The sequence below is a fragment of the Pseudomonas rubra genome, from assembly GCF_028656935.1.
GTDB lineage: Bacteria > Pseudomonadota > Gammaproteobacteria > Pseudomonadales > Pseudomonadaceae > Aquipseudomonas > Aquipseudomonas rubra.
In genome coordinates this window covers 1-45,803 of the sequence record NZ_JAMDGZ010000008.1, presented here as the reverse complement: position 1 = coordinate 45,803, position 45,803 = coordinate 1, and the positions used below count along the sequence as shown (strand labels likewise).

Genomic DNA, 45,803 nt, shown 5'->3' with positions numbered 1-45,803 from the left:
GCACCACCGATGTTCAGGCCGCCGTGCTGGCCACCGAGATGTCGTTGCTGTGCGTCGGCACCCCAAGCAAGAAGAACGGCGACCTGGACCTGGTCTACATGGAAGCGGTATGCCGTGAAATCGGCTCCGCCCTGCGGGACAAGGCCAGCCGCCATACCGTGGTAGTACGCAGTACCGTGCTGCCCGGCACGGTCAAGAACGTGGTGGTGCCGATCCTCGAAAAATACTCCGGCAAACGCGCCGGCATTGATTTCGGTGTCGCGGTCAACCCCGAGTTTCTGCGTGAAAGCACCGCGATCCAGGACTACGACTTCCCGGCCATGACCGTGATCGGCGAGCTGGACAGCCATTCCGGCGACCTGCTGCAGTCGCTGTACAAGGGCCTGGACGCGCCAGTGATCCGCAAGTCGATCGAAGTCGCCGAGATGATCAAGTACACCTGCAACGTCTGGCACGCGACCAAGGTCAGTTTCGCCAACGAGATCGGCAACATTGCCAAGGCCAGTGGTGTCGATGGCCGTGAGGTGATGGACGTGGTCTGCCAGGACTACAAGCTCAACCTGTCGCGCTACTACCTGCGCCCGGGCTTCGCCTTCGGTGGCTCGTGCCTGCCCAAGGACGTGCGCGCCCTTACCTATCGCGCCGGCCAGCTGGATGTCGAGCACCCGCTGCTGGGCTCGATCATGGCCAGTAACCGTAACCAGGTGAAAAACGCCTTCGACCTTATCGCCCGCCAGGACAAGCGCCGCATCGGCCTGCTGGGCCTGAGCTTCAAGGCCGGCAGCGACGACCTGCGCGAGAGCCCGCTGGTAGAGCTGGCAGAAATGCTCATCGGCAAAGGCTTTGACCTGACCATCTACGACGCCAATGTCGAGTATGCCCGGGTATTCGGCGCCAACCGCGAGTACATCGAGTCGAAGATCCCTCACGTGTCTTCGCTGCTGTGCAACGACCTGCAGCAGGTGATCCGCGAAGCCGAAGTGGTGGTGCTGGGCAACAACGACGACCGTTTCGCCCAGGCCCTGGAGGCCAGCGCCGACAAGCAGATCATCGACCTGGTCGGCTTCATGGCCCATGCCAGCGATGCCCGGCAAGAAGGTATCTGCTGGTAAGGCCCCGCTACACCAGCCAGAAAGCAGTCCACCCAGAGAGTACCCGGCGATTCACCCAGGCTGCGCGCCTGACTGACTGCCTACCCGCTTGCCGCCCGGCCGACCCTGCCTTGGCCAGGCGCGAAAAGTGCGCATGTCATTCAGGCGGGCGCAGCCCGTACACAGGAGCAACGACTACATGGAACGACAGCAACAGCCGCCTCACCTGCAGACAGCCGCGCGCTTTTGCGCCTGGGCCTGCCTGTTCGGTTTGATCGCGCTGGCGTCGCAGATGGTCGCGCCGCAGTACCTGGACCCTGCGCACCACACCTTCATCTTCATCATCGGCACCCTGGGCATGTGGCGCTATGGCAACGCCATCGTCCACTACCTGCGCGGCATGTACTTTTTGCACTGGCGGTTCCCGCGCATCCGCAAGGCGGTCGAGCGCATGGGCGATGCGGCGCTGCCGGCGCACATGTTCATGGTGGTGACCAGCTTTCGCATCCCCACCCACACCACTTTCAAGGTTTACCAATCGGTGTTCCAGGAGGTGCAGCGGCTGCAGGTGCCTTGCACGGTGATCGCCTCGATCGTTGAAAAGGGCGACGAGCAGTTCATCAAACAGATCATGCGCAACGAGGTCAAGGACCGCGACGACATCAAGCTGGTGATCGTCCGCGCCCGTGGCACCGGCAAGCGTGACGGCCTGGCCCATGCCTTCCGCGCCCTGTCGCGGCAGATGCCGCTGGAGGATTCGGTGGTCGGCGTGGTCGACGGCGACACCATGATGCTGCCCGGCTGTGTCGAGCGCGCGGTCAAACTGTTCGCCTACCTGCCCAACGTCGGCGGCCTGACCACCAACGAGTTCTGCGAGGTTGAAGGCAGCAACCTGATGCGCCAGTGGCACTCGATGCGTTTCGTCCAACGGCACATCAACATGTGCTCTATGGCACTGTCGCACCGGGTGCTGACCCTGACCGGGCGGCTGTCGTTCTTTCGCGCCAGCGTCATGACCGACCCGGATTTTATCCGCGACGTCGAGGCGGACTTTCTCCAGCACTGGCGCCTGGGGCGTTTTCAGTTTCTGACCGGTGACGACAAGTCGTCGTGGCTGAGCCTGATGCGCGCCGGCTGGGACACCTTCTACGTGCCCGACAGCAACACCCTGACCGTCGAGCACCCGCCAGACAACAGCTTCTGGCGCGCCACCCGCCAGCTGATGTTCCGCTGGTACGGCAATTCGCTACGGCAGAACTTTCGCGCCACCGCCCTGCTCGGCCGCGCCCGCCTGGGCCTGTTCACTCTGTACGTGCTGCTCGACCAGCGGGTATCGATGTGGACCTGCCTGATGGGCCTGACCGCTTCGGTGGTGGCAGGCATCGTGTTCGGCATCCAGTACCTGCTGGTGTACCTGTTCTGGGTGCTGCTGTCGCGCAGCATCGTCACTGTGCTGTTCCTGTTTGCCGGCCACCCGGTCAGCCCGGTGTACCCCTTCGTTCTGTATTACAACCAGATCATCGGCTCACTGATGAAAGTCTACGCCCTGTTCCACATGGACCAGCAGAGCTGGACCCGGCAGAAAACCACACTAAGCAACGGCAGCGTCAGCTTCGATGCCGCCCTGAACCGCTGGTCCTCGAAGGCGATGCTGTTGTCATCCATCGCGATTTTCTTCGGGGTTATCTCGGTTCTTCTCGAACTCACGCAACGTTAAGGAAAGGCGCCTGCCATGAGTAGCTCAAGTACACCCGCAGTACCGGCCAACGTAGTCCACGAAGCGATCGACGAACGCCAGTACGTGCGCACCAAACTCAACGCCCGGGTCAAGCTCAGCGCGACCGGCCAGGCGCCGTTCGACAGCACCCTGCAAGACATCTCCCTGGGCGGCATCGGCCTGCTCCACGCCGAGCAACTGAAGATCGGCAGCCTGTACCACGCCTCGATCCAGCTGCGCCTGAACCAGGTCGACCTGAACATCGACAGCCAGATCAAGATCGTCTCCCAGCGCGACCAGGAGGTCGGTGCCCAGTTCGTCGAGCTCGACGCGCAGAAGCGCGACATCCTGCGCTACATCATCAGCGCCTACCTGTCCGGCGAGATCGCCGACATCAATGGCCTGTTCAACGTGATGCAGCGGGAAAACTACATCAAGGAGCGCAAGCACAAGTACGCCAGCCCGCGCAGCTCGAGCGAGCGCCTCAAAGCCACCCTCGGCACCTTGTTGTACGCCGCTGCGGGCATCGCCGCGCTGGGTTTTGTCGCCTACAAGTGCTACCTGCTGTTCTTCCGCATCCCGGCCGTGCAGGCCCAGGTTTCGGCCAATGCCCAGGTCATCAGCATGCCCGACAACGGCTATGTAAAGTTCCTCCTGGCACCGGGGCAGACCGAGGTCAAGGCCGGCCAACCGGTTGCGAACATCTCCACCCAGCTGGCCACCAGCTTCACCAGCCCGGCCGACCTCAAGGCGGTCGCCGACCTTGCGCCCGGCGACCTGCAGACCCTGCTCGGACGCGCCACCATCGAGACGGTAATCAACAGCCCGTGCGACTGCGAAGTCTACTTCCCCAGCAAGCCCCTGGACGGCTACGGCTACAAGCAGGCGCCCCTGGTGCATTTGCTGCCCAAGGATGAAGGCCTGTTCGTCACCGCTAACGTGCCGTTCGACAAGCTCGCCGACATCAGCCGGGTGAGTTCGGTGGAGCTCAAGGTGTTCGGCCTCGACCAGGCATACAGCGGCAAGGTCATCGATTCGCGCGTGGATGAGGCCAACAAGAACCTGGCCCTGACCATCGCCCCCGACAGCCCGCTGCCCCGCGCCGCCTACCAGAAACCGGTGGCGGTGGACCTGTACCTGGGCCTGCCGTTCACCGCTTCGCGCTAAGCACCTGCAAGGAAGGAAATAGGCAATGAATGCGAAGACGCCCTCCCGCCTGCTGCTGGCCAGCATCGGCCTGGCCTGCGCCAGCAGCGCCCTGGCCGGGCAAAGCCTGGAGCAGGTCCGCTACGCGCTGTACAAAGACCCCAGCGCCAATGTCAGTGCCGACCTGCGCGCCCTGGCCGAGCGCGGTGACCTGGCGTCCAAGCTGCTGCTCGGTGATGTGCTGGCCAACAGCGATGGCGCCAACCGCGCAGAAATCATCGGCCTGTACAAGGACGCCTTTGCCGACGGCCGTGGCCAGGTCCCGGCGCTGGCCTCGCTGGCGCGCCTGCTGGACCGCACTCCGAGCCTGCAAAAAGGCCAGCAGGCATGGATGGCCCAGGCCCTGATGCGCTACCCCGCGACTCTGGACCCGCGCAATGCCAGCACCACCCTGGAGGTGTTCCTGGTGTACCCGCAGTTGGTCTCCTCCGAGCAGGCCGGGCAACTGTTGGCGCTGTACCAGCAATCATGCCTGCTCAATTGTCGCCCCGAGCTGTACCAGGCGGTGCTGGCCGAGCGTCAGGGTGACCGCGCCGGCGCCGAACACTGGTACCAGCAGGCGGTACGTGTGGATGTGCGGGCGATCGATCGCTATTACCGTTTTCTTGGCGATGATCAGGACCGCGCCTTCCCGGCCTTTGCCCAAAGTCTCGAAGCGCTGCGCCCGACCCTGGCAGTCGAGATCGTACACCGCATCGGCTCGTTGCTCGACAGCATCAACAGCGTGCAGCGCGCCGAACAGGAAGCCGACCACTATCAGCGCCAAGCCAGCGCCATGGGCCCGGCGCGGGTGCAGCCGGACGCCGCGCAACTGGCCCTGGAGAAACAACGCAGCGATGCTCTGGACCTGGCCCGGGCGCAAGCCCATGGCTGGCGCGACAACGCTGTCGAACGCGGCTTTGTCCCGGCCATGGTGTCCAAGGCCAGCTTCATGATCTCCAACCCCACCGAGCACAATGCCGAAGAGACCCAGGCGCTGATCGACCAGGTCAAGCTGCGCGAGGCAAGCCGGGCCAAGGCCCTGCAGGCCTCGTTCTACATGGTCAACAACTGGCTGACCATGGACCCGGACAAGGCCCGCGCCTTGATCGACGAGTTGCTCGCCAGCCGCTACCCCGACGCCGAGCTGCTGCTGGCCGATTACTACAGCAAGGGCGTGGCCGACCAGCCCGACCAGGACAAAGCCCTGGAGATTTTCCAGGCCCAGGCTCAAGCCGGCTCCACCGCCGCCTGGTACCGCATGGCCACCTTGTACGCTTACGGGCGCGCCCTCTGCCATGACCCGGTCAAGGCCTACACCTATGCCCAGGTCGCCCTGGCGCTGGGCGAAAACGGTGCGCGCAGCCTGGTCAAGCGCCTGGAAAAGACCCTGAAAAAGGATGACATCGAGCGTGCCCTGGCGGCACGCGCCGATCTGTTGAAGGAGGCAACCCTGTGAAAGCCCATCACACCCTGTTCGGCGCCCTGCTTACCCTCGCCCCGCTGTACCCGGCGCAGGCCCTGGAAGAAGTCACCGGCCCCGAGGCCGACAGCAGCGAGCCGGTGCGGATCAGCGACGCCAGCACGCCGGTGATCACCTCCGAGTTGTTCAACAAGCTCACCGTGCAGACCGGTTACGGCCCGGAGAACGCTGAAGTCGGCCGTAGCCGCGAGATGTTCTACAGCCTGCGCTACGAGCCTTCGTTCGCCTGGTACTCACCGGAAAAGCGCTGGGCCAAGTGGATGGTCTATGGCCGCCTGTGGCTGAACTACGACTCCAGCGAGTCGGCCAGCGTGCAGAACGAAAATGCCAACAACCTCGACCGCGAACAGCCCGAAGGCTGGTACGCCGAGCTGCGCGAGCTGTATGTCAAACGCAACCTGCTCGGCGACGACCCGCGCTTCTCGCTGGCGGCCGGGCGCCAGCGCTATTTCGACGACTACGGCATCTGGTGGGACGACAGCATCGAGTCGCTGCGTTTGAACTACAACGACACCTTCTCCCGTGGCTTCGTTGCCGTGGCGCAGAAGTTCTACAACTACAACAGCGACGTCAATCGCCTGGCCGACAGCGAGGAGCGCACCACCTACCTGATGGGCGAATACGCCTACCGCTGGAGCGAGCACAACTGGGCCGGCTTGCGCCTGATGCACGAGAACGACCACAGCGGCCACGACGCCGAAGACCGCTATGACTTCAAGGGCATGCGCTACGGGCTGTTCTTCAAGGCCGACGACCTGAACGTGACGCCACTGTTCAGCGACTACCACCTGGAACTGGCGGGCCTGGACGGCAAGGTCGACAACACCGACGTCAACGGCGTTACCAGCACTGGTCACAATGCCAGCGGCTGGGCGGCCCTGGGCGAGATCGGCAAGCGCTTCCATGACCTGCCGTGGACACCCCGGGTGGCCCTGCGCGGCGGCCTGACCGACAAGCCGAGCAACGACAACGACGGCTTTCGCCTCAATGCCATCCAGTCCGACCGCATCACCCGCCAGGGCAGCTACAGCACGCGCCTGGCCAGCTCCTTCGTCAGCCTCGATCTGCGCAACCTGAGCTACTACGGCATCGCCCTGGAAACCAACCCGACACCCCGCAGCGCCCTGGACTTGCGCCTCACCGAGCTCAAGCTGCGCGACGCCAACGGCACCCTGCCCATCCGCCTTGAAGGCGACCAGCGCAGCGAGCGCAACCGCGCCATTGCCCAGGGCAACCACGGCGGCGGTAAGGATGTCGGGCAGATGCTCGACCTCAACTACTACTGGAAGATGTTCCCGGTGGCCATCGACGGCAAGCACCTGGACGTCAACGCCCTGGTCAGCGCCAGCTACCTCAACGCCGGCAACGCCCTGGACAGCGGTGATGACTACCAGCTGACCTTCGGCGTCGTGGTCAGCTACTAAGGACGCAGCCCAAGATGATCTTCGCCTCCAACGTCTTTCTGTTCCTCTACCTGCCGCTGTTCCTGGCCGTGTACTTTCTTGCCCGGGCGCCGTGGCGCTCGACGGTGATCGTCGCTGCCAGCTACATCTTCTACGCCTGGTGGCGGCCGGACTTCTTGCTGTTGTTCGTCGCCATCACCTACTGGAACTACTGGTTCGGCCTGCGCATCAAGGCGCGCCTGGATGCCGGCGACAAGCGCTGGGCGTTTCGCCTGCTGTGGATCGGCATCATCGGCAACCTGTCGACCCTGGGCTACTTCAAGTACGCCAACTTCGGCGCCGAGGTGCTGGCCGCCCTGCTCGCGCCGCTGGGCATCAATACCTTCACTCTGGAGACGATCTTCCTGCCGCTGGGCATCTCCTTCTATGTCTTCCATGCCCTGAGTTACATCGTCGACATCTACCGCAAGGACGCTACGCCGACCAACAACTTCATCGACTTTGCCGCCTTCGTCGCGCTGTTCCCGCACCTGGTGGCCGGCCCCATTCTGCGCTACAGCCAGCTGGCGCCGCAGCTGCGTCAGCGCAGTCATTCGCTTGAGCTGTTTTCCCTGGGCGTGTGCCGCTTCATGCTCGGCTTCATCATGAAGGTGCTGATCGCCGACCAACTGGCACCGATCAACGTGCTGTTCATCAGCGAAGGCACCCTGCAACTGAGCGATGCCTGGTTCGGCCTGGTGGTCTCGACCCTGCAGCTGTACTTCGACTTCGCCGGCTACAGCCATATGGCCCTGGGCCTGGCCTTGATGATGGGGTTCCGCTTTCCGGAAAACTTCAACCAGCCCTACGTGTCGCAGAGCATCACCGAGTTCTGGGCGCGCTGGCACATGACCCTGGCACACTTTCTGCGCGACTACGTGTACATGCCACTGGTGCGCAAGCGCATCGCCGGGGCGCTGCCGGCGCTGGTCTACACCATGCTGCTGTCGGGCCTGTGGCATGGCGCCAGCTTCGCCTTTATCTGCTGGGGGCTGTTCTTTGGCCTGGGCATGGTCATCGAGCGCAAATTCAACCTGGCCACCAAGGTCACCACGCCCTATCACCTGGGTCGCAACCTGCGCACCTTCGTGCTGATCATCCTGAGCATGCCGCTGTTCTTCACCAACGACCTGCGCCACAGCCTCGACATCTACCAGGCGCTGTTCGGCTTCAACGGCCTCGGTTCGCTGGAGCTGTACGTGCTCGGCGCTTCGAAGATGGCCATGTCGTTTGCCGCCATTGCCCTGTGCTGGCTGGTGCTGGCCGGCAGCAACAACGTGCGTTTCTACGCCGGTAACAAGGAGCAGTACTTCATGCGTCATGTCGGCGGCCTCAAGGCCCTGCTGCTGTGGGCCGGCTTCGCCCTGGCGCTGAGCAGCCTGGCGGCGCATTCGTTCTCGCCGTTTTTGTACTTTCAGTTCTAGGAGCGCGCCATGTACCCGGTCATGAATTCGGCCAGCAAGCTCAACGGCATTGCCTTCGGCGTGTTGCTGGCGGGGATGTTCGTCTACTCGCTGCCACCGGTGGTCAGTTTTGCCCGCAACCAGAGCCAGGCCTGGAACCTGTTCGTCGACGGCAAGCTGCTGCGCAAGTTCGAGCAGGTCTACGACAAGCGTTTTTTCCTGCGCGAGCCGTCGCTCGAGCTGTGGGCCAACGCCCAGTACCGGTTGTTCGACGAAGGCACCAAGGGCGTGGTGCTGGGCAACGACGGCTGGCTCTACACCAACCAGGAGTACCGGGTGCCGAACGACCTTGAGGCCAACCTCGACGGCCAGCTCAAGCAGATCGCCGCGATCGAGCAGCAGCTCAAGGCCCACAACAAGCGCCTGATCCTGTTGCCGCTGCCGATGAAAGTCGACATTTATGGCGCGCACACCGAACGCGCAATCGACCCACGGGCGATCAGCCTCTATGACCGCTTCGTCGAACGCCTGCAGGCACAGAACACCCCGGTTACGCCACTGCGTTCGGCGTTTCTGGCCAACCTTGCCGGCCCCGCGCTGTTTCTCAAATCCGACACCCACTGGAGCCCCGAAGGCGCGCGCCTGAGCGCCTACGAGCTGGCCCGCCAGCGTCCGGAACTGCTTGGCGACGAGCGCTACCTGTCGCACAAGGTCGCCGACAAGACGGTCAAGGGCGACCTGATGAACTACATCCAGTTCAACCACGCGCAGTTGGCGCCGCAGTTCGGCCCCAACCCGATCGCCCTGTACGAAACCGTCAAAGCGCAACAGGACGCCAGTGACCTGTTCGCCAGCGAACGCCAGAGCCTGATGTTGGTGGGAACCAGCTACAGCAAGATCGATGACTGGAACTTCACCGGCTTTCTCAAGGAAGCACTCAACCGCGACCTGCTCAGTGTTGCGGTGGAAGCCCGCGGGCCGTTCGAGGCCATGAGCCAGTTCCTTGCCAGCGACCAGTTGAGCAACCCCGAGATCGACACCGTGGTCTGGGAGTTCCCCCTGCGCACCCTGCTCGCCCACCGCCTCGGCTCCCTGAGCCGCCCCGGCCAGAGCCAACATTTCTAAGGAGAGACCGATGAATATCGCACTGCAACGCCTGCTCGTCACTTGCGCCCTGCTGCTGGGCAGCAACACTGTTCATGCCGCCGAAGGCAACGCCGACCTGTACGACGCCGTGGCACCCGCCGACTCGGCGTTCGTGCGCGTGCTCAACCTGTCCAGCAGCAACATCGACGTGACCCTGAGCGGCAAGATCAACGCGCAACGGGTCGCCGCCGGTCAACTCAGCGGCTACCGCTTCACCCCGGCCGGGGCGCACAAGATCGCCGTCGGCAGCACCGCCATCGAGCCGCAACTCAAGGCCAACGCTGCCAGCACCGTGGTCTTTGATGGCAGCACGCTGACCCTGATCGCCGACAAGTACGTCAATGAGCCGAAAAAAGCCCAGGTTGCCTTCTACAACCTGACTCCGGCCCAGGCCGCGCTCAAGACCCTCGACGGCAAGCACGTGATCGTCGACCCGCTGGGCAAGAACCAGACCGGCAGCCGCATGGTCAACGAGATAAAAATCGGCTTTGCCGCCTACGTCGATGAACAGAACGTGGCCAAATTCGATGAGCTGTTCCTGAAAAAAGGTCGCTCCTACAGCTACGTACTGCTGCCCAAGGGCGCCGGCTATCAGAGCATGAGCCTGGCCAACAGCATCGACCCGAGCGAGTGAACATGAAGCGCATTCTTCCCCTTGGCCTGGCGGCCCTGCTGGGCCCGCTGCTCAGCGCACCGAGCGCGGCGGCCGAACCCGCCAAGGCCAGTTGCACCAGCCTTGAATGCATGGTCTGCCCGGGCCTTGGCAACCCGCAGAACTACGCCGAAGGGCGCATGAAGCTGATGCGTGAAATCGTCCCGGGCAAGGAGCGCTGGCTGTTCCGCTCGGCCGTCGACCTGACCAACGATTTCGGCATCCCGGCGCCCATGCGCCCGGAGTTCGCCCGTTTGATGGCCGCGTTCCGCCAACAGGGCATCCACGTGGCCATGGCGGTGCAACCGACCCGTGGCCTGATGCACCGCGACAAGCTTTACCCCGACAAGCTGCACGGCTTCGACTTTGCCCGCGCCAGCGGCAACCTGGACAGCTACCTGCAGCAACTGCGCGCGGGCGGCGCGGTGGTGCCGCCGTTGATGCAACTGGTGCAGAACCCGCCCAAGGGCGAGTTCTTCTTTCGCCGTGACCACCACTGGACCCCGGACGGCGCCGAAGCCACGGCGCGGCTGGTGGCCGAAGAGGTACGTCGCCAACCGTTCTACGCCCAACTGAGTAAAAAACAGTACCGCACCGAGCCCGGGGTCATGGTGCCCAAGGACGGCACCCTGAACCTCGCGCTGAGCTATATCTGCGGCAACAACTATGGCTTCCAGTATGTGCGCGGCTACCAGACCATCCCCGAAGCCGACGGTGCCGAGGCGTTGTTCGACGATGCGCCGGACCCTGAGGTGATCCTGGTCGGCGACAGCAACGCCGCCGCCCGTGAAGACGAGAGCAAGCAGTTCAACTTCGACGGCTACCTCAAGCAGTACCTGCAAGTCGACATCCTCAACTACGCCCTACCCGGCGTTGGCCAGGACGGCTCGCTGCTCGAATACCTGCTGTCGGAGAACTACAAGCCCAAGGCGCCGCCCAAGCTGATCATCTGGGAACTACCGGCCAACTACCAGCTGGAGTCCGAGGCGATGTACCGCCAACTGATTCCGGCGGTCAAGGGCGGCTGCCCGGCGTCTACCCAGGTTCTGGCCAACCGTGTGCAGCGCCCGCCGCTGCGGGTCAACGAGCGCATCGAGCTGCTCAGCAACGCAGGCGAAGGACGCAAGAATCTAAACAGCGGTCAGGGCTTTCTCGACATCCGCATTAGTGACAAGAACGTCAAGGATTTCTACCTGATCGTCTATTACGACAACGGTGCCCGCGACAAAGTCTGGTTCCGCCGTGAAGCGGTGGTTACCGGCGGCCAGTATTACCTGGAGTTGAGCCGGGCCAAGGAGTTCACCGGGGCCAACCTGCTGTCAGTGTTCATGGAACCAACCAAGCCCGGCACTGCCGCCACCCAAGTGGAAACCCGACTATGCCTGTAAAGACCTGGGCAGCGCTGGGCCTGGGCCTGTGCGCCAGCCTGCAGCTGGCCAGCAGCCTGGCCGCCAGCTCGATCTGGCCGCCACGGGCCACTGCGCAGTCGGCGATGATCGCCGACTACCGCACCTTGAGCTGCAGCAAGCCCGTACCGCCGCCCTACACCGGCAGCTTGCAGTTGCAAAGCAAGTACGACCAGCGCGATGCCAGCAAGTCGACCCTGCGCAGCAGGCCGGACGCCAGCAGCGAACAGATCGGCAAGCAGGTCAAACCCTTCATTGGCGGGCTGATCTACGCCAGCAAGCGCTTTGTGCGGGCGAAAAATCCGCAGGAAGCGAACATGGCCCTGGCCTGCCAGGACCAGTGGCTGGAGCGCTGGGCCCAGGCCGGCGCGCTACTCACCCCCGACGCCAGCAGCACCGGCATGGCCGCGCGCAAATGGGCGGTAGCCGCCATGGCCTCGACCCTGCTGATGACCCAGGCCGCCAGCGACGCCGAGCTGCAACTGACGCCAGCGCAGAAGGCCTGGTTCAGCCAGCTGGGCGAACGCATCATCGCCGAGTACCAACCGCGTCGCGCGCCCGGCTTTACCTGGTTCAACAACCATGACTACTGGGCGGCCTGGGCCGTGGCGGCAACCGGCATGCTGGTGCAGCGCGACGACTTCATCCAGTGGGCCGACGGCAACCTGCGCCGTGGATTGCAGCAGGCGGTGAGGTCCGCTGATGGCAGCTACGCCTACCTGCCCCTGGAAGTGGCGCGCGGCAAACTGGCCGCCACCTACAGCCAATACGCCCTGGTGCCGCTGGTGCTGCTGGCGGAATCGGCGCGAGCCAACGGCCTGCCGTGGAGCAATCACGATCAGCAGACCCTGGAACTGCTGGCCAATTTTGCCGCCCGCAGCATCCTCGACCCCGACGGCCTTCCCGAGCTCAAAGGCCAGTCGCAGGTCGACGTCGCCCCCTACAAACTGGCCTGGCTGATCCCTTTCCTGCAGCGCGCCCCGGGCCACCGCCTGGCCCGCCAGCTGTATGACAGCGAAGATGGCGAAGTCGACAACTACAGCCAGATCGGCGGCCCGCTCAAGCCGTTCTATCCCAAACTGCCGTAACCCAAGGACGAACCGTCATGGCCATGCTTGCCCGCCCGCTTACCCTTTCCTGCCTGGCACTGCTGTTCAGCGCCATGGCCCAGGCCGCCAGCCAGAGCTTGCCGCTGCAGCAATCGCTGAGCACAGTAAGCAGTGCCGACCACCAGCGCGACCTGCAGCAGTTGCAGCAACAGCTCAGCCAGGCCGTGCAGTTGCAGGTCGACGAACGCCCGCGTCCGGCGGGTCGCGCCAGTGTCAGCCTGCAACCGATGTTCTCGTCACAGGCCGGCAGCTGGCCGTTCGAACCCTTGGTCAACAATGGCCTGTTCCGCGCCATCGCCGGCTACCAGGCGCATCACCCGCAAGCGCTGCTGGTGCGCGGTGGCAGCATTACCCTGGCGCAGTTGCACGATGCCCTCAACGACCCAAAGATCCTCAAGCGCTACAAGGACGGCTACCTGCTCAGCTACCCGCTGGTGATCGCCAACGACGGCGGCCTGCTGCTCGAAGGCACCAGCCTGTACCTGTACAGCTACTCCGGCACGGCGCTGATCAACCAGGGCTGGTTGGGCTTGAACCAGTCGCACCTGGAGAGCGTCGCTGGCGACAAACCCGGCAGTACCGACCGCGCCTGGCGGCCGTTCGTGGTGGCCTGGGCCGGTAGCCACACCCAGGTGCTGGGCTCGACTCTCAAGCGCCTGGGCTACAACGCCAACCTCTCGCGCGGCCTGACCACCGCCCTGAGCAGCCAGCAAGCAGCGTCCACCCGCCCGGCCACGCTGATCATCCGCGACAGCCAGTTCAACGAGCTGTCCAGCGCGGTAGAGCTGCAGCACAGCTGGGCGCAGATCGATAACAGCCAGTTCAATCAATCCCAGCAGTACGCCATCGATGTGCGCGACAGCCAGGTGACGCTGCGCAACAACCAGCTGCGCGGCATCGACAACAACAGCGGCATCCGCCTGCGCGGCCAGACTCGCGGGCGCATTGAAGGCAACCTGATCCTGGGTGCGTACAAGGCGGCGATCGAGGTCAGCGAACAACAGGGCGCCCTGCTGCTGAGCGCCAACCTGATCGGCGACAGCCGTGGCAACGGCATCCAACTGCGCAACCTGGCGCCAACGCCTGCCGCGCCGCTGCTGATCAGCGACAACCTGATCGGCAACAGCCAGGGCAGCGCCGTGGATGCCAGCGAGGTCGGCGCCGTCAGCCTGATCAACAACCGCATCGGCAACACCCCCGAATACGCCGTCAGCCTGCGCAACGCCACACCACTGGCCGGCCCCCTGACCTTGAGCGGCAACACCCTGGGCAAGGCCGGCAAGGCGCTGGTGCGGGTCGAGGGTATGCAGCAGGTGGTGCTGGGGCCGAACACCTTCGAGGGCAAGCCAATCCTGCAGAACCTGCTGATAGGGGATTTGTTAGCCGTACAGGGGCCACTGTTACAGGCGCTCCAGCGCCCGGGTTGCGTGGTGCGGGTCGAGCTAGTCAATCGCCCGCTGCATGCGCACAAAGCACTCGTCTTCGCCGACACAGACAAAACCCTGGCGCAGGTACAGGAGCCGTGCCGGATTGCTGCTGAACACCATCAAGCGCAACAGGGGCAAGTGCCGCTGCCGGGCCCAGTCAGCCAGTTGCGTTAATACCCAACTGCCGATGCCCCGGCCGCGACAGCTTTCCAACAGGTGCAGTTCACGGATGAACAAGGCCTGGCGGTCCTGGCTGAGGCTGAAGTAGCCGACCGGTTGCTGGTCTTCGCAGATCAGCCATTGCTCGCGCCATTCCCAGGCCTGGTCAAAGGCCTCTTCCTGCCAGAGCAGGTCGAACTCGCGGTAATAGGGCAGCATGGCCCGACGGGTGAGGTCGCGGGCGAAGGTGCGGTGCTGGTCGGTGGCGGGGGGCAGTTGCAGGATCATCAGAGAAACCTGTGGGAGCGGGCTTGCCCCGCGATACTGTTCAAGATTCGAATTCATCGGCATAGCACACCGGCGAACTCCCCGGCCCCCGACGCTCCAGCTCATCCTCAAGCCATTGCGCCAGCACCGTGGCATTGTTGCGTGCAGTGTCCTTGCCGGCATACAGCAAGGTCAGATCACCCTGCGCGGCCATGCCCAGCAACTTCCACCAATGCGTCGGCTGCGCGTTCAGTTCCTGGCGGTAGCGCTCGGCAAACCCGGAGAAATCCACTTCACCGGCATGAAAGGCCTGGCGCAGCAGCGTTGACGGCGCCACCTCAGGCATCCACACCGCCTGCAGCTCCTCCTTGCGCTTGTTGCGCGGCCACAACCGGTCGACCAGCACGCGCCGGCCATCGCTGGCTTCAAGCGGATCATAGACGCGTTTGCAGCGGATCATCACTTCGCTCCCGCAGAGGGTGCATAGATCCTAGGACTTTCCTTGACCGAGGTCACGGTGCCGTCAGCGATTGTTTTTATCATGGCCAGGCAAGGCTTGATCCTTTCTGCTAACCCGGACCCGTCATCATGACCACCCCGACCCTGGCTGGCAGCCCATCGCTGACCAACCACGACCCACGCCCGCGTCTCGATCACAAACCCGGCCGCACCACCCTGACCCTGTTTTTCGGCTTGCTCGCGGCAGGCCTTGTGTATACCGGCTGGAGCCTGTTCCGCGACATCGATGCCACCGGCACCGTGGTCACCACCTGGACGCCCTTTTTATTGCTCGGCCTGGCGTTGCTGATTGCCCTGGGCTTTGAGTTCGTCAACGGTTTTCACGACACCGCCAATGCCGTCGCCACGGTGATCTACACCCATTCGCTACCCCCATCGGTGGCCGTGGTGTGGTCGGGCTGTTTCAATTTTCTCGGCGTACTGCTGTCCAGCGGCGCGGTGGCCTTCGGCATCATCGCCCTGCTGCCGGTGGAGCTGATCTTGCAAGTCGGCTCCTCGGCGGGCTTTTCCATGGTCTTCGCCCTGTTGCTGTCGGCGATCATCTGGAACCTGGGCACCTGGTGGCTGGGCCTGCCGGCATCCTCCTCGCATACCCTGATCGGATCGATCATCGGCGTCGGCATCGCCAACGCGCTGATGCACGGGCGCGACGGCATCAGCGGGGTGGACTGGAGCCAGGCCAGCAAGGTCGGCTATTCACTGCTGCTCTCGCCCCTGGTGGGCTTTGCCTGTGCGGCGCTGTTGCTGCTGGCCCTGCGCATGCTGGTCAAGCGCCGCGAGCTGTACCAGGCGCCGGTCGGCAACACGCCACCGCCCTGGTGGATTCGCGGGCTGCTGATTCTCACCTGTACCGGGGTGTCCTTCGCCCACGGTTCCAACGACGGGCAAAAAGGCATGGGCCTGATCATGTTGATCTTGGTCGGCACCCTGCCCATGGCCTACGCCTTGAACCGGACCATGCCGGCCGAGCAGTCACTGCAGTTCGCCGCCGTGGCCGAAGTCACCCAGCAGGCCTTACAGCGCAGTGCGCCGCACGCCGCCGTGGACGACCCCCGCCAGACCCTCAGCGCCTTCATTCGCCAGCCGCAGGCCAGCGCTGAACTACTGCCCGCCCTGGCAGAGCTGGCCGGCATGATCGGTACCGAGGTCAGGGGCTATGGCTCGCTCAACCGGGTACCCGCCGAGGCCATGGCCAACGTGCGCAACGACATGTACCTGACCTCCGAGGCCATCCGCCTGATCGACAAGCACCAGTTGGGCAACTTCGATGCAGATACCCAGGCCAAAGTGCACCTGTTCAAGCAACAGATCGACAGCGCCACCCGCTACATTCCGCTGTGGGTGAAGATCGCCGTGGCCATCGCCCTGGGGCTTGGGACCATGGTCGGCTGGCGGCGCATCGTCGTGACCGTTGGCGAGAAGATCGGCAAGACCCACCTGACCTACGCCCAGGGCGCTTCGGCCGAGCTGGTGGCGATGTGCACCATCGGGGCTGCGGACATGTACGGGCTGCCGGTGTCGACCACCCACGTGCTGTCGTCCGGGGTGGCCGGGAGCATGGTCGCCAATGGCTCGGGCCTGCAGATGCGCACCGTGTTCAACCTGATGATGGCCTGGGTGCTGACCTTGCCGGCGGCGATTGTGCTGGCCGGGGGGTTGTACTGGGTGTTGCGGCAGGTGTTCTGATCTGACTGTACCGGCCTCATCGCGGGGCAAGCACGCTCCCACAGGTTAGCGCCGTGCGACCATCACCCAGTCCCGTTGCCACTCCGGGCCGCACTCGAACAGTGCCTCGCCAACCTTGGCAAAGCCATTGCGCTGGTAGAAACGGATGGCCCGGGCATTCTGTTGGTTGACCGTCAGGCGAATGGCCCCGCACACCTGCGCCAAGGTGTCGTCGAGCAACAGCTGCGCAGCTCCGAGGCCATGTTGCTCGGGCAGCACATAGCAGCGGCTGAGCTCCGGCAGGCCGTCCGCCTCGGCAATCCCCAAAACCTGGGGTGCAGTGTCGATCAGGCTGTAACCCACCACTTTACCCAGGTGTTCCAGCACCCGTAGGCGCTTGCGCCGGTTGAGCAGGTGCAGGACAAAATGCTCGGGCTGCAACTGGGTGTCGATGTACTCCTGCAACGCTTGGGCGGCAGCGTCCGGGGGGCTGGCCAGGGCGAAGGTCTGGCCGGCGACATGGCTGAGTGCCTCGGCATCACTGGGCCGGGCAACACGGGTAGTGAAGGGCATGCAGCAACATCCTGTCGATCGGGCGATACCTGCATGGTAGCCCGATCCCTTAGAAGGCAAAACAGGAACAACCAAAGGCGCCCCAAAAGCCCTGAAAATCACTGACCGGTACCGAAGACTGCCGAGCGCGCTGATGGTGGTGGGCATGCACCGCACAGGCACCCACGCATTGATGCACCTGGGCGGTGAGCGCAGCGCCCTGGCGCCAGTGCCCCGGCACCTTGGCCACCGGCGACCAGTCGGGCAATACCGGCAGCGTCGGCGGGTCGAGCCGGGCGAACTCGGCGGCGCCGTACACCACCTTGCCATCGACCAGGGTCAGCACCGACTCCAGGTGCTTGATCGCTTCGGCGTCGATGCTGAAATAGTCGGCGCTCAACGCCGTCAGGTCCGCCAGTTGACCGACCTTGATCTGGCCCTTGGTGCCCTGCTCGCTGGAGAACCAGGCGCTGCCATGGGTGAACAGCGACAGCGCGGTGTCGCGGTCCAGGCCCTGCGGGTACAACTCCAGGCCGCCGACGGTACGCCCGCTGACCAGCCAGTACAGCGAGGTCCAGGGGTTGTAGCTGGACACCCGGGTGGCGTCGGTGCCGGCGCCGACCGGGATGCCTTCACCAAGCATGCGCTTGATTGGCGGCGTGTGCTGGGCGGCCTTGGCACCGTAGCGCTCGACGAAGTATTCACCCTGGAAGGCCATGCGGTCCTGAATGGCAATACCGCCGCCCAAGGCTTTTACCCTCTCGATGTTCTTCGGGCTGATGGTTTCGGCATGGTCGAAAAACCACGGCAGGCCGTTGAAAGGGATATCGCGATTAACCTTCTCGAACACCTCGAGCATGCGCGAGATCGACTCGTCGTAGGTGGCGTGCAGGCGAAACGGCCAACGCTGCTCAACCAGATGGCGCACCACCGGTTCTAGATCGCCCTCCATGCTGGCGGGCAGGTCCGGACGCGGTTCGAGAAAGTCCTCGAAGTCGGCGGCGGAGAACACCAGCATCTCGCCGGCGCCGTTGTGGCGCAGAAAGTCGTCGCCCTGGCCGTACTTGACACTGCTGGTCCAGTTTTTGAAGTCGGCCAGTTCTTCCTTGGGCTTTTGGGTAAACAGGTTGTAGGCGATGCGCACGGTCAACTGACTGGCCTTGGCCAACTGCTCGATAACCGCATAGTCATCAGGGTAATTCTGATAGCCACCACCGGCATCGATGGCGCTGGTCAGGCCCAGGCGGTTGAGCTCGCGCATGAACTGGCGGGTCGAGTTGACCTGGTATTCCAGCGGCAGCTTCGGCCCCTTGGCCAACGTCGAGTAGAGGATCATCGCGTTGGGCCGGGCGATCAACATGCCGGTCGGGTTGCCGTTGACATCGCGCTGGATCTCGCCTCCCGGTGGGTTGGGCGTGTTGCGGTCGTAGCCGACCACGCGCAGGGCTGCTCGGTTGAGCAGGGCGCGATCGTACAGGTGCAGGACGAACACCGGCGTGTCTGGCGCTGCCTGGTTCAGCTCGTCGAGGGTCGGCAAACGGCGCTCGGCGAACTGGAACTCGTTCCAGCCCCCCACCACCCTCACCCACTGCGGCGCGGGCGTGCGCAAGGCCTGTTCCTTGAGCAGGCGCAAAGCATCGGCCAGCGACGGCACGCCTTCCCAGCGCAGCTCCAGGTTGTAGTTCAGGCCACCGCGGATCAGGTGCAGGTGCGAATCGTTGAGCCCGGGGATCACTGTGCGTTGCTTGAGGTCGATGACCTGGGTCGCCGGCCCGCGCAAGGCCATGACCTGGGCATCATCGCCCACCGCCACGAAGCGTCCATCGCGAATGGCCACCGCAGTTGCTTGCGGCCGCTCGCGGTCTACCGTGTGCAGCAGACCGTTATGCAGGATCAGCTCTGCCGGCACGGCCGTTTCAGTACCGCGCAGAATGGCTCCGGCGGCCAGTGGTGCCGTCGAGTACATGGCCCCGGCGGCGCCCACCACGGAACTGGCGGCGATAAAACGGCGGCGACTCTGCTGATCCTGGTTCATGGCGGCTCCTGAGGCGCGGCATTGCCGGGCGAACAAAAGCTAAACGATAGACCAGCGCCGACGCCGTACCAGTCAACGCCGACGAAACAACGGCCGCGGCTCGATCACCGAGCGCCCATACAGCACGCTCATTCCCGCCAGGCCCTGCAAGGCGTCCGTGGCGCATTTGTCTTCACGCACCGCGTAGCTGTCAAAGCCGCACTGGCGCATATGGCTGAGCTGGTCACGCAGCACATCGCCAATGGCGCGCAGCTCGCCATGCCAACCCAGGCGGGTGCGCAGCAGGTAGGCCTGACTGTAACCACGGCCGTCACGAAAACTGGGGAAGTCGACAGCGATCAGTGGCACCTGGGCCAGCCACGGGCGCAGCGGCTCGACCTCATCATCTGGCCCCAACCACAAGCCGTCACGGCCCGGCAGGCGCTGGCCGCGACAGGCCAGCCAGCTGGCCAGGGGCAAGATTAGCAGGCCGTCGGGCAGCGCTTCGCCAGGTTCGCGCAACAGCTGCCAGGGATCTTGCTCGATCAACTGCGCCTCACCGTTTCGCAGGGCAATCACATTACGCATATCAACTCCTCCGGACGCTTGCCGTAGACCCGTTCCTTGAAGGGTTCCAGGCCGACCCGGCGGACGGTGTCGACAAACGGCTCGTCGAGCTCGCGGTAGGCGCAATAGGTGGCGATGATCTGTTCGATCACCCGGGGAATCTGCGCGGCGCTGAATGACGGACCGATAACCTTGCCCAAGGTGCTGTGCTTGCCCTGGGCGCCGCCGAGGGTCACCTGGTACCACTCGCTGCCGTTCTTGTCGACACCAAGGATGCCGATGTTGCCGATGTGGTGATGGCCACAGGCGTTGATGCAGCCAGAGATGTTCAGGCTCAGTTCACCCAGGTCATGCAGGTAGTCCAAGTCATCGAAGCAGCGCTGGATAGACTGCGCGATAGGGATCGAGGTGGCATTGGCCAGGGCGCAGAAATCGCCACCCGGGCAGGCGATGATGTCGGTCAGCAAACCGATGTTGGCAGTCCCCAGGCCGCGCTCGCAGGCCAGGCGCCAGAGTGCATGCAGGTCGCGCTTGCGCACGTCGGGCAGTATCAGGTTCTGCTCATGGGCAATGCGGATCTCGCCGAAGCCGAACTGCTCCGACCAGTCGGCCACCGCCTCCATTTGCTCATCCGTCAGGTCGCCCGGTGGCGAGCTTTCCCCCGGCTTGGTCGAGAGCACCACACTGGCGTAACCGGGGACCTTGTGCGGCTTGACGCAGCAGGCCACCCAGCGGGCGAATGCATGGTCCTGGGCCAGGTGCGTGTCGTAGGCCAGCTCTGTGTCGACGACGCTGTCGTAGGCCGGTGGTTCGAATGCGCTAGCGACGCGCTGGAACTCGTCCTCGGTGAGTTGCGCCGGGCCGTCCTTGATGTGCTGCCACTCCTGCTCCACCTCGTGGGAGAACGCCTCGATTCCCAGCGCCTTGACCAGGATCTTGATCCGCGCCTTGTACTTGTTGTCGCGCCGGCCATGGCGGTTGTAGACCCGCAGGATGGCCTCGACATACGACAGCAGGTGCTGCCACGGCAGGCCCTCGCGGATCTGCAAGCCCAGGATCGGCGTACGCCCCAGGCCGCCGCCGACCATGACCCGCAGGCACATCTGGCCATGGCCGTCGCGGTACAGGTAGAGGCCGATGTCATGCATCATGATCGCCGCGCGGTCCTCGATGGCCGAACAGATGGCGATCTTGAACTTGCGTGGCAAGAACAGGAACTCGGGGTTGATGGTCGACCACTGCCGGAGGATCTCGGCCAGCGGCCGCGGGTCGAGCAGCTCATCGGCGGCGACCCCGGCAAAGGCTTCGGTGGTGATATTGCGCACGCAGTTGCCCGAGGTCTGGATCGCATGCATCTCGACCTCGGCCAGGCGCTGGAGGATATCCGGCACCTGGGCCAGCTCGATCCAGTTGAACTGGATATTCTGCCGGGTGGTGAAGTGTCCGTAGCCGCGATCGTATTCTCTGGCGATCTGCGCCAGGGTACGCATCTGCTGCGCCCCCAGGGTGCCGTAAGGGATGGCCACGCGCAGCATGAAGGCATGCTTTTGCAGGTACAGGCCGTTTTGCAGACGCAGGGGCAGGAACTCTTCTTCACTCAGTTCGGCAGCCATGAACCGGCGCACCTGATCGCGAAACTGCGCCACGCGCTCGAACACCAGCGCACGGTCATACTCGTCATAGTGATACATGGTTCGGACCTCATCAGGGAGGCCCTTACTATGGCTTTTGGGTGTACTGAGTTACAGATTCAGGTTAGCAGGATTAATACGGATCAGATGAGCTGGGCGCCTCACCTGGCAAGGCCCTTCGCCTGACGCTGGCGGTACATCCCCGGCGTCATCTGCGCGTAGCGCGCAAAGAAGCGGCTGAAATACGCCGGGTCCTTGAAGCCCAGGCTGTAGCAGATCTCGTTGGCCGAACGGCCGGTGAACAACAGCATGCGCCGTGCCTCCTGCATCAAGCGTTCAAGAATCAGCCGCTTGGACGGCAGGTCGGCGATGCGCCGGCACACTTCGTTGAGCCGCGCCTCGGTGACACCCAGGCCCTGGGCGTAGCGCGCCAGCGGCCAGTGTTCTAAGTAGTGGGCCTCGATCAGTTCGTTGAAGCGGTGGAACAGTTGCAGGTCGTCATGCTGGGTCTGGCGTGCCGGCAGCGAGCGCGCGCACAGGCGCAGCAGGCTGGTCATGATCAGCCGCGTCAGGCTTTGCAGCGCCGCCTCGCGCCCGGCCTGGCTGGCGTTGATCTCGCTGTGCAACTCATCGAACAGCAGCGCCAGACGCCGCGCCTCGGCGGCGAATTTGGGTTCCAGGCCGCTCAAGGCGACACAAACCGGAGCCACCTGCGGCCCCGGCGCCAGGCTGGGATCGGCTTGCAGCAATTGCCAGACCAGTTGCTGGCGCACGGTCAGGACATGGCCGTCGGCATCGGGCTCGGTGACGAAGGCGTGGGGGACGGTCGGCGGCGTCAGAAAGAACATCGGCCCCGATTCAACATACTGCTGATCATCCAGGTACACCCGCACCGTACCGCTATTGACGTAATGCACCTGGAAAAACCGGTCATGGCGGTGCACCGGCATGTTGCGACCAAAGAACCCGGCCAGGTTGCCGAGCTTGTCGTAATGCACCTCGGCATCGCTGTAGCGCTGATCGTAGACCTGGCCGATGTTGATGTTGGGGATTGGCTGGCGCTCGCTCATGGCCCTGCTCGCTGTTCTTGTTGTTGTGCCACCAGCTTACTCCTGCAGCAAGCCGCTTGCATTTCGTTAACATCTTAATTATAACGTTAACACATTAACAATTATTCGAGCAGGGACCCTGCCCCTGCCCCAGCCAGGAGAACCCCATGAGCCGTGCCTTGCACGATGCTGCCAGCGGTACCCTGTTCGGCGTTGCGCTGAACTACCAGGGGCTGCTTGACCAGCATCTCGCCGCATTCGAGCAACCGCCGTATCAGAAGCCGCCGGTCAAGCCGGTACTGTTCATCAAGACCCCCAACACCCGTAACGGCCACGGCCAGCCGGTGGTCTATCCGCACGGCATCGGGCACCTGCAACCGGGCCCGGCCCTGGGGGTGGTGATTGGCAAGCGCGCCACCCGGGTCAGCGTCGACAACGCCCTGACGCATGTCGCCGGCTACACCATCGTCAATGAATTCAGCCTGCCCGAAGACAGCTACTACCGCCCGGCGGTCAAGGCCAAGTGCCGCGACGGCTTCTGCGCCTTGGGCCCTGAGCTGGTGCCGGCCGCGCAGGTTGCCGACCCGCAGCAATTGAGCATCAAGCTGTTCATCAACGGTGAACTGCGCCAACACAACAGCACCGCCAACATGGTCCGCAGCATCGCCCAGCTGATTAGCGAAATCAGCGAGTTCATGACCCTGCATGAAGGCGATGTGCTGATCACCGGCACCCCGGAAGGCCGCGTCGATGTACTGCCGGGCGATCAGGTTGAAGCCGAGATCAGCGGCCTCGGGCGCCTGACCAACAGCATCGTTGCCGCCCAGGAGAGTCGCTGATGAAACACGCACGTATCCGCTACCAGGGTGAAGTCCACGCCGTCACCGTCGAGGCCGACAATGCCGTGCGCCTGGCTGATGGCCGGCTGTTGCCGGAGCAGCAGGTCGAGTGGCTGCCACCGGCCACCGGCAGCATGTTCGCCCTGGGCCTGAATTACGCCGACCACGCCGCAGAGCTGACCTTCACCCCGCCTACCGAGCCGCTGGCGTTCGTCAAGTCGGTGGGCACCTATACCGGCCACAACCAGGTCAGTTGGCGCCCGGACAACGTCGCCTACATGCACTACGAGTGCGAGCTGGTGGCAGTGATCGGCAAGCCGGCGCGCAACGTCAAGCGCGAAAATGCCCTGGAGTACCTGGCCGGCTACACGGTGTGCAACGACTACGCCATCCGCGATTATCTGGAGAACTACTACCGGCCCAACCTGCGGGTGAAAAACCGCGACGCCACCACCCCGGTCGGGCCGTGGATCGTCGACGTCGCCGATGTGCCGGACGCCAGCAACCTGACCTTGCGCACCTGGATCAACGGTGAGCTCAAGCAGCAAGGCAGCACCAAGGACATGATTTTCGACATCCCCTACCTGATCGAATACCTGTCCAGCTTCATGACCCTGCAGCCGGGCGACATGATCGCTACCGGCACCCCAGAAGGCCTGGCCGATGTGGTGCCGGGCGATGAAGTGGTGGTCGAAGTCGAAGGCGTCGGGCGCCTGGTCAACCGTATTGTCAGCGAAGCCGAGTTCTTCGCCCTCAACCGCCAAGAGGCATGAGCAAGATGATCAAGCACTGGATCAACGGCCGTGAGGTCGAAAGCAAAGATGTGTTCGTCAACTACAACCCGGCCACCGGCGAGGCCATTGGCGAAGTCGCCAGCGGCGGCGCCGAGGAAGTCGCCCAGGCAGTGGCCGCAGCGAAAGAGGCCTTTCCCAAGTGGGCCAACACCCCGGCCAAGGAACGCGCACGGCTGATGCGCAAGCTCGGTGAATTGATCGAACAGAACGTGCCGCACCTGGCCGAACTGGAGACCCTCGACACCGGTTTGCCGATCCACCAGACCAGGAACGTGCTGATCCCTCGCGCTTCGCACAACTTCGACTTCTTCGCCGAAGTCTGTACGCGCATGGATGGCCACAGCTACCCGGTCGACGACCAGATGCTCAACTACACCCTGTACCAACCGGTAGGCGTGTGCGGGTTGGTGTCGCCGTGGAACGTACCGTTCATGACCGCCACCTGGAAGACCGCGCCGTGCCTGGCCCTGGGCAACACTGCCGTACTGAAGATGAGTGAACTGTCACCACTGACCGCTAACGAACTGGGCCGCCTGGCGGTGGAAGCCGGGATTCCCAACGGCGTGCTCAACGTCATCCAGGGCTATGGCGCGACCGCCGGTGATGCCCTGGTGCGCCACCCGGACGTGCGCGCCATCTCCTTTACCGGCGGCACCGCCACCGGCAAGAAGATCATGCAGACTGCGGGCCTGAAGAAGTACTCCATGGAACTGGGCGGCAAGTCGCCGGTGCTGATCTTCGAAGACGCCGACCTTGAGCGCGCCCTGGATGCGGCGCTGTTCACCATCTTCTCGCTCAATGGCGAGCGCTGCACTGCCGGGAGCCGCATCTTTATCCAGGAGAGTGTTTACCCGCAGTTCGTCGCCGAGTTCGCCGCGCGGGCCAAGCGCCTGATCGTCGGTGACCCGCAAGACCCGAATACCCAGGTAGGCTCGATGATCACTCAAGCCCACTATGACAAGGTCACCGGCTACATCAAGATCGGTATCGAGGAAGGCGCCACCCTGCTCGCTGGCGGTCTGGAGCGCCCGGCCAACCTGCCGGCGCACCTGGCCCGCGGCCAATTCATCCAGCCGACGGTGTTTGCCGATGTGAACAACAACATGCGCATCGCCCAGGAAGAAATCTTCGGCCCGGTGGTGTGCCTGATCCCGTTCAAGGACGAAGCCCAGGCGCTGCAACTGGCCAACGACACCGAGTATGGCCTGGCCTCCTACATCTGGACGCAGGATATCGGCAAGGCGCATCGTCTGGCCCGTGGCATCGAGGCCGGCATGGTGTTCATCAACAGCCAGAACGTGCGCGACCTGCGCCAGCCGTTCGGCGGGGTCAAGGGCTCGGGCACCGGCCGTGAGGGCGGGCAGTACAGCTTCGAGGTGTTTGCCGAAATCAAGAACGTGTGTATCTCGATGGGCAGCCATCACATTCCGCGCTGGGGCATCTAAAAGCATCGCTGGCAAGCCAGCTCCCACAGGGCTGTCTCAAAACCTGTGGGAGCCGGCTTGCCGGCGATAGAGATGGCACTGACAGCATACAAGAACAACAATCTCCAGGAGTTCCATCATGGGCGAAGTCGTCCTCGCAGCCAAAGTCTGCCACGTACCCTCGATGTACCTGTCCGAACTGCCCGGCAAACATCACGGCTGCCGCACAGCTGCGATCGCCGGGCACAAGGAAATCGGCCGCCGCGCCCGCGAGCTGGGCGCCGACACCGCCGTAGTGTTCGACGTCCACTGGCTGGTCAACAGCGGCTACCACATCAACTGTGGCGAGCACTTCAAGGGCACCTACACCAGCAACGAGCTGCCGCACTTCATCAAGAACATGGACTTCGAGTACCCCGGCTGCCCGCAGCTGGGTGAACTGATCGGCCAGGAAGCCAACGCCGCCGACGTGCGTACCCTGGCCCACAACATCCCCAGTCTTGAGCTTGAGTACGGCACCCTGGTACCGATGCGCTACATGCACATGGATGTGCCAGACGAGCACAAGCTCAAGGTCGTGTCGATCGCCGCCTGGTGTGCCTGGCACCGTCTGGAAGACAGCTTTGCCTTCGGCGCCGCCGTGCGCCGGGCCATCGAAAAAAGTGACCGCAAGGTGCTGGTGCTGGCTTCGGGTTCGCTCTCGCACCGCTTTTCGGACGACCGCAACGCCGAAGCCAACATCCACAACTGGACCCGTGAATTCGACAAGCAGATGGACCTGCGGGTGGTCGAGTTGTGGAAGCAGGGCCGCTTCAAGGAGTTCTGCGCGATGCTCCCGGACTACGCCAATCACTGCTACGGCGAAGGCGGCATGCACGACACGGCGATGCTCCTGGGCCTGCTCGGCGGCGCCGACTACGACAAGCCGGTGGAAGTGCTGACCGAACCGTTCGGCAGCTCCGGTACCGGCCAGATCAACGCCATCTTCCCCCTGTAACACACCCCCTGTGGGAGAGCCTCATGCCGCATTTCATTGCCGAATTTACCGACAACATCGAGCAACAGGCCGACCTGCCCGGCCTGTTCGAGAAGGTTCATGCCAGCCTGGGCGCCAGCGGCGTGTTCCCGCTGGGCGGCATTCGCAGCCGTGGCGTGCGTCTGGACACCTGGCGCATGGCCGATGGCAAGCATGACTACGCCTTCGTCCACATGACCCTGAAGGTCGGCCACGGCCGTGACCTGGCCACCCGCACCCAGGTTGCCCAAGCGCTGTTCGAGGTGATCACCGCGCATTTTGCCGAACTGCAAAGCCAGCGCCTGCTGGCCCTGTCATTCGAGATGATCGAGCTGCACCCGCAACTGAACTTCAAACAGAACAACGTCCACGCCTTTCTCCACAACCAGGCGGGCTGAACCACAGCTACCCGCCCTACCCCAACGGCCCTCTGACAAAAAGTACAAGATCATGAGCCCAGCCAATACTGCAGAACTCGCCGCCCTTGCCCAACATGACTCGACCCACAGCAAGATCACTTGGCGGCTGATGCCGCTGCTGCTGATCTGCTACCTGTTCGCGCACCTGGACCGCATCAACATCGGCTTTGCCAAGATGCAGATGAGCAGCGACCTGCATTTCAGCGACACGGTCTACGGCTTTGGTGCCGGGCTGTTCTTCATCGCCTATGCGTTGTTCGGTGTGCCGAGCAACATGGCCCTGGACCGAATCGGGCCACGGCGCTGGATCGCCACCCTGATGGTGGTCTGGGGCACGCTGTCGACCAGCATGCTCTGGGTCGAATCGGCCCAGGGTTTCTATGTTTTGCGCTTTTTGCTCGGGGTCGCCGAAGCCGGCTTCTTTCCTGGCATCCTGGTCTACCTCAACCGCTGGTACCCGGCCCGCCGCCGTGGGCAGATCACGGCGTTGTTCGCCATCGCCGTGCCCATGGCCGGTGTGGTCGGCGGGCCGTTGTCGGGTGGCATTCTTGAGCTGTTCCACGACGCCGCCGGGCTGCGTGGCTGGCAGTGGATGTTCCTGATCGAAGGGGCGCCGGTGGTCTTGCTCGGCCTGGTGGTGCTCAAGTGCCTGCCGGACAGTTTTGAAAGCGTCAGCTGGCTGAGCGGCGAGCAAAAGCAACAACTGCGTGAGCAACTGAGCCAGGAAGAACAGCGTAAATCCATCACCTCCTTCGCCGGCATCCTGCGTGACAGCCAGGTCTGGCTGCTGGTGGCGGTGTACTTCGCGGTGATGTTGGCGGTCAACACCCTGGCCTTCTGGATGCCGACCCTGATCCACGGTGCCGGCATCGGCAGCGATGGCCGGGTCGGCCTGCTCAGCGCTGTGCCTTATCTTGCCGGGTGCTTTTTCATGATTGCCTGTGGGCGCTCCTCCGACCGTCAGCGTGAACGCCGCTGGCACCTGTGCGTACCGCTGCTGATGTCGGCCATCGGCATTGCCGTGGCGGGCCTGGTGCCGGGCAATCCGGTGCTGGTCCTGGGCGGGCTGATCATCGCCGGCATGGGCGCCAGCGCCGCCTTGCCGATGTTCTGGCAACTGCCCCCGGCGTTCCTGTCGAACACCACCCAGGCCGCCGGCATCGCGTTGATCAGCTCGTTCGGCAGCATCGCCGCGTTCCTCGCACCCTACCTGATCGGCTGGATGCGCGACACCACCCAGAGCGCCAGCCTTGCGCTGTTTGTGCTGGCGCTGTTCATCACCCTGGGCGGCTTGCTGGTGCTGCGCACCAAGGCTGCCATCGTCAACCCTCAGTAAGAGACTTTGCCATGCTTGACCACAGCCAGATCCTGCAAGCCGCCGCTCAGCTGGAACGCGCCGAACGCAGCCGCGAACAGGTGCGGCAGTTCTCCCTGGAGCATCCGGGCATCAGCATTGAAGACGCCTACGCCATCCAGCGTGCCTGGGTTGCGCAAAAGATCCGCGACGGGCGCAAACTGGTCGGCCACAAGATCGGCCTGACCTCACGGGCCATGCAGGTGTCGTCGAATATCAGCGAACCGGACTACGGTGCGCTGCTCGATGACATGTTCTTCGACGAAGGCAGCGACATCCCCTTCGAGCGCTTTATCGTGCCGCGGGTCGAGGTGGAGCTGGCGTTCGTGCTCGGCAAGCCGCTCAAGGGGCCGAACGTGACCCTGTTCGATGTGCTCGACGCCACTGACTGGGTGATCCCGGCGCTGGAGATCATCGATGCGCGCATCCAGCAGATCGACCCGCAGACCCAGGCCACCCGCAAGGTCTTCGACACCATCTCCGACAACGCCGCCAACGCCGGCGTGGTCATGGGCGGGCGCGCGGTGCGCCCCGGCGATATCGACCTGCGCAAGGTCCCGGCGGTGCTCTACCGCAATGGCGTGATCGAAGAATCCGGGGTCTCGGCGGCGGTGCTCAACCACCCGGCCAAGGGCGTCGCCTGGCTGGCCAACAAACTGGCGCCGTACGACGTCACCCTCGAAGCCGGGCAGATCATCCTCGGCGGCTCCTTCACCCGCCCGGTGGCGGCCAACCCCGGCGATACCTTCCATGTTGACTACGACATGCTCGGTTCAATTGCCTGCCGTTTCGTTTAAGGAGCTGCCCATGGACATGCCCGTCAACCGCTTCAAACAACGCCTGCAACGCGGCGAGGCACAAATCGGCCTGTGGCTTGGCCTGGCCGAGCCGTACTGCGCCGAGCTTGCCGCCAACGCCGGCTTCGACTGGCTGCTGATCGACGGCGAACACGCGCCCAATGACCTGCGTGGCATGCTTGGCCAGTTGCAGGCTATTGCGCCCTACACGGCCCAGGCGGTCATCCGCCCAGTGATCGGCGACACCGCGCTGATCAAGCAGGTGCTGGATATCGGCGCGCAAACCCTGTTGGTGCCGATGGTCGAAAGCGCCGAGCAGGCACGCGAGCTGGTGCGCGCCATGCACTACCCGCCCAAGGGTGTGCGCGGTGTCGGCAGCGCCCTGGCGCGGGCCTCGCGCTGGAACAGCATCCCCGGCTACCTGGACCAGGCCGATGAGCAGATGTGCTTGCTGGTGCAGATCGAAAGCCTTGAGGGACTGCGCAACCTCGACGCAATCGCTGCGGTCGAGGGCGTTGACGGGGTGTTTATCGGGCCAGCGGACTTGAGTGCATCCATGGGTTATCGCGGCAATCCAGCGCACCCCGAGGTGCAGGTGGCGATTGAACAGGCGATCGAGCGGATTCAACAGGCCGGCAAGGCGGCGGGGATTCTCAGTGCCGATCAGACCCTGGCGCGGCGCTACCTGGAACTGGGCGCCGGGTTTGTCGCGGTGGGGGTGGATACCACGGTGTTGATGAAGGGGTTGCAGGGGTTGGTGGGAACATTCAAGGGGGATGTGCAGACCGTGTCATCTGGCCCTTCGGTGTATTAACTGTACTGGCCTCATCGCTGGCAAGCCAGCTCCCACAAGGTCCTCTGTAAACCGAACCTGTGGGAGCTGGCTTGCCAGCGATGCGGTCACCGCCCGACTTGCTTCAACTCCTCAAGCAACCCCAGCAGCACCTGCAGCTTCTGCTCGCCAAACTGCTCCTGGATCCGCTGGTAGTTGCCCTCCATGCACTGGCTCATCGAGGCAAATGTCTCCTCGCCTTTGTGCGCCAGGTTGACCAGCACCCGGCGCTGGTCATGCTCGGCCTTGCGCCGGCTGACCAGCCCGGCGGCCTCCATGCGCACCAGCACGCCGGTCATGCTCGGCTTGAGGATGCAGGCCAGTTCCGCCAGGCGGTAGATCTCCATTTCCCCCTGCTGGCGCAAGATACGAATCACCCGCCATTGCTGCTCGGTCAGCCCGTGCTGGTTGAGCGAGGGGCGAAAAAAACCCATGGCCGCTTCGCGGGCTTGCAACAAGGTCAGGGTCAGGGAGGGACGTGGCTGGGGCATGGAAGGGCTAATCATCAGGCTATTTTGTTAACACTTTAACAAAATCAACGCCTTGCCACAGCCCTGGCACCGGCAGTCAAGCCATGCGGCAGGCAGGATCAAGACGCCCGCGCAGTGCAGGGCCTTAATAGAGCCCATCAGTACCTCACTTTTCAGGCTGCGCCATGATCAACATCGAAACGCCGACCTACTACACCGCCACCAAAAAATACAACCTGAGCTTCCCCACCCTGGAAGAGGACGTGGACGCCGACGTGGTCATCATCGGCGGCGGCTTTTCCGGGATCAACACGGCCCTGGAGCTGGCGGAAAAAGGCATCACCAATATCGTCGTGCTCGAGGCCCGCTACCTGGGCTTTGGCGGCACCGGACGCAATGGCGGGCAGATCATGGCCGGCATCGGCCACGACCTGGAGAAGATCAAGCAACACGTCGGCGACGACGGCCTGCGGCAGATCTTCGAGATCAGCGACCTGGGCGCTGACATCATCAAGCAGCGCATCGCCAAATACGCCATCGATGCCGACTTCTGCCACGGTTACGGCTACCTGGGTTTCAATGCCCGTCAGGAAAAGACCCTGCGCGCCTGGGAGAAGGACTTCAAATCGGTCAACGCCCAGCACGAAATCCGTTTTCTTGGCGGTAGCGAGGTCAAGCAGATCATCGGCTCCGACGCCTACAGCAGCGCCTTGCTGCACATGGGCGGTGGCCATGTGCATTCGCTGAACCTGTTGCTCGGTGAAGCCAAGGCGCTCAGCGAACACGGTGTGCGCATCTTCGAGAACAGCCCGGCGCTGCAGGTGCAGTACGGCGAACGCATCCGCGTGCGTACCGGGCGCGGTTCGGTAACCGCCAGCAAGCTGCTGTGGGCCTGCGACAGCTTCCTCAACAAACTGGAACCGGAACTGCACCGCTCGACCATCAATACCTACGCCTTCCAGATGATGACCGAGCCGCTGCCGGACGAACTGATCCAGCGCATCAGCCCAATTCGCGGCGCCTACAGCGACATTCGCCCGGTGATCGACTATTACCGGGTCACCAACGAAAACCGCCTGCTGTTCGGCGCCGCCACGCCGCTGGTCGAGCATATCCCGCGCGACCTCAAGGCCTGGAACCGCAACCTGATGCTGAAAATCTTCCCCTACCTCAAGGACGTGAAGATCGACCTGGCCTGGGGCGGGCCGATGGCCTGCAGCCCCAACCTGTTCCCGCAGATCGGCACCCTGCCCGGTCGGCGCAATGCTTTCTACGTGCAAGGTTATTCCGGCTTTGGCGTCACCCCCAGCCACATCATCTGCAAGGTGCTGGCTGAAGGCATGAGCGAAGGCTCGGCGCGCTATGACCTGATCAGCTCGGTGCCACGCCCCACCATCCCGGCCAAGGATCAACTGCGCTCGGTGCTGCTGACCGCTGGCAAATCCTGGCACCAGTTATCCGGCTACTGGAATGGCCGGCGCTGAACCCATTTCCATTCAACCCTCAAGGAACACTGCCATGACCCTGACTGCCGTCAAACAGAACATCCCGCTCAGCGAACTCGACGCCTGGGGCACCGTTGCCGACCTGGGCTCGGAAATACTCGAAGGCGAAGTGCGCGCCTTCGGCAAGATGACCTTCGGCGCCCCGACCGACCCGGTCAGCAGCGCCTACTTCGGCACCACCACGGGCAAGTTCCGCATGGTCTACCCGTTCAACGAACAGGCGGTGGTGGTCACCGGCCGTGTGCGTTTGACCGATGAAGCAACGGGGGTGAGCCGCACCTATAGCCAGGGTGACAGCTGGTTCGTCAGCAAGGGCACGCCCGTGTTGTGGGAGATTCTCAGTGAGAGCTTTGTGAAGCATTACTTTGCGGTGGTTTGACTAACAGCATCGCGGGGCAAGCCCGCTCCCACAGAGCCACTCTGTGGGAGCGGGCTTGCCCCGCGAAGACTTTCCCCAAACATCCACCAAAGCGCCGCCAACCGCCGCGCAAAAGCCCCCGCACCCGCATAGATCAACTCGACATTCAAACTGTCGACGATCCCCAGGTAGGCATCGCCATACAAGCGCTGCTGCTGGTCATCGAGCCCCGGCGCATAACCTCGCAATGCCTGGGCAAACAACTCACCCAAACGCGCCAGGTACGCCTCGAACCCGGCACAGATCACCGGCCGCAGTTCGCTCGGAGGGAAGAACGCCGTGCGTAGCATAAAGCGCAGATGCGCCGACGCCTGATAGCGCTCATGCAAGCGTTCGGCAAAGCGCTGCCCTGGCAGTTCACTGGCCGGCACCTGTTCGGCAAAGCAGGCCTCCAGGTGCTCATGTTCGGTCTGCAACGCTCGCTCGTAAACCACCTGGAACAGGTCATCCTTGCCGGTGAAATGCGCATACAAGGATGGCTTGCGCATGCCCGCGGCGGCGGCGATATCGTTCAGCGACGACGCGTCATAACCCAGCTCGGCGAACTGTTCGACGGCAATCGCGCAGATCTTTTGTGCCGACGGCGTCAGGCTTCTCATAGCGGTGTCTCCCACAAACAAAACGGATCAGTGGCCAGCCAGGCCCCGCAGATGCGGCTCGGCATCGCGGGTACTCACATGCACCAGCACGGCGACGAATACCGCCGAACAGCCGAGCAACAGCGCCCAGTGCGCCGCGCCCAAGGGCGCCATGATGCCCGACAATGGCGTGGCGAACGACGAAATGATTAACTGAAACGCCCCCAGCAAGGCCGCCGTAGAGCCCAACGCCGTGTTCTGCGAGGACATCACCAGGGACATCAGGGTCGCTTCGGCAATGCCCAGGCCGAACATCGCCACGGCCATGCCGGCCACAATGCCCCACAGCCCCGTCGAACTCAGCGCACCCGCCAGTACCAGTACAGCACCGACCAACATGCAGGCCGCGCCCCAGCGCGCCAGGCGCACCAGGCCCTTGCGCGCCACCAGGCGGCCAGCAGTGATGGCGCCGAGCAAAATGGCCACGCCGGTAGCCCCGAACAACGTGCCAAACGCCTCCACCGACAGGCCGAAATGATGCTGGTAGACGAAGGCCGCACCCCCGATGTAGGCAAACAGAAAGAAGAACACCGCCGACAAGGCCAGGGCCGGGCGCAGGAACTGGCGATCAGAGGCGATACGTACATAAGTGCGCAGGAACTCCCGTGGTTGCCAGGCCATGCGCTTGTCCTGGGGCAAGGTCTCCTTGAGCATCAGCGCCGAGTTGATCAGCACCAGCACCCCCAATGCCGCCAGCACCAGCATGATCGCCCGCCAACCAAAGTGTGCACCGACAAAACCGCCCAACGCCGGGGCGATCACCGGGGCCAGGCCCTCGATGGTCATCAGCAAGGCGAAGATCTGCGCGGCCCGCGCACCTTCGGCAACGTCGCGGACCATGCTCATGATCACCACAAGAGTGAGGGCGCTACCCAGGCCCTGAATAAAGCGCGCCAGCAGCAGGCTGTGGAGGTCTGGCGCGGCAGCAGCAGCCAGGGAGCTGAGGACGAACACCAGCAAGCCGGCGAGCAATGGCCGGCGCCGGCCGAGGGTGTCGACCAGCGGTCCGAACAACAATTGCCCGGCGCCCATGGCCAGGAGAAACACAGTCAGGGTCAGTTGCACACCAGCATAGGAAGTGGCGAACTCGCTGGCAATGCTCGGCATGCTGGCCAAGTACATGTCGACCGCCGAGGGCCCGAGGGCGCCGATCAGGGCCAGGGAAATGGCAAAGCCGACCTGGGCGGTCGGCGTGGAGGCTGCACTGTGCATAGGCTCGATTCCAGATAAAAACAGGACCTGGTTGGCGTTTTTCGCTAAACCTACCTATCGGTAGGTAGCCAGGTCGGGCGAGCCTATACAGACCGCATCCTGCAGTCAAGTCAGCGGTGATGCCGTGATGCTCAGCCCAGGCTACTGGCGCGGTAGTCCTTGGGCGATTGTTCGAACTGCTTCTTGAACGAGCGGCTGAAGTGCGCCGAGTCGGTGAAGCCCCATTTGTAGGCGATGGTGGTGATCGATTCGCGCTGCAGCACCGGGTTGGCCAGGTCGGCGGCGCTGCGCTTGAGCCGCGCGCGCTGGATGTAGCGGCAGACACTGTCGTCCTGCTCTTCGAACAGGCGGTAGAGGTGACGCACCGAAATGTTCAGGCGGTTGGCGAGGCTGACCGGGGTCAGGTTGGCCTGGCCGAGGGAGTCGTCGATGACTTTCTGCACATAACTGCGCAGGTTGGCGCCCTGCAGTGACGCCGGCAGCGCCGTGAGGTCATCGCTGTCTTCCAGGGCCGAACCAAGCAATGACAAAAAGGCACTGTGCAGGGCCTGGCCCTCGCCCTGCTCGCCTTCCCCTGCATGCTGCTCCTTGCACAGCTGGTCCATCAGCAGGTGCAGCATGCGCCCGCAGGCGCGGGTCTGGGAGATCTTGCCGAAGGTGTGGCGCTCGCCACCCAGTTGCTTGCACACCTCGGCCCGCGACAACGACAGCGAGGCGTGCTCGATCAGGCCGAAGGGCATGATTTCGCAGGCGCCGGCGGCGTCCATCAGGAGCATTTCGCCCGGTGCCAGCTGGATGCTGACGCCGTTCTGGGTGATCTGCGAAAAGCCGGTGCGCTGGCTGACCAGAAAGCAGTGCTGATCATTATCGCGGTCACTGTTCAGGCCCTTGCGGCGGATCAGCCCGGCATTGGTGCGCAGGTTGGCGAGGGCCAGGCCGCCGCGCGACCAGGTGGAAATCTCACCGATGAACAGCGCAGGGTTGAACGCCAGTTCCGTCTCGTACACCCCGCAGATGTTCTGCATTGTTGCGTTCCAGCGTTCCAGCGCAGGGCTGCTGGCGTGATGGATACTCATGGGCACCTCCACAATGGCATCTTGTTTTTGTTGAGCAATAGTTAACATGTTATCTATGTGTGCGCAACGTACTTGAAGCAGCCAGGGTGAAAGCAGGTTTGATGCCAGCTGGCCGGGTCAGAGCCCGGACATGAGCGCCACCAGGCCTTGCAGCGCAGCCAGCAGGTGCTGGCGTTGCTCGGGGCTCAGGCGAATGTAGCGACGAAAGGCCGGCAGGCGGCTGACCACCTCGCTGGCGCCGATATGTTCAAGGGTCAGGGTCCACTGGCCCTCGTGCCTGTGCAGCCGCAGGCGCTTGAAGTCCAGAGGCATCAGCGCCTGCAGCAAGGCCGCGTGCGCCTGTAGGCGACCCTGCACTTCAGCCTGCAGCGCAGGTGTACCCCTGAGCAAGCGCACCCGCAGCCCGCTGCGCCGCAACGACCCGCTGTGGTGCAGCTCCAGGAGGGCGTTGCCCTGGTCGCTGGCAGGCAGTTTCAGGCTGAACTCGGTCAGCACCAGGTGCATCAGCAGTTGTGCCTCACAGCGCTCGCGCACCTGCACCCTCTGCCCAGCCCAGTCGAAGCAGCCCCGCCCCGGAGCAAGTACGACAAAACTGTCCAGCCCCAGGTTGGCCTGCACCCGCTGCAGGGTCAGACCCGGCCGATAGCCGGCCGGCGCCCTTTCAGACAGCCTTTGCCACAGTTGGCGCAGGGCAATAGCCATGTGCAGTCTCCGGTTGGTGAGCGAATTCGCGCGCCAGCACCTCTTCTACCGAGGCCGGCTTGAACGGATTGACCTTCTGCACCACCAGGGTCCAGAACAGCGCGTACACCGCCGTGCCGCCCAGCATCATGCCAAAGGGCACGTAGATATCGGCAGGGTCCATGCCGGGCGGGGTGATGAAGCACATGCCCAGGACAATACCGACGGTGGAAAGAATCTGCGGCAACGGAAACAGCGGCGAGCGATAGGCCCGAGGCAAGTCCGGGCGGCGGATGCGCAGGATCACCACCGACAGCGTCACCAGCAGGTAGGCGGTGCTCCAGGCGCACACCGCCGCCAGTACCAGGTGCATGATGCGGTCGGTGTTGCCGCCCAGCCACAGGGCATGCAGGCACGGAATCAGGGCGGCGACGAGGATGCACAGCAGCGGCGTTTTAAAGCGCGGATGCAGGTAAGTGAAGACCTTGGGCAAGGCACCGTCGACGGCCATGCCGTAGAGAATCCGCGGCACCCCGGCCATCAGCGTGTTGATGGTCGCAGCACCGGCAAACAGAAAGCCGATGCCCAGCCACAACGGGCCGATATCGCCCATCACCTGTTCGGCAAAGCGCGGGATGGCCATGGGCGTGTCCAGCAGGTGCACGCCGCTGGCGGCATCGAGCAGCACGTTCTCGACCTGGCGCTTCATCGCCGCGCCGTAGATGAACATGCACGTCGCCACCCCGAGCAGGCCCAGGGCCATGGCCCGCGGCATGCTTTTGGCCGACTGGCGCAAATCCGGAGCCAGCGGCGTAACGAATTCGCAGCCGACGAACATGAACATGGCCATACCCACCAGCGAAAGGATGGTCATCAGGTCCGTGCCCACCAGCGACACCCCGAACCAGCCCTCCAACTCCACAGCAGGGGCGGCAACCAGGCCCAGTACGCCAAAGACCATCAGGGTGGTCCACATGCCGAAGGTGAGGATGATCTCGGCCTTGCCGAACGCGCTGACGCCAAAAGCATTGAGGATGGCAAAGACGATCACGAAGCCCACGCCCAGCAGCCACGAACCACCGGCCGACTCGGCCAGGGTATTGAGGTGTTCGAAGTTCACCAGGGCCATGACCCCGGCCAGCATGGTCTCAGCGGTGCCGGCGAAGACGTGGACGATCAGGTAGGCCGACAGCGTGCCGGTAATCGCGAAAAAACGGCCCATGCCACAGTTGATGTAATCGTAGACCGCGCCGGTGGTCGGCAGGATCGACGCCGCCTCGGCAAAGGTGGTCGCCTGCGCCAGCATCATCACCACGGCAATCAGCATGGCCACGGCAAAAGCGCTACCGCCGATGCCAAAGCCCATGGTCGCGGTGAGGATCACCGGGCTTGCCATGATCAGGCCGATGGTACTGGCAAGGGCGGTGGGAAAGCCGACCGTGCCGCGATGCAGGTGCGCACTGAGCGTGTCGTTGAGCGACATGGCAAAAGACCTCGAGCAGAAGGATGACAGTGCTCCTACTCTGCCCCCAGCGGCAATGGCCGTCTTGCCCGTGGCTGCCGTAAAGGTTGTAGCTGGCTGCCAGGCTCAGAACTGGACGTCGAGTATGACGTTGTCCAGGTAGCTACCGGCGGGCGGCGTGGTCTGGTCGGTGTAGACCTTGGCGTTGTAGTTGAAGATCTGGCTGCCGGTGCCGGTGCCCGCGCCAGGGTTGATATCGGCGTCGGTACTGGCCCGCCGGGCCGTGGTCAGGCTGCCCCAACGCACGCTGCCGGCGCTTTTGAAGATGTCATAGGCCAGGTAGTTGTTGGCCGCCGACTTCATTCGCCGGCGCCCGGCGGAAACGTTCTGGCCATCGTCCAGGCCCACGGTGTAGTTGCTGCCCTTGGTGCAGGAGACGTTGACGTTGCTGCTGACCGTGCTGAAGCCTGCCACCACCGGGGCGCTGCCAAAACTGATGTTGGGGCTGGTGATCTGGCAGTCGTTGGTCACCGTTACGCTCACCGTCAGGCTGGTGGTGCCGGTAAGGTTCTGCCGGCCCAGGCAGATAGTGCCTATGCCGATCCCCCAGCAATAGCTGATGTTCCAGTACACCGACAGGGTTTCCTGATAGAGCCCCGCGGCGACGTTGCTGCCGGTCAGGCTCTTGAGGTAGAGCGGCACCGACTTGGGCGTAGTGCCATTGAGCAGGCCCAGGGCATCGAGGATGCCGTTGCGGGCAAAGTCGTAGGGTTGGCCACGGGTAATGGCAAAGTTGGTGGTGTTGTTGGCATACAGGGTGTAGGCAATCACATCGCCACCGGGCCCGACCATGCCGGTACTGCCCACCGGCGGAGTGAAGGTTGCATAAAAATGATCATCGCTGGCCAGCAGGCTCACCAGCGAGCCTGTGCATTGCAGCCCGCCATTGAGGGTCGAGGCTGACTGTACCGCGTTGCGTACCAGGGTCGAGCTGACGCTGCCGAAACTGGCCGGCGCGGTATCGATCACGCTGCACAGCGCCTGCGCCTGCGCGCTGGTCAGCAGTGCCAGGAGCGTCAACAGGCGCTTCATTGGCACACCAGCGGGCCGATCAGCGGCACCTGGTCCTGCTCGGGCGCCAGTTTGAACTGCACCCGACAACTGCCGCCATTGGCGATTTGTACCTGCAAACTGTTGTCCTCGGCCAGGCCTTCCAGGTACACCAGCCCGTCCCAACCGACCACCGCCAGCGCCCCGCTCTGCTCGTGGCGTACCTGGCTGCCCAGGGGCAATACCTGATTGTGGCCATCGACCAGGACGATGCTGGCCGCCACCACCCGGTGCAGCGGGAACTCCAGCAGGTAGCCGCTGCCACGGCGCACCGCGACCCGCTGCTCGACCTGCGGTGACTGGACATTGGCCGGCAACTCCATCGGGTCGATTTCGTACTTGGCCCGGTAGTAGGCGCTGCTCCAGGGCACCAGCAAGTGACCATTGCTGTCGGTGCGGCCGATCAGCTGGTTTTCGTAACGCACTGGCACCTGGGCAAAGCCTGCGGTGCTGACCACCACGAAGGCATCGTCGATGCGGTTGGCGGCGAATATCCCGGCGTCCATCCACACCAGCGAGCCACTGGCATCGGCCCAGCGGGTCATGCTGTCGCTGCTGCCGTAGGCGCCGGCCTGCAGTTGCACCGACTGCAGGCGCCAGGTGATGTCGGCCTGGCGATAGGCCTGACGGTCGCCATCGGCGTAACCGAGGTTGAAGCCGACCCCGCCTTCGCTGGGCACTGCGCGGCTGTAGTTGACCCGTTGCTGGCGCTCGCCGTCCTTGTTGCGCTCGACGCTGAAGCTCAGGGTGCCACGCAGGTCGAACGGAATCACCAGTTGCGCCTGCAACGCCCACTGGCTGTCGCCAATCTCGCGGTTGGCCGACAGGTACAGGCTGCTGTTGCCCCACAGCGGCTTGCTCCAGCTGAGGTTGAGCAAGCGGGTGCGCGAGTTGTCGCCAGCGCGCACATCGAAATAACCAGCGCCAAGGCTGCCGTAACGCTCGAGGTTGACGCTCAGGGTGACCTGCTCGCTGCGCTGGCTCAGGCGGGTGTAGGGGCTGTCGACCAGCGACAGGTCGGCATAGTCGCCGCGCCGCTGCAGGCGCTGGTAATTGAAGCCCAGGCGCTGGCTGTTGTACTGGTAGCCGAAGCTCAGTTGCTGGCCGCTGCGGCTGTCGAAGCGGCTCTGGCTCAGGGCGGCGTTGACCACCCCCCAGTTGCCCACCTGCCAGTTACCGCCCAGCCCGCCAAGGGCCAGGGATTCAGCCGCCTCGGCGTGGCTTTCGAGGGTGAAGCTGTCACTCAGGCCGTAGCGCAGGCTGCCGGCAGCAACTCCCGGGCCGTAGGCAAAGTCGCGAATCGCGTAGTCCCGGCGCAGGCTGCCAGCGGCCAGCGAGAAGTCTGCCAGGCCCTTCTGCAACAGGCTGCTGGTGACATAGAACGGCAAGGTGGTCGATACCTGCCGGCCGAGGGCATCGGTGGTGACCACCACCGCCTCACCTGCGCCATTGATGAATGGCACGTTGGTCAGGGTATAAGGGCCTGGCTGCAGGTCGGCGGTGGAGCTTTTGTAGCCGTTGATGAACAGGTCGACCGACGACGGCACCGCCGCCTCACCGGCAAACGCCGGCAATGGATAGGTGACCAGGTCCGGGCGCACGGCGAAGTCCCGTGACAGTTGCAGGCCACCCAGGCGCACCGAACTGGTCCAGGGCAAGGCGCCGCTGAGCACATCACCGGCTTCCAGGGTCAACAGGCGCGCTTCGTCGGTATAGCGCCAGGTGGTGTCGTAGCGGCGAAAACCTTCCTGGCTGCCGGCGAAATCGTTGCCGCCCAGCGACTGGCGCCATTGGCCGGTGGTCGACAACGTGCCCCAGCCGTCGAACAGACGCAGTTCGTTCCAGGCCGCCAGATAGCGGCCGCCGTCGTCGGTATCGTTCAAATACAGGTCATAGTTGAGCAGCGCGCCAAAACTGCTGCGGGCCTCGCTGGCCGGGTACAACTGACGGCTGCCGATGCGCTGGGTCGGCAGCCAGCTGGGCGGAACTTGCACGACCAGGCGCTGGCCCTGGCTGTCGTAGTCGGTGTGCAGGCCAGGAATGCTGTCCAGGGCCACTTCGGCGCCGTACTCGCCCGGCAGCTCGATACCGGCGGCCTGGAGGTCGGCACTGGCCATGTACAGGCGTCCGGCGCGCTGCTGCACCGCGACCAGCTCAGGGCTGCTCATCTGATTGACCACCAGTTCCAGGAACAGCGGCGCATCGGCGACCGCTTCGAGGGAGGCAGGAGGCGGCGGCAGCTCGCCGGCCAACAGCGAACCACAACCCAGCACGGTCAGGCCACAGGCCCGCAGCGCCGACGAGATGCTCACACACAGTATCCGACCATTACCGGGTCCTCCCTGGCCCCTGTTGTCTTGCCCCTAGCGCTGCGTCATTGGCCCTGGCTCAAGGTCTGCGCCGGCTCCTGGCCGTTGACCCGGCCCTTGAGCACCGAGGCTGCAGTCATTGGCTGCGGCGCTGGCCAGCGCATGGTCGCGCCGGGCAACACATAACCGAGCAAGCCATCCACCAGCGGCCGGCTCTGACCGCCCTGCTGCAGCACCACATCGGTCAGGCGTGCATGCACAGGGCCGGTGTTGCGGATTTCCACATAGGGTTTGCCCTGCACCGAGACCTGACGCCAGCTCAGTGCCGGCTTGCCAAGGGCACTGGCACTGCGCTGGCCGCTGGCATCGGCCTTGCCCCAGAGGCCTTCGCCGTAAACAAATAGCGGCACCGAATAGCGCATCTGGAAGCGGATCGCCGCCTGGGCCTTGTCGGCGCTGGCCGCTGCCGGCAACGCCGGGGGGATTTCATCGATGATGATCCGGTAGGCCTGTTCCTGGCCGATCGGCGAAGTGCCGGTGCGAGTCAGGCGAATCAGTTGCTTTTGCCCCGGGGCGATATTGGCCACTGGCGGGCTGCCGATAATCTCGCGCTGGGCCTGATACTGGTCGTCGAACTCACCCTGGCGCCAGGCGAAGACCCGCACCTGCAGGTTGGCCGGCGCATCGCCGCGGTTTTCCAGCCACAACGCACCGGCTTTCTGGTTGGCCTCAAGGACCGGATCAATCGGCCAGATCAGCACCGACGTGGCGGCCTGCAGCGGTGCACTGCCCAGCAGCACCGCCATGCAGGCCAATACGTTGTAGCTCAAGCGCGAACTGCCAGCGCCTACTTCCATGCACACACTCCTTTGATTGAAATCGTCCACGGGCGCCTAGAACGTCAGCACCACCTGCACCACATCGGTATAGCTGCCGGCCGGCAGGATGCCGGTCAGTTGCGCGCGGGCGTAGACCGGCAACTTGATCGCCGTCGGATCGCCATAGCTCACCGCGACGCTCTGGTTGATGCCCAGGGCCTGGCTGAAGCCGGCGTCGCGAAACAGCTCATAGGCCACCAGCGATGTACCGCTGCTGCGCTTGAGGTTGCGCGTGCCGCTGGCACTGTTGAGGCCGGCGTCGACACTCATGCTCAAGCTCACCCCCGGCGTGCATTGCAAGGTCACCGTGGTACCGCCCAGGGCGGTAGTCACACTGCTGCTCGACAGCGCCGAATAGCTGCCGAAATCCAGGTTGCCGTAGTTGCTCACCCCGCCCACCACCAGGCAACCGGCGGCCACCGTGGCACTGACCTGAAAGGTGCTGGTGGTGTCCGCCGCCAACGGCAGCGACACGCCGCAGGCAACCATGGCCAGCAGCGCGGGCACGCCGCGGGTCACGGCTCAGAAACTCAGCTCGACCGCGACCGTGTCGGTGTACACACCGGCCGGCAGCCCCGCCTTGCCCTTGGCCAGGCCATAGAGATTGACCGTCTGGGCCACACCGGTACTGGTGGGCAAGGTGATGGTGCCATCGATGGCCAACACCGTGCTGTGCCCGGCGTCGGTATAGAAGTCATAGGGCACGTAGTTGGCGACGCCGTCGTACAGCGCCCGCGTGCCGCCCGCCGACTGGCTGTCATGGGCGCCTGCTCGCACTTTGACAGTCGGCACCGTACCGCTTGAGCAAAGAATGCTCATGGCCCCGCCGCCGCCACCCAACACCTGCCCCGAGGCATTGACGAACAGTGCATCCTGGGTGCCGAAGTTCAGCGCACCAAAGTTCAGGCCGCTGCTGCCGCTGCCGCCGTTGACCTGGCAACTGGCAATCAGTGTCAGGGTGGCGGTGATATTGCCGGTCACCGTGGCCGCCTGGGCCTGGACCGCGAGCGCCAGGCCGACACCGGCGAAGATCAAACGTGAAAGGTTCGGGTGCATGAGTCACTCCTTGCGTGTTACCAGTCCAGGGTCACCATCAGGGTGTCGCGGTAAATGCCAGCCGGCAGCGCCTTGGGATGGGCGACCACCGCACCGTAGATCGGAATCGGAATCTGCGCGGCGCTGGTGATCGCAAAGTTGCGGCTCTGGCCGATGGCGTAATGGGCACGCCCAGAAGGATCGGCAGACAGCTCATAGGCAATCAGTTCGCGGCCGTTACTCAAGCGCCGGGTGGCGCCGTTGCCGTTGGCGCCGCCATTGATACTGACGGTGAAGGCCCCCACGGCCGGGTTGCAGCGCACCTGCAGGCTGCCATTGCCGGCTGATTCTTCGATGGCCGAACGCAGCGGGTTGGTCCAGCTCGGGCCCTGGCTGCCGAAATCCAGCACGCCGCCCCCGGAGGTTTCCAGAGCGCTTGCATCGCCGCTGATCTGACAGGCACTGCTGATCACCAGGCGCGCCTGGATCTGCCCGCTCACGGCCGCGAAGGTCATGGGGCTGATCAACAGCATCGGGGCAATGCCCAACAGCAATACGTGTTTCATACTGCCAGTTCCTTTAGCAGGCGCCGCCCCGGTTACCAGGTGACGGTGACTTTGAGCAGATCCGTATAACGCCCCACCGCCGGCACCTGGGCCAAACGATCGATACGCGCGTACAACGGCAGCGCCACCGAGCCGCCATCCGGCACCCGGGCGTGCTGCACAACATTGACCGGCAACGGTTGACGCCAGGCCGGGTCCTGATACAAACGGTAGGGAATGGGCTGCGCCGCAGGCTGGTTGCTGGTCAGGTAGCGCACTTCGTCAATGCCGCCGTGCTGGCCGCCATCGACCTGCAACTGATACGCCGTGTCGGGGTTGCACTCAAGGCGTGGCGGACGCATGGCCAGCAGTTGGCTGCTGAGCGGTCCGGCCGGGGCATCCAGGCGCGCGGTGCGGCCAAAATCGAGAACCCCCAGGGCCTGAACGCCAGCATCACGGGGCTGGTGGACCAGTACGCAGCCGCGCTGCACTTCCACTTTGACTTCAACCATGAAATCGGCGGCGCCTGCCGCACTGACCATGATCAGTCCGCACAGCGTCACCAGAAAACGTCCCTTCACCTTGTCATCCTTCAACGCAGGATTGATCTGACCTTGAGGGTAGCAGTGAAGGAAAAACCTGCCAGTTCGCAGGGAAATGTATAGCCCACGTACAGGTTTTACCCGTAGGAGCGGGCTTGCCCCGCGATGAATGCCCACTGGCTGGCCTCAATCATATTGGTTAAATTACCCAGCCCCGCTCAAGCTGGCCCTTGAGTCCCGTCGCCCCGAGGAGCCCGGATTGCCTGCCCTGCCCCCGTCCTGGATACGTTCGCTGTGCCAGCGTTTGCGTCAGCCGGCGCCACTTGCAAACGGCCTGGCAGCGAGCATCCGTCACGATTTTCGCACCCGGGCCGAGGCCTGCGGCTACACCCTGAGCGCCGGCCAGTTGCAAGTGATCGAGCACATGGCCCGCCAGGCGGCGCAGCTTGATACCGGCCAGGCACGCAGCCTGTACCTGCACGGCGCGGTCGGGCGTGGCAAGAGCTGGCTGCTCGATGGTTTTTTCCAGGCCTTGCCCCAGGCCCGCAAGCGGCGCCTGCACTTTCATAATTTTTTTGCCCGCCTGCACCAGGGCATGTTTGACCACCGCCACCAGGATGACGCCCTGGCCCACACCCTGGATGCGCTGCTCGAAGACTGTCAGGTGCTGTGTTTCGATGAGTTTCACGTGCATGACATCGGCGATGCCATGCTCATCACCCGGCTGTTCCAGGCCTTGTTCGAACGCCAGGTGCTTTTACTGCTGACCTCCAACTACCCCCCTGAAGGCTTGTTGCCCAACCCGCTGTATCACCAGCGTTTCGCGCCGGTGATTGGCCTGATCAACAGCCGGATGCTGGTGCTGGAGGTGACAGGCGAGCAGGATTTTCGCAGCCTGCCCAGCGCCGCCAGCCAGCAGCGCTTCAGCCAGGGCCACTACCTGTGGCCGGGTAACCGCGAGCAGCGCCTGGCCTTGCATCTACCAGAGCCGAGTGCAACACCGATTACCCTGGAAGTTGGCAAACGCCAGTTGCGGGCCTGGTTGCACGCGCAACGCACGGTGGGTTTTGATTTTGTCGAACTCTGCGAACAGCCGACGGCGGTGATCGACTACCTGGAGCTGGCCAGGCGCTTCGACTACTGGATCATCGAGCACTTGCCGACGCTTGAAGACTGCTCGATTGCCGCCCAGCAGCGTTTCATCAACCTGATTGACGTGCTTTACGATCAGGACAAGCACCTGGTGCTGATTGGCAGCCGGCCGCTGGCTGACAGCCTCAACGGCAGCGCCAGTGACCTTGCGCGCACCCGTAGCCGCCTGGGGCAGTTGCGCCAGGTAATTAGCGCCGATGCAGGCGCCACCCATCATTGGGAGCGAGAATCATGAACGAACTGCTGCTGCGCCGCCTGCAACTGCCGGAGCCGATCGGCCAGGTGCTGATCGTCGGTGATGGCCAACGGTTGCTGGCACTGGAATTCGATGAGCCTGAAAAGCGCCTGCTGCGGCTGCTGCGCACCCGCTTCGGTGCGGATGTGCAACTGCGCGAAACCGCCGGGCTGGCTGACCTCGCCGAGGCCGTGCAAGCCTACTGCAGCGGCCAGTTGCAGGCATTCGATAGCGTACCCGTGGAGGCTGGCGGCACCCCGTTTCAGCAGCGCGTGTGGGCGGCGTTACGCGCGATTCCGGTAGGCAGCACTCAAAGCTACGGCCAGATTGCCGCAGCGCTCGGCAACCCGGCCGCCGCCCGGGCGGTGGGCCTGGCCAATGCCTTGAACCCGGTGAGCCTGGCCATCCCCTGCCATCGGCTGGTCGGCAGCAGTGGTGCGCTGACTGGCTATGGCGGCGGACTCGAACGCAAGCGCTGGCTACTGGAGCACGAACGTCGTGGCCGGGAATAAGAGCCGAACCCTCACGTACTGATAGGTGGCAATGCGAACAGTGCTCTAGGGATGCTCCGAACAAG

At 63.9% G+C, this 45,803-nt stretch carries 43 protein-coding genes and 1 pseudogene; 24 read left to right on the top strand and 20 right to left on the bottom strand.

Features of this window, described 5'->3' with window-relative positions; translation table 11 throughout:
* The 11 genes and pseudogenes from M5G17_RS03570 to M5G17_RS03520 form a co-directional block, all read left to right on the top strand.
* A partial coding sequence (locus M5G17_RS03570) for a nucleotide sugar dehydrogenase (protein ID WP_273891634.1) occupies positions 1 to 1,112 on the top strand: 1,112 nt, incomplete at its 5' end.
* Between the two features lie 178 nt (positions 1,113 to 1,290).
* Positions 1,291 to 2,808 (top strand): glycosyltransferase, encoded by a 1,518-nt coding sequence (locus tag M5G17_RS03565; RefSeq protein ID WP_273891633.1) that lies wholly within the window; start codon positions 1,291 to 1,293, stop codon positions 2,806 to 2,808.
* Between the two features lie 15 nt (positions 2,809 to 2,823).
* The gene (locus M5G17_RS03560; protein WP_273891632.1) at positions 2,824 to 3,975 is read left to right on the top strand and encodes a PilZ domain-containing protein; all 1,152 of its coding nucleotides are present in this window, start codon (positions 2,824 to 2,826) and stop codon (positions 3,973 to 3,975) included.
* Positions 3,976 to 4,000: 25 nt separating this feature from the next.
* A complete protein-coding gene (locus M5G17_RS03555; protein ID WP_273891631.1) occupies positions 4,001 to 5,452 on the top strand; it encodes an SEL1-like repeat protein in 1,452 nt (483 codons plus the stop codon).
* Positions 5,449 to 6,900: an alginate export family protein gene (locus tag M5G17_RS03550; RefSeq protein ID WP_273891630.1), complete on the top strand. Its 1,452-nt coding sequence runs from the start codon at positions 5,449 to 5,451 to the stop codon at positions 6,898 to 6,900. Before M5G17_RS03555 ends, M5G17_RS03550 begins: the two co-directional genes overlap by 4 nt.
* A gap of 14 nt (positions 6,901 to 6,914) precedes the next feature.
* Positions 6,915 to 8,342 carry an MBOAT family O-acyltransferase gene (locus tag M5G17_RS03545; RefSeq protein WP_273891629.1) on the top strand — a complete coding sequence of 476 codons (1,428 nt, stop codon included), beginning with the start codon at positions 6,915 to 6,917 and terminating at the stop codon, positions 8,340 to 8,342.
* A 9-nt stretch (positions 8,343 to 8,351) separates the two neighbouring features.
* On the top strand, positions 8,352 to 9,446 hold the full coding sequence (locus M5G17_RS03540; protein WP_273891628.1) for an alginate O-acetyltransferase: 1,095 nt from the start codon (positions 8,352 to 8,354) through the stop codon (positions 9,444 to 9,446).
* Between the two features lie 10 nt (positions 9,447 to 9,456).
* Entirely contained in the window at positions 9,457 to 10,101 is a 645-nt protein-coding gene (locus M5G17_RS03535) for an alginate O-acetyltransferase AlgF (protein WP_273891626.1), read from the top strand.
* A gap of 2 nt (positions 10,102 to 10,103) precedes the next feature.
* Entirely contained in the window at positions 10,104 to 11,507 is a 1,404-nt protein-coding gene (locus M5G17_RS03530; protein WP_273891625.1) for an alginate O-acetyltransferase AlgX-related protein, read from the top strand.
* Positions 11,498 to 12,613: a polysaccharide lyase gene (locus M5G17_RS03525; RefSeq protein WP_273891624.1), complete on the top strand. Its 1,116-nt coding sequence runs from the start codon at positions 11,498 to 11,500 to the stop codon at positions 12,611 to 12,613. Before M5G17_RS03530 ends, M5G17_RS03525 begins: the two co-directional genes overlap by 10 nt.
* Before the next feature lie 17 nt (positions 12,614 to 12,630).
* Positions 12,631 to 13,809 (top strand): annotated as a pseudogene (locus tag M5G17_RS03520) (right-handed parallel beta-helix repeat-containing protein); the annotation flags it as partial.
* 267 nt (positions 13,810 to 14,076) lie between these two features.
* Here M5G17_RS03520 and M5G17_RS03515 read toward each other — a convergent pair.
* Positions 14,077 to 14,508 carry a GNAT family N-acetyltransferase gene (locus M5G17_RS03515; RefSeq protein WP_273891623.1) on the bottom strand — a complete coding sequence of 144 codons (432 nt, stop codon included), beginning with the start codon at positions 14,506 to 14,508 and terminating at the stop codon, positions 14,077 to 14,079.
* Positions 14,509 to 14,548: 40 nt separating this feature from the next.
* Positions 14,549 to 14,947, bottom strand: a complete 399-nt coding sequence (locus M5G17_RS03510; RefSeq protein WP_273891622.1) for a DUF488 domain-containing protein — start codon at positions 14,945 to 14,947, stop codon at positions 14,549 to 14,551.
* A gap of 128 nt (positions 14,948 to 15,075) precedes the next feature.
* Between M5G17_RS03510 and M5G17_RS03505 the strand changes: the two genes are divergently transcribed.
* On the top strand, positions 15,076 to 16,692 hold the full coding sequence (locus M5G17_RS03505; protein ID WP_273891621.1) for an inorganic phosphate transporter: 1,617 nt from the start codon (positions 15,076 to 15,078) through the stop codon (positions 16,690 to 16,692).
* A gap of 45 nt (positions 16,693 to 16,737) precedes the next feature.
* Here M5G17_RS03505 and M5G17_RS03500 read toward each other — a convergent pair whose 3' ends face one another.
* The 5 genes from M5G17_RS03500 to hpaA form a co-directional block, all read right to left on the bottom strand.
* Positions 16,738 to 17,244 carry a GNAT family N-acetyltransferase gene (locus tag M5G17_RS03500; protein ID WP_273891620.1) on the bottom strand — a complete coding sequence of 169 codons (507 nt, stop codon included), beginning with the start codon at positions 17,242 to 17,244 and terminating at the stop codon, positions 16,738 to 16,740.
* A gap of 49 nt (positions 17,245 to 17,293) precedes the next feature.
* Positions 17,294 to 19,132 carry an amidohydrolase gene (locus M5G17_RS03495; protein ID WP_273891641.1) on the bottom strand — a complete coding sequence of 613 codons (1,839 nt, stop codon included), beginning with the start codon at positions 19,130 to 19,132 and terminating at the stop codon, positions 17,294 to 17,296.
* Between the two features lie 198 nt (positions 19,133 to 19,330).
* On the bottom strand, positions 19,331 to 19,825 hold the full coding sequence (locus M5G17_RS03490) for a DUF934 domain-containing protein (RefSeq protein ID WP_273891619.1): 495 nt from the start codon (positions 19,823 to 19,825) through the stop codon (positions 19,331 to 19,333).
* Positions 19,813 to 21,495, bottom strand: coding sequence for a nitrite/sulfite reductase (locus M5G17_RS03485; protein WP_273891618.1), 1,683 nt, complete (start codon positions 21,493 to 21,495; stop codon positions 19,813 to 19,815). Before M5G17_RS03485 ends, M5G17_RS03490 begins: the two co-directional genes overlap by 13 nt.
* A 101-nt stretch (positions 21,496 to 21,596) precedes the next feature.
* Complete coding sequence (hpaA, locus tag M5G17_RS03480; protein WP_273891617.1) at positions 21,597 to 22,505, bottom strand: 4-hydroxyphenylacetate catabolism regulatory protein HpaA; 909 nt, start codon at positions 22,503 to 22,505, stop codon at positions 21,597 to 21,599.
* Between the two features lie 146 nt (positions 22,506 to 22,651).
* On the opposite strand from hpaA, the gene M5G17_RS03475 reads away from it, so the two are divergent.
* The 8 genes from M5G17_RS03475 (at position 22,652) to hpaI (ending at position 29,940) form a co-directional block, all read left to right on the top strand.
* The gene (locus M5G17_RS03475) at positions 22,652 to 23,323 is read left to right on the top strand and encodes a fumarylacetoacetate hydrolase family protein (RefSeq protein WP_273891616.1); all 672 of its coding nucleotides are present in this window, start codon (positions 22,652 to 22,654) and stop codon (positions 23,321 to 23,323) included.
* Positions 23,323 to 24,096, top strand: coding sequence for a fumarylacetoacetate hydrolase family protein (locus M5G17_RS03470; RefSeq protein WP_273891615.1), 774 nt, complete (start codon positions 23,323 to 23,325; stop codon positions 24,094 to 24,096). The genes M5G17_RS03475 and M5G17_RS03470 overlap by 1 nt, the downstream gene beginning before the upstream one ends.
* A 5-nt stretch (positions 24,097 to 24,101) precedes the next feature.
* Positions 24,102 to 25,562: a 5-carboxymethyl-2-hydroxymuconate semialdehyde dehydrogenase gene (gene hpaE / locus M5G17_RS03465; RefSeq protein WP_273891640.1), complete on the top strand. Its 1,461-nt coding sequence runs from the start codon at positions 24,102 to 24,104 to the stop codon at positions 25,560 to 25,562.
* 118 nt (positions 25,563 to 25,680) lie between these two features.
* Entirely contained in the window at positions 25,681 to 26,538 is an 858-nt protein-coding gene (gene hpaD / locus M5G17_RS03460; protein ID WP_273891614.1) for a 3,4-dihydroxyphenylacetate 2,3-dioxygenase, read from the top strand.
* Between the two features lie 23 nt (positions 26,539 to 26,561).
* Positions 26,562 to 26,954, top strand: coding sequence for a tautomerase family protein (locus tag M5G17_RS03455; protein ID WP_273891613.1), 393 nt, complete (start codon positions 26,562 to 26,564; stop codon positions 26,952 to 26,954).
* 52 nt (positions 26,955 to 27,006) lie between these two features.
* Positions 27,007 to 28,311 carry an MFS transporter gene (locus tag M5G17_RS03450; RefSeq protein WP_273891612.1) on the top strand — a complete coding sequence of 435 codons (1,305 nt, stop codon included), beginning with the start codon at positions 27,007 to 27,009 and terminating at the stop codon, positions 28,309 to 28,311.
* A gap of 11 nt (positions 28,312 to 28,322) precedes the next feature.
* The gene (gene hpaH / locus M5G17_RS03445; protein ID WP_273891611.1) at positions 28,323 to 29,126 is read left to right on the top strand and encodes a 2-oxo-hept-4-ene-1,7-dioate hydratase; all 804 of its coding nucleotides are present in this window, start codon (positions 28,323 to 28,325) and stop codon (positions 29,124 to 29,126) included.
* A 10-nt stretch (positions 29,127 to 29,136) separates the two neighbouring features.
* A complete protein-coding gene (gene hpaI / locus M5G17_RS03440) occupies positions 29,137 to 29,940 on the top strand; it encodes a 4-hydroxy-2-oxoheptanedioate aldolase (protein WP_273891610.1) in 804 nt (267 codons plus the stop codon).
* A gap of 86 nt (positions 29,941 to 30,026) precedes the next feature.
* Here the strand turns inward: hpaI and hpaR are convergent, their stop codons facing one another.
* Positions 30,027 to 30,449: a homoprotocatechuate degradation operon regulator HpaR gene (hpaR, locus tag M5G17_RS03435; RefSeq protein WP_273891609.1), complete on the bottom strand. Its 423-nt coding sequence runs from the start codon at positions 30,447 to 30,449 to the stop codon at positions 30,027 to 30,029.
* 164 nt (positions 30,450 to 30,613) lie between these two features.
* Here hpaR and M5G17_RS03430 point away from each other — a divergent pair, with 164 nt between their 5' ends.
* Complete coding sequence (locus M5G17_RS03430) at positions 30,614 to 31,912, top strand: NAD(P)/FAD-dependent oxidoreductase (RefSeq protein ID WP_273891608.1); 1,299 nt, start codon at positions 30,614 to 30,616, stop codon at positions 31,910 to 31,912.
* A gap of 34 nt (positions 31,913 to 31,946) precedes the next feature.
* Complete coding sequence (locus M5G17_RS03425) at positions 31,947 to 32,312, top strand: cupin domain-containing protein (protein WP_273891607.1); 366 nt, start codon at positions 31,947 to 31,949, stop codon at positions 32,310 to 32,312.
* On the opposite strand, the gene M5G17_RS03420 is transcribed toward M5G17_RS03425, so the two are convergent.
* From M5G17_RS03420 to M5G17_RS03365, 12 genes are all read right to left on the bottom strand, one after another.
* Positions 32,294 to 32,950: a TetR/AcrR family transcriptional regulator gene (locus M5G17_RS03420; protein ID WP_273891606.1), complete on the bottom strand. Its 657-nt coding sequence runs from the start codon at positions 32,948 to 32,950 to the stop codon at positions 32,294 to 32,296. The two genes, M5G17_RS03425 and M5G17_RS03420, sit on opposite strands and share 19 nt — an antisense overlap.
* Positions 32,951 to 32,977: 27 nt before the next feature.
* Positions 32,978 to 34,201 (bottom strand): multidrug effflux MFS transporter, encoded by a 1,224-nt coding sequence (locus M5G17_RS03415; protein WP_273891605.1) that lies wholly within the window; start codon positions 34,199 to 34,201, stop codon positions 32,978 to 32,980.
* A 131-nt stretch (positions 34,202 to 34,332) separates the two neighbouring features.
* Positions 34,333 to 35,277 carry a transcriptional regulator FeaR gene (gene feaR, locus M5G17_RS03410; RefSeq protein WP_273891604.1) on the bottom strand — a complete coding sequence of 315 codons (945 nt, stop codon included), beginning with the start codon at positions 35,275 to 35,277 and terminating at the stop codon, positions 34,333 to 34,335.
* A gap of 117 nt (positions 35,278 to 35,394) precedes the next feature.
* Positions 35,395 to 35,979 (bottom strand): DUF3156 family protein, encoded by a 585-nt coding sequence (locus tag M5G17_RS03405; protein WP_273891603.1) that lies wholly within the window; start codon positions 35,977 to 35,979, stop codon positions 35,395 to 35,397.
* Positions 35,939 to 37,441 (bottom strand): APC family permease, encoded by a 1,503-nt coding sequence (locus M5G17_RS03400; protein WP_273891602.1) that lies wholly within the window; start codon positions 37,439 to 37,441, stop codon positions 35,939 to 35,941. Before M5G17_RS03400 ends, M5G17_RS03405 begins: the two co-directional genes overlap by 41 nt.
* A gap of 105 nt (positions 37,442 to 37,546) precedes the next feature.
* On the bottom strand, positions 37,547 to 38,512 hold the full coding sequence (locus M5G17_RS03395; RefSeq protein WP_273891601.1) for a Csu type fimbrial protein: 966 nt from the start codon (positions 38,510 to 38,512) through the stop codon (positions 37,547 to 37,549).
* Entirely contained in the window at positions 38,509 to 40,836 is a 2,328-nt protein-coding gene (locus M5G17_RS03390; RefSeq protein ID WP_273891639.1) for a fimbria/pilus outer membrane usher protein, read from the bottom strand. Before M5G17_RS03390 ends, M5G17_RS03395 begins: the two co-directional genes overlap by 4 nt.
* 68 nt (positions 40,837 to 40,904) lie before the next feature.
* Complete coding sequence (locus M5G17_RS03385) at positions 40,905 to 41,645, bottom strand: fimbrial biogenesis chaperone (RefSeq protein ID WP_273891638.1); 741 nt, start codon at positions 41,643 to 41,645, stop codon at positions 40,905 to 40,907.
* 87 nt (positions 41,646 to 41,732) lie between these two features.
* Positions 41,733 to 42,206, bottom strand: coding sequence for a Csu type fimbrial protein (locus M5G17_RS03380; protein ID WP_273891637.1), 474 nt, complete (start codon positions 42,204 to 42,206; stop codon positions 41,733 to 41,735).
* A 33-nt stretch (positions 42,207 to 42,239) separates the two neighbouring features.
* Positions 42,240 to 42,773: a Csu type fimbrial protein gene (locus M5G17_RS03375; protein WP_273891600.1), complete on the bottom strand. Its 534-nt coding sequence runs from the start codon at positions 42,771 to 42,773 to the stop codon at positions 42,240 to 42,242.
* 17 nt (positions 42,774 to 42,790) lie between these two features.
* A complete protein-coding gene (locus M5G17_RS03370) occupies positions 42,791 to 43,318 on the bottom strand; it encodes a Csu type fimbrial protein (protein WP_273891599.1) in 528 nt (175 codons plus the stop codon).
* A 32-nt stretch (positions 43,319 to 43,350) separates the two neighbouring features.
* Positions 43,351 to 43,839: a Csu type fimbrial protein gene (locus M5G17_RS03365; RefSeq protein ID WP_273891636.1), complete on the bottom strand. Its 489-nt coding sequence runs from the start codon at positions 43,837 to 43,839 to the stop codon at positions 43,351 to 43,353.
* A gap of 259 nt (positions 43,840 to 44,098) precedes the next feature.
* On the opposite strand from M5G17_RS03365, the gene zapE reads away from it, so the two are divergent.
* Positions 44,099 to 45,226 (top strand): cell division protein ZapE, encoded by a 1,128-nt coding sequence (gene zapE, locus M5G17_RS03360; protein ID WP_420793329.1) that lies wholly within the window; start codon positions 44,099 to 44,101, stop codon positions 45,224 to 45,226.
* Entirely contained in the window at positions 45,223 to 45,738 is a 516-nt protein-coding gene (locus tag M5G17_RS03355; RefSeq protein ID WP_273891598.1) for a methylated-DNA--[protein]-cysteine S-methyltransferase, read from the top strand. Before zapE ends, M5G17_RS03355 begins: the two co-directional genes overlap by 4 nt.
* Positions 45,739 to 45,803: the final 65 nt, after the last annotated feature.

Coding starts and splice junctions, on each gene's coding strand:
- M5G17_RS03565 (WP_273891633.1), top strand. CDS start 1,291: ATGGAACGACAGCAACAGCCGCCTCACCTGCAGACAGCCGCGCGCTTT.
- M5G17_RS03560 (WP_273891632.1), top strand. CDS start 2,824: ATGAGTAGCTCAAGTACACCCGCAGTACCGGCCAACGTAGTCCACGAA.
- M5G17_RS03555 (WP_273891631.1), top strand. CDS start 4,001: ATGAATGCGAAGACGCCCTCCCGCCTGCTGCTGGCCAGCATCGGCCTG.
- M5G17_RS03545 (WP_273891629.1), top strand. CDS start 6,915: ATGATCTTCGCCTCCAACGTCTTTCTGTTCCTCTACCTGCCGCTGTTC.
- M5G17_RS03540 (WP_273891628.1), top strand. CDS start 8,352: ATGTACCCGGTCATGAATTCGGCCAGCAAGCTCAACGGCATTGCCTTC.
- M5G17_RS03535 (WP_273891626.1), top strand. CDS start 9,457: ATGAATATCGCACTGCAACGCCTGCTCGTCACTTGCGCCCTGCTGCTG.
- M5G17_RS03530 (WP_273891625.1), top strand. CDS start 10,104: ATGAAGCGCATTCTTCCCCTTGGCCTGGCGGCCCTGCTGGGCCCGCTG.
- M5G17_RS03525 (WP_273891624.1), top strand. CDS start 11,498: ATGCCTGTAAAGACCTGGGCAGCGCTGGGCCTGGGCCTGTGCGCCAGC.
- M5G17_RS03515 (WP_273891623.1), bottom strand. CDS start 14,508: ATGATCCTGCAACTGCCCCCCGCCACCGACCAGCACCGCACCTTCGCC.
- M5G17_RS03510 (WP_273891622.1), bottom strand. CDS start 14,947: ATGATCCGCTGCAAACGCGTCTATGATCCGCTTGAAGCCAGCGATGGC.
- M5G17_RS03505 (WP_273891621.1), top strand. CDS start 15,076: ATGACCACCCCGACCCTGGCTGGCAGCCCATCGCTGACCAACCACGAC.
- M5G17_RS03500 (WP_273891620.1), bottom strand. CDS start 17,244: ATGCCCTTCACTACCCGTGTTGCCCGGCCCAGTGATGCCGAGGCACTC.
- M5G17_RS03490 (WP_273891619.1), bottom strand. CDS start 19,825: ATGCGTAATGTGATTGCCCTGCGAAACGGTGAGGCGCAGTTGATCGAG.
- M5G17_RS03485 (WP_273891618.1), bottom strand. CDS start 21,495: ATGTATCACTATGACGAGTATGACCGTGCGCTGGTGTTCGAGCGCGTG.
- hpaA (WP_273891617.1), bottom strand. CDS start 22,505: ATGAGCGAGCGCCAGCCAATCCCCAACATCAACATCGGCCAGGTCTAC.
- M5G17_RS03475 (WP_273891616.1), top strand. CDS start 22,652: ATGAGCCGTGCCTTGCACGATGCTGCCAGCGGTACCCTGTTCGGCGTT.
- M5G17_RS03470 (WP_273891615.1), top strand. CDS start 23,323: ATGAAACACGCACGTATCCGCTACCAGGGTGAAGTCCACGCCGTCACC.
- hpaE (WP_273891640.1), top strand. CDS start 24,102: ATGATCAAGCACTGGATCAACGGCCGTGAGGTCGAAAGCAAAGATGTG.
- hpaD (WP_273891614.1), top strand. CDS start 25,681: ATGGGCGAAGTCGTCCTCGCAGCCAAAGTCTGCCACGTACCCTCGATG.
- M5G17_RS03455 (WP_273891613.1), top strand. CDS start 26,562: ATGCCGCATTTCATTGCCGAATTTACCGACAACATCGAGCAACAGGCC.
- M5G17_RS03450 (WP_273891612.1), top strand. CDS start 27,007: ATGAGCCCAGCCAATACTGCAGAACTCGCCGCCCTTGCCCAACATGAC.
- hpaH (WP_273891611.1), top strand. CDS start 28,323: ATGCTTGACCACAGCCAGATCCTGCAAGCCGCCGCTCAGCTGGAACGC.
- hpaI (WP_273891610.1), top strand. CDS start 29,137: ATGGACATGCCCGTCAACCGCTTCAAACAACGCCTGCAACGCGGCGAG.
- hpaR (WP_273891609.1), bottom strand. CDS start 30,449: ATGCCCCAGCCACGTCCCTCCCTGACCCTGACCTTGTTGCAAGCCCGC.
- M5G17_RS03430 (WP_273891608.1), top strand. CDS start 30,614: ATGATCAACATCGAAACGCCGACCTACTACACCGCCACCAAAAAATAC.
- M5G17_RS03425 (WP_273891607.1), top strand. CDS start 31,947: ATGACCCTGACTGCCGTCAAACAGAACATCCCGCTCAGCGAACTCGAC.
- M5G17_RS03420 (WP_273891606.1), bottom strand. CDS start 32,950: ATGAGAAGCCTGACGCCGTCGGCACAAAAGATCTGCGCGATTGCCGTC.
- M5G17_RS03415 (WP_273891605.1), bottom strand. CDS start 34,201: ATGCACAGTGCAGCCTCCACGCCGACCGCCCAGGTCGGCTTTGCCATT.
- feaR (WP_273891604.1), bottom strand. CDS start 35,277: ATGAGTATCCATCACGCCAGCAGCCCTGCGCTGGAACGCTGGAACGCA.
- M5G17_RS03405 (WP_273891603.1), bottom strand. CDS start 35,979: ATGGCTATTGCCCTGCGCCAACTGTGGCAAAGGCTGTCTGAAAGGGCG.
- M5G17_RS03400 (WP_273891602.1), bottom strand. CDS start 37,441: ATGTCGCTCAACGACACGCTCAGTGCGCACCTGCATCGCGGCACGGTC.
- M5G17_RS03395 (WP_273891601.1), bottom strand. CDS start 38,512: ATGAAGCGCCTGTTGACGCTCCTGGCACTGCTGACCAGCGCGCAGGCG.
- M5G17_RS03385 (WP_273891638.1), bottom strand. CDS start 41,645: ATGGCGGTGCTGCTGGGCAGTGCACCGCTGCAGGCCGCCACGTCGGTG.
- M5G17_RS03380 (WP_273891637.1), bottom strand. CDS start 42,206: ATGGTTGCCTGCGGCGTGTCGCTGCCGTTGGCGGCGGACACCACCAGC.
- M5G17_RS03375 (WP_273891600.1), bottom strand. CDS start 42,773: ATGCACCCGAACCTTTCACGTTTGATCTTCGCCGGTGTCGGCCTGGCG.
- M5G17_RS03370 (WP_273891599.1), bottom strand. CDS start 43,318: ATGAAACACGTATTGCTGTTGGGCATTGCCCCGATGCTGTTGATCAGC.
- M5G17_RS03365 (WP_273891636.1), bottom strand. CDS start 43,839: ATGGTCAGTGCGGCAGGCGCCGCCGATTTCATGGTTGAAGTCAAAGTG.
- M5G17_RS03355 (WP_273891598.1), top strand. CDS start 45,223: ATGAACGAACTGCTGCTGCGCCGCCTGCAACTGCCGGAGCCGATCGGC.